Origin of the sequence: Hymenobacter frigidus (assembly GCF_014640435.1) — a bacterium.
Classification (GTDB): domain Bacteria; phylum Bacteroidota; class Bacteroidia; order Cytophagales; family Hymenobacteraceae; genus Hymenobacter; species Hymenobacter frigidus.
Genome location: NZ_BMGY01000031.1, coordinates 1 through 52,364, shown reverse-complemented (window position 1 = coordinate 52,364; position 52,364 = coordinate 1). Strand labels below are relative to the sequence as shown.

The 52,364-nt window shown below is 59.0% G+C and carries 33 protein-coding genes, 1 tRNA gene, 1 pseudogene and 1 riboswitch; of the genes and pseudogenes, 15 read left to right on the top strand and 20 right to left on the bottom strand.

Annotated elements, in window-relative coordinates:
- Nucleotides 1-189 precede the first annotated feature (189 nt).
- Nucleotides 190-5,820 carry a fibronectin type III domain-containing protein gene (locus IEW17_RS14980; protein ID WP_188562867.1) on the bottom strand — a complete coding sequence of 1,877 codons (5,631 nt, stop codon included), beginning with the start codon at nt 5,818-5,820 and terminating at the stop codon, nt 190-192.
- A gap of 377 nt (nt 5,821-6,197) precedes the next feature.
- Between IEW17_RS14980 and IEW17_RS14975 the strand changes: the two genes are divergently transcribed.
- Nucleotides 6,198-8,675, top strand: coding sequence for a T9SS type B sorting domain-containing protein (locus IEW17_RS14975; RefSeq protein ID WP_188562866.1), 2,478 nt, complete (start codon nt 6,198-6,200; stop codon nt 8,673-8,675).
- A gap of 86 nt (nt 8,676-8,761) precedes the next feature.
- Here IEW17_RS14975 and IEW17_RS14970 read toward each other — a convergent pair whose 3' ends face one another.
- Entirely contained in the window at nt 8,762-9,748 is a 987-nt protein-coding gene (locus IEW17_RS14970) for a cation diffusion facilitator family transporter (RefSeq protein ID WP_188562865.1), read from the bottom strand.
- Between the two features lie 326 nt (nt 9,749-10,074).
- Here IEW17_RS14970 and IEW17_RS14965 point away from each other — a divergent pair, with 326 nt between their 5' ends.
- From IEW17_RS14965 to IEW17_RS14950, 4 genes are all read left to right on the top strand, one after another.
- The gene (locus IEW17_RS14965) at nt 10,075-11,421 is read left to right on the top strand and encodes an Nramp family divalent metal transporter (protein ID WP_188562870.1); all 1,347 of its coding nucleotides are present in this window, start codon (nt 10,075-10,077) and stop codon (nt 11,419-11,421) included.
- A gap of 41 nt (nt 11,422-11,462) precedes the next feature.
- Complete coding sequence (locus IEW17_RS14960; RefSeq protein ID WP_188562864.1) at nt 11,463-11,876, top strand: hypothetical protein; 414 nt, start codon at nt 11,463-11,465, stop codon at nt 11,874-11,876.
- 14 nt (nt 11,877-11,890) lie between these two features.
- A riboswitch (cobalamin riboswitch) is annotated at nt 11,891-12,104 on the top strand.
- Between the two features lie 160 nt (nt 12,105-12,264).
- Nucleotides 12,265-14,274 (top strand): TonB-dependent receptor plug domain-containing protein, encoded by a 2,010-nt coding sequence (locus tag IEW17_RS14955; RefSeq protein ID WP_188562863.1) that lies wholly within the window; start codon nt 12,265-12,267, stop codon nt 14,272-14,274.
- Between the two features lie 47 nt (nt 14,275-14,321).
- Nucleotides 14,322-15,434, top strand: a complete 1,113-nt coding sequence (locus IEW17_RS14950; protein WP_188562862.1) for a DUF5074 domain-containing protein — start codon at nt 14,322-14,324, stop codon at nt 15,432-15,434.
- A 106-nt stretch (nt 15,435-15,540) separates the two neighbouring features.
- Here the strand turns inward: IEW17_RS14950 and IEW17_RS14945 are convergent, their stop codons facing one another.
- A complete protein-coding gene (locus IEW17_RS14945; RefSeq protein ID WP_188562861.1) occupies nt 15,541-15,813 on the bottom strand; it encodes a hypothetical protein in 273 nt (90 codons plus the stop codon).
- Between the two features lie 143 nt (nt 15,814-15,956).
- Here IEW17_RS14945 and IEW17_RS14940 point away from each other — a divergent pair, with 143 nt between their 5' ends.
- The 4 genes from IEW17_RS14940 to IEW17_RS14925 all read left to right on the top strand — a co-directional run bounded on the left by IEW17_RS14940 (nt 15,957) and on the right by IEW17_RS14925 (nt 20,191).
- Nucleotides 15,957-16,559, top strand: coding sequence for a thioredoxin family protein (locus IEW17_RS14940; protein ID WP_188562860.1), 603 nt, complete (start codon nt 15,957-15,959; stop codon nt 16,557-16,559).
- A gap of 419 nt (nt 16,560-16,978) precedes the next feature.
- On the top strand, nt 16,979-17,551 hold the full coding sequence (locus IEW17_RS14935) for an AraC family transcriptional regulator (RefSeq protein ID WP_229749028.1): 573 nt from the start codon (nt 16,979-16,981) through the stop codon (nt 17,549-17,551).
- Between the two features lie 132 nt (nt 17,552-17,683).
- The gene (locus tag IEW17_RS14930) at nt 17,684-17,881 is read left to right on the top strand and encodes a YqaE/Pmp3 family membrane protein (protein ID WP_188562858.1); all 198 of its coding nucleotides are present in this window, start codon (nt 17,684-17,686) and stop codon (nt 17,879-17,881) included.
- A 96-nt stretch (nt 17,882-17,977) separates the two neighbouring features.
- Complete coding sequence (locus tag IEW17_RS14925) at nt 17,978-20,191, top strand: B12-binding domain-containing radical SAM protein (RefSeq protein WP_188562857.1); 2,214 nt, start codon at nt 17,978-17,980, stop codon at nt 20,189-20,191.
- A gap of 8 nt (nt 20,192-20,199) precedes the next feature.
- On the opposite strand, the gene IEW17_RS14920 is transcribed toward IEW17_RS14925, so the two are convergent.
- From IEW17_RS14920 to IEW17_RS14910, 3 genes are read right to left on the bottom strand one after another with little or no spacing between them, the layout of a single operon-like run.
- Nucleotides 20,200-21,264: a hypothetical protein gene (locus IEW17_RS14920; RefSeq protein ID WP_188562856.1), complete on the bottom strand. Its 1,065-nt coding sequence runs from the start codon at nt 21,262-21,264 to the stop codon at nt 20,200-20,202.
- 17 nt (nt 21,265-21,281) lie between these two features.
- Complete coding sequence (locus tag IEW17_RS14915) at nt 21,282-21,827, bottom strand: GNAT family N-acetyltransferase (RefSeq protein WP_188562855.1); 546 nt, start codon at nt 21,825-21,827, stop codon at nt 21,282-21,284.
- A gap of 29 nt (nt 21,828-21,856) precedes the next feature.
- Nucleotides 21,857-22,126: a hypothetical protein gene (locus tag IEW17_RS14910; protein WP_188562854.1), complete on the bottom strand. Its 270-nt coding sequence runs from the start codon at nt 22,124-22,126 to the stop codon at nt 21,857-21,859.
- A gap of 106 nt (nt 22,127-22,232) precedes the next feature.
- On the opposite strand from IEW17_RS14910, the gene IEW17_RS14905 reads away from it, so the two are divergent.
- Nucleotides 22,233-22,305, top strand: a tRNA-Gly gene (locus tag IEW17_RS14905).
- A gap of 233 nt (nt 22,306-22,538) precedes the next feature.
- On the opposite strand, the gene IEW17_RS14900 is transcribed toward IEW17_RS14905, so the two are convergent.
- On the bottom strand, nt 22,539-23,105 hold the full coding sequence (locus tag IEW17_RS14900; protein WP_188562853.1) for a hypothetical protein: 567 nt from the start codon (nt 23,103-23,105) through the stop codon (nt 22,539-22,541).
- Nucleotides 23,106-23,268: 163 nt separating this feature from the next.
- Between IEW17_RS14900 and IEW17_RS14895 the strand changes: the two genes are divergently transcribed.
- Nucleotides 23,269-23,505, top strand: a complete 237-nt coding sequence (locus IEW17_RS14895; RefSeq protein WP_188562852.1) for a helix-turn-helix domain-containing protein — start codon at nt 23,269-23,271, stop codon at nt 23,503-23,505.
- 50 nt (nt 23,506-23,555) lie between these two features.
- On the opposite strand, the gene IEW17_RS14890 is transcribed toward IEW17_RS14895, so the two are convergent.
- The 6 genes from IEW17_RS14890 to IEW17_RS14865 form a co-directional block, all read right to left on the bottom strand.
- Nucleotides 23,556-24,599: a DUF3871 family protein gene (locus tag IEW17_RS14890; RefSeq protein WP_229749027.1), complete on the bottom strand. Its 1,044-nt coding sequence runs from the start codon at nt 24,597-24,599 to the stop codon at nt 23,556-23,558.
- Between the two features lie 1,026 nt (nt 24,600-25,625).
- On the bottom strand, nt 25,626-28,958 hold the full coding sequence (locus IEW17_RS14885; RefSeq protein WP_188562851.1) for a DEAD/DEAH box helicase family protein: 3,333 nt from the start codon (nt 28,956-28,958) through the stop codon (nt 25,626-25,628).
- A 5-nt stretch (nt 28,959-28,963) separates the two neighbouring features.
- Nucleotides 28,964-30,034 (bottom strand): restriction endonuclease subunit S, encoded by a 1,071-nt coding sequence (locus tag IEW17_RS14880; RefSeq protein WP_188562850.1) that lies wholly within the window; start codon nt 30,032-30,034, stop codon nt 28,964-28,966.
- Nucleotides 30,031-31,512: a type I restriction-modification system subunit M gene (locus tag IEW17_RS14875; RefSeq protein WP_188562849.1), complete on the bottom strand. Its 1,482-nt coding sequence runs from the start codon at nt 31,510-31,512 to the stop codon at nt 30,031-30,033. Before IEW17_RS14875 ends, IEW17_RS14880 begins: the two co-directional genes overlap by 4 nt.
- A 213-nt stretch (nt 31,513-31,725) precedes the next feature.
- Nucleotides 31,726-32,331 carry a murein L,D-transpeptidase catalytic domain-containing protein gene (locus tag IEW17_RS14870; RefSeq protein WP_188562848.1) on the bottom strand — a complete coding sequence of 202 codons (606 nt, stop codon included), beginning with the start codon at nt 32,329-32,331 and terminating at the stop codon, nt 31,726-31,728.
- A 90-nt stretch (nt 32,332-32,421) separates the two neighbouring features.
- Nucleotides 32,422-32,598, bottom strand: a complete 177-nt coding sequence (locus tag IEW17_RS14865; protein WP_188562847.1) for a hypothetical protein — start codon at nt 32,596-32,598, stop codon at nt 32,422-32,424.
- A gap of 408 nt (nt 32,599-33,006) precedes the next feature.
- On the opposite strand from IEW17_RS14865, the gene IEW17_RS14860 reads away from it, so the two are divergent.
- Nucleotides 33,007-34,032, top strand: coding sequence for an AAA family ATPase (locus IEW17_RS14860; protein ID WP_188562846.1), 1,026 nt, complete (start codon nt 33,007-33,009; stop codon nt 34,030-34,032).
- Here the strand turns inward: IEW17_RS14860 and IEW17_RS14855 are convergent.
- The 6 genes from IEW17_RS14855 to galK form a co-directional block, all read right to left on the bottom strand.
- A complete protein-coding gene (locus IEW17_RS14855) occupies nt 34,019-36,517 on the bottom strand; it encodes a S8 family peptidase (RefSeq protein WP_188562845.1) in 2,499 nt (832 codons plus the stop codon). The two genes, IEW17_RS14860 and IEW17_RS14855, sit on opposite strands and share 14 nt — an antisense overlap.
- 202 nt (nt 36,518-36,719) lie before the next feature.
- A complete protein-coding gene (locus IEW17_RS14850; protein ID WP_188562844.1) occupies nt 36,720-38,024 on the bottom strand; it encodes a site-specific integrase in 1,305 nt (434 codons plus the stop codon).
- Nucleotides 38,025-38,296: 272 nt separating this feature from the next.
- Complete coding sequence (locus IEW17_RS14845; RefSeq protein ID WP_188562843.1) at nt 38,297-39,331, bottom strand: LacI family DNA-binding transcriptional regulator; 1,035 nt, start codon at nt 39,329-39,331, stop codon at nt 38,297-38,299.
- Nucleotides 39,332-39,584: 253 nt separating this feature from the next.
- On the bottom strand, nt 39,585-41,297 hold the full coding sequence (locus IEW17_RS14840; protein WP_188562842.1) for a sodium:solute symporter family transporter: 1,713 nt from the start codon (nt 41,295-41,297) through the stop codon (nt 39,585-39,587).
- A gap of 145 nt (nt 41,298-41,442) precedes the next feature.
- Nucleotides 41,443-42,507 carry a UDP-glucose--hexose-1-phosphate uridylyltransferase gene (locus tag IEW17_RS14835; protein WP_188562841.1) on the bottom strand — a complete coding sequence of 355 codons (1,065 nt, stop codon included), beginning with the start codon at nt 42,505-42,507 and terminating at the stop codon, nt 41,443-41,445.
- 5 nt (nt 42,508-42,512) lie between these two features.
- Entirely contained in the window at nt 42,513-43,688 is a 1,176-nt protein-coding gene (gene galK, locus IEW17_RS14830) for a galactokinase (RefSeq protein WP_188562840.1), read from the bottom strand.
- Nucleotides 43,689-44,132: 444 nt separating this feature from the next.
- Between galK and IEW17_RS14825 the strand changes: the two genes are divergently transcribed.
- Nucleotides 44,133-46,736: a cellulase family glycosylhydrolase gene (locus IEW17_RS14825; RefSeq protein WP_188562839.1), complete on the top strand. Its 2,604-nt coding sequence runs from the start codon at nt 44,133-44,135 to the stop codon at nt 46,734-46,736.
- 17 nt (nt 46,737-46,753) lie between these two features.
- Here IEW17_RS14825 and IEW17_RS14820 read toward each other — a convergent pair.
- Nucleotides 46,754-47,248: pseudogene (locus IEW17_RS14820) on the bottom strand (alpha-L-arabinofuranosidase C-terminal domain-containing protein); the annotation flags it as partial.
- Nucleotides 47,249-47,466: 218 nt separating this feature from the next.
- Between IEW17_RS14820 and IEW17_RS14815 the strand changes: the two are divergent.
- Nucleotides 47,467-49,191, top strand: coding sequence for a response regulator (locus IEW17_RS14815; RefSeq protein WP_188562838.1), 1,725 nt, complete (start codon nt 47,467-47,469; stop codon nt 49,189-49,191).
- Between the two features lie 8 nt (nt 49,192-49,199).
- Nucleotides 49,200-51,320 carry a glycoside hydrolase family 97 protein gene (locus IEW17_RS14810; RefSeq protein WP_188562837.1) on the top strand — a complete coding sequence of 707 codons (2,121 nt, stop codon included), beginning with the start codon at nt 49,200-49,202 and terminating at the stop codon, nt 51,318-51,320.
- The last annotated feature ends 1,044 nt before the right edge of the window (nt 51,321-52,364 follow it).

Below are 52,364 nucleotides of genomic sequence, written 5' to 3'. Positions count from 1 at the left end.
ATCGAATACGCTTTCATACCGAAAAATAGGTGAAAATCTGTACACGGAACAGGAAACCGCTCTAGTATCGCGGTAGAGAGGCTTCGGCTGCGCTCAGCATGACGGTCTTTTTTACTCGGGGATTTGTCACGATAACAAAAAAGAGCCGGCATTTGCCGGCTCTTTTCGTTTGCTGCGTGCTGAGAATGGCTATTCGAGCACGACTTTGCGGGTGAGGATTTTGCCATCAACCGCCACGCGCAGGGTGTAGACGCCGGCGGCCAGGCCGCGGGTCGAGAGTACCTGGTCGGTGGTGCCGGCCAGCGGGGCCTTGCGCACCAGCTGGCCCAGGGCGTTGAGCAGCAAGGCCTGGCCCGCGCCGGGCAGCCCGGCCAGGCGCAGGGTGAGCTGGCCGGTGTTGCTCGGGTTGGGGAACACGAGCAGGGCGCTGGTTTCGGCCTGGGTCTTGGTGGCCGTGGCCAGGCCGGAACCCGTCAAAGTGAACGAGCCCTCCGTGTCGGAGCTGCCGTAGCCGCTCACGGCCACGTAGTAGCGCGTGCCCGCCGTGAGGCCGGTTACACTGATTGGAGCCGTGATGGCCGTGTTGTTGGCTCCCGACGACGCGCAGGTAACCAGGTCAAACGGACCATTCGCACAGTTGGGGCTGCTGTAAATGCGCACCATGCCGGCGGCCGTGCCGGTGACGGTGAGCGTGGTGCTGGTGCCGGTGGGCGTGAAGAAGAACCACACGTCCTTGGGCTGCGCCGCCGAGGAGCAGGCGGGCAGGCTGATGCCGTTCTGCACGCTGGTGGTGGCACCCACGTTCGAGCCCGACACGGGGCCGGTGCCCAGGCCGAGTGCGCCGCAAGGCTCGTTGTTGGCCGGAGCGGTGAGTGGCGTGGTGAATGAGAAGGGGCCGGCCTGGGTACTGCTGCCATTGAAGCCCCCGCACACCTGCCGCACGTAGAACTGGTGGGTAGTAGAAGGCTGCAGGCCGGTGAGGGTCGTCGACTGAGTGGTGATGCCCGACAGCGTGGTGCTGCCCGTGCCGCCCGGCGTAAAGCCAGTCGGACCGTAGACTACCGTGAACGTGCTGCCCGTCAATACCGGAGTCGACCAGTTGAGTACCGCCGTGGTATTGGTGAGTGCACCAACCCCGAGGCCCGCCGGCGTGGGGCAGTTCGGTACAGGCGTGGCGCAGATGGTAATGGCTCCCAGCGCCGGCTGGAAGGTGCTGTAAGCGCCAACGCGTACGTAGTAAGTAGTGCTTGGGGTCAGGGCCGTCAGGTCCAGGTTCGGGGCGGCCGTGGTGCCGTTGGCTGCCGAAGCGCAGGCAATGAAGGCCAGCGGGCCGGTGCAGGCCCCGGAATACGCCCGGATGGTATTGGCCGAAGGCCCGGTTACCGTCAGGCGCACGGTGGTGCTGAGCGGACCCGTCGCGGCGGTCGCAAACTTATACCACACGTCCACCGGGTTCGTGGCGGGGGAACCGGGGCTGCAGGCGCCAGCGGCAACGCCCGTGGTAGCAGTAGCGCCCAGCGTCGTCGAGTTCAGCGGCGTGCAGGTGTTGCTCAGTACCAAATCCAAAGCGCCGCAAGGCTCGTCGTTGAGAATCCGGGTGGTGAAGGTGGCAGGGCCGGCCGTGCCGGAGTTGGCGCCGGCAGCGCAGTTCAGCGTCACATAGAACTGGTAGGTCGTGCCCGGCGTGAGGCCGGTCAGGTTTAGCGGCGGAGCCGTGAGGCCCGAAACCGTGGTGCCGCCCGTGGCCGGGTTGAAGCCCGTGGGGCCGTACGCAACGGTGTAGGTGCCGGTGCCGCCCGTCAGCCAGGACAGCGAAGCCGTGGTGGTCGTGGCCGTGGCCGTGAGGGCCGCTGGCGTGAGGCAGCCGCTGGCCGATTCGAGGATGATATTATCGAGGCCGATGTCGGTCACGCCGAAGTCGGCGCGGCCGCGGAAGCGAATGACGGCCGTGGCCGAGGTGCTGCTGATGGGCAGTACCTGCGTCACAAAGCCCGTGGCCACTGTGCCGCTCTGGTTGAAGCCCGTCAGGCGGCTGAACGTTGCGCCACCGTCGGTGGAGAGTTGCACAATCAGCGAGTCAGTACCGCTGGTGTTGAGGTAGTCGAAGCTCAGGCGCTTGGCCCCGGCGGTGCTCAGGTTCACGAACAGGTCGAGCGTGCCGATGAGGCCGCTGCTGGCCTGGCCGCTGTGGAAGCGGGCCGAGTGCGTGCCCTGGCTGCCGGTGGGCGTGTAGGCATAGCTGGTGGGGCTCACCCAGGCCGCGCTCGCGCCATCGTCTTCGCGCCGCCACGAGTTGTTGCCCGTGGTAGGGGTGTTGCGCCAGCTGTTGGTGGGTACTTCCCTGGTCGCGCAACGGCTAATCCAGGTGTTCTCGAAGCTTTCCGTTACGGGCAGCGTGGCGTATAGCGGCGTGATGCAGGCCGTGGTGAATGCCGCCGGACCGGCCGTGCCGGAGTTGGTGCCCGCCCCGCAGTTCTGCACTACGTAGAACTGGTAATCGGTGCTGGCCGTGAGGCCCGCGATGGTGTACGAGGTGGCGGTGAGGCCCGAAACGGTGGTGCCGCCCGTGGCCGGGTTGAAGCCCGTGGCTCCGTAAATAACCGAGTAGGTACCCGAGCCGCCGCCTAGCCACGCTACCGTGGCCGAGGTAGTGGTGGTGCCCGTCACGCTCAGGCTGGCCGGCGCGAGGCAGCCAGTGGCCGCCTCGAGAATGATGTTATCGAGGCCAATGTCGGTCGAGCCGAAGTCGGCGCGGGCGCGGAAGCGGATAACGGCCGTGGCCGAAGTCGTACTTAAGGGCAGTACCTGCGTCACAAAGCCCGTGGCCGCGGTACCGCTTTGGTTGAAACCAATCAGGCGGCTGAACGTTGCGCCACCATCGGTGGAAAGCTGCACAATCAGCGAGTCGGTGCCGCTGGTATTCACGTAGTCGAAGCTCAGGCGCTTGGCTCCGGCGGCGCTCAGGTTCACGAATAGGTCGAGCGTGCCAATCAAGCCATTGGCGGCATAGCCGCTATGGAAGCGGGCCGAGTGCGTGCCTTGGCTGGACACGGGCGAGTAGATATAAGAAGCGGGGAGAGTCCAGGCCGCGCTCGTCCCGTCGTCTTCGCGCCGCCACGAGTTATTGCCCGTGGTGGGCGTGTTGCGCCAGCTAGTCGTTGGGATGTCGCGCGTAGCGCAACCGTTGACCCAGGTGTTCTCAAAGCTTTCCGATACCGGCAACGTGGCGTACACCGGGGCCAGGCAGAGCGTGGTGAAGGTGAACGGGCCGGCCGCCTGGCTGGTCGTGCCGCCACCGCAGTCCTTGGTCACGTAGAACTGGTAGGCGGTGTTGGCCGTCAGGCCCGTAATTGGGGCCGACAGGTTGGTCGTGTTAATGGTGCTGCTGCCCGTGCCGCCCGGCGTGAACCCACTGACACCGTACTGAATGATGTAGTTGGTTACCGGGCCGTTGCTCGCGCCGAAGGCCAGGGTGGCCGACGTCGTGGCTACGTTGGTGGCCGTGAGGCCCGTGGGCGGAGCGCAGGCCGGAGCCGGTCCGATGTTCACCACAAAATCCTTGGTTTCGCCGCTGAAAAAGCTGGTGCAGGCATCGGCAGCCCCGTTGGCGCTGCCCGCCGTCCGGCTGCGTACGCGCAGCCCGGTCAGGCCCAGAACCGCCGTGGCGGGCACCTGAATGCTCACCGTAACGGCCGTATTGGCCGTGGTCGTGGTCGCAATCTGCGTCCACTCAGCGGCATCAAACGTGCCGTTCTGGTTAAAGTCAACCCACACCGACAAGATGCTGTTGCCGTCGGTGTTCACCGTAATCGGGTAGGTCAGGCCTTGTAGCAGGGTGCCCGTAGTGCTGCCCGCTATCGGGTAGCTGGTGTAGGCGCTGGTGCCCAGCGACGTAGTCACCGTGTTGCAGGTGAGGCCCGTGGCGTTCAGGCCCGAGCTGGCCACGGTTACCTGCGTCACGTTGCTGCCTCCGCAACTGCCCGCCAGATTTACCGTGCTGGGGTTGCAGTACACCGGCACGCTGTTGGTGGTGAAGCTCTGCCCGCCGCAGCCCACGGCTGGGCCGTTGGCGTTGCGGGGCACAATCTGGTAGTAGCAGGTGGTGGCGGCGGCCAGTGGGGCGGCCGGCGCGTAGCTGGTGCCGGGCTGGTTGGTGCTCACCAACGGCGGGGTAGCCGCGGTGCCGAAGTACACGTCGTAGCCGGTGGTGACGCCGGTACCGGCCTGCCAGGTCAGGATGGTGCTCCGGCTCACGTTGGTGGCGCTGGCAGCCGGCAGGCTGTTGGTGGCGCAGGTAGGCACGCCGCTCAGCATGTTCAGGCGCACGTTATCCAGGCCAATGTCCGAGGTAGAGGTACCCGTCACCTTCGTGCGGAAGCGGACAATCGTCGTGGCCGAAGTCGAAGTAATGCTCACGTTCTGGGCCTGCCAGCCCTGGGCCACCGTGCCGCTCACGCCGAGGCGCAACAGCGGGGCATCAAACGTGGTGCCGCCATCGGTGGACACCTGCACTTGCAGCGAGTCATTACCGGCGGTGTTCAGGTAGTCGAACTGCAGCACTTTGTTGCCGGCCGCGCTCAGGTCAATGTAAAGGTCGAGGGTGCCAAGGGCATTGGCCCCGGCGTTGTAGCTGTGGAAACGGGCCGAGCGGGCTCCCTGGCTGCTGGTCGGCGTATAAACGCCAATTGTGGGGCTGGTCCAGCTGGCACTGACGCCGTCGTCGTCGCGGCGCCAGGAGGCATCGCCCGCCGACGGGTTGTTGCGCCAGCTGTTGGTTGGTACGTCGCGCGTGGCGCAGGCATCAGCCCAGGTTCCTTCAAAATCCTCAATCAATGGCAGGCTGGCGAAAGTGGCCGGGTTCACCGTCACCGTAACGGGCGCGGAGTTAGCCGCCTGGCCGCCGCAGGTGAGCACCGCGCGGAAGGTGCGGGTAGCCGTGAGCGGGCCCGAGGTGTAGGCGGGGCGGGTAGCGCCGGCAATGTCCGTGAACGTAGTGCCATTGGTTGATACCTGCCACTGGTACGTCTGGCCCGTGCCAAACGACGCGCCTTGCAGCGAGAAGCTTGCGATACTGCCGGCACAAACCGAGGTGGCCGAAGCCAGCGTGGTGCCCGCCGTGGGCGGCGAGGTGCAGGGGCCGCCGGGCGTATACGTCACGCGGAGCGTGGGGCGGCGGTCACCGTATGAAGCGGCGGTGAGGGCGGTGGTGTTGCTGAGGGCGGTACTGGCGGCAGTGCCGAGGGCAAAGCCCGTTGCGGGGTTGGTCACGAAGTTGATAACGGCCGAGGCCGTGCCTTGCTTCTCGTGGTCGGAGAGCACCAGCAGGTTGCCGCCGGTGTACACAAACGATTGGCTGAGCGTCACGCTGAAGTAGTCGCCGGCTACGCCGGTCACCTGCTGCGTGGGGGAGGTATACACCTGCGTGGTCCCCGTGGTGAGCGCCCCCCAGGTTTGCGAAGCGCCCAGGGTGGTTTGGGCCGAATTGGCCAGCAAGACGCTAAAAATATTGCTGCCGGTGAGCGTGCCCGCGTCCGATTTCAGCCACGCCAGCTGCGTAATCACCGCCCCGGTGGGGAGGTTCAGCTCGGTGGGGGTGTAGAGGTGGGCATGGCGCGAAAAGTTGAACGCCGAAGTAGCCGTCGACCGGTAGATGGGCCCGTAGAGAAAGGAGCTGGTGGCTGGAGCGACTACCGGCACCGCGGTCGAGCCGATAGTAGCGGTTTGGGCCGATGCGGAGCCGATGCCCAGCAGCCAAAGCAACGCAAGCCACCCATAACGCCGCGTAGCGCTGGGTGGCCCTAGTAAGGAGAAGTATTGCATAGAAGAATAAAAGGGTGAAAAGGAAAAAAGGGGGGGGGAGAAATGAAAGCTGTTTGCAAGTGCTATTGAGGCCATGGTAGGAATGGAGCATAATCTGCAAGGAGGTGCGGGTTCACAATAACTACTAACCGCCCTGAAACATACAAAGAAAAACTAGTCCGTAAAGAATAAATAAAATTAAGTTCAGTTATAACGATTCTTTTTTGTTTATAGTCCTTAATTTGCTTACAACCAACGTATAAATTAATGCGTTTTTGTTCTGCTGTATTAATCCGTGTATCTTGGTTCGCCAATATCAGAGCGGCCACCCAGCCGTATTTTTTCACCCCCTCTTTCATCCCTGATTACCTCCAAACTTCCTCCAGACTTCCTCGCCCATGAAAAAAACCTTACACTTTTTCACCCTGCTTCTTGTTGCGTGCTGCCTGTTGGGCGGGCTGCAATCGGCGTATGCTTCCCACATTCAGGGCGGGCAAATCACTTACCGTTATGTCACCGGCGATACTTATGAGGTGACGGTAAGTTTTTACCGTGACTGCAGTCCTGGTGCGGCCCCAGTGCCGGGCAATGTGGACATCACGGCGGTCAGCTCTTGTAACGGCAGTGGCACTACGGTAAGGGCAACACTTCTTCCCGTAGTCGGCACCCTCACCATCGGCCAGGGCTACTGTCCCAGCATTCAGGTGCTGGCCACGTGCAACCCGGGCAGCTCGCAATACCCCAACTATGAGAAACAAGACTACCGCGGCACCATCAACCTGCCGCCAGCCCCCAACTGGATTATCTCGCACCAAAGCTGCTGCCGCCCCAGCACGGCTAACATTCCTACCCAGGACGATTTTCGGTTTGAGGCCACGCTGAACAACCAGGTATCGGTGAATGGCGTGCTCACCCGCGTCAATAACTCGTCGCCACTGTTTTCTTCCCGGGACTTTCCCGTGCCTTTCGTGCTGGTGAATCAGCGCACTTCCATCAACTTCACCGCCGCCTCCGAAGCCGATGGCGACTCGTTGGTGTATGAGCTGGACCGTCCGTTGGCCAATTGCGGAGAATTCAACCCGTACTCAGCGCGCCCCACCGGAACCAGCTCGGGCTGCGTCACGCGGATTCTGCCACCCCGGGCACCCAACACGGTGTGCCTGCTCGACTGCGGTCCCAACGTTGGGGGGGCGGATTACACGGCCAACCTGCCTTTGCCCGTGGCCAACGACACCGTTGGCGTATGCGGCACCGTGGCCGGCACCGCCTACACCCGCACCGTCGTTCCGCGCTTCTCTTTCAATCCCCGGATTGGTGAATTCACGTTCACGCCCAATTTATTCCGTCCGGGAACCACTACTCAAGGGCTGAACAAATACGTGGTAGTTGGCAAAATCACCGAATACCGCCGCCTGCCGGGTAGCAACCGCCGCTACCGGGTCGGGTCCGTCCGCCGCGACTTCCTGGTCATCATCATTGATGGCGCGGGCAACCAGGTGCCCAGCACCCCGGTCATCACCGTGCCTGACCCCCTTTCGGGAGCGGTACCCGTGAACCGGCCGGATACAACGCTCATTCGCATCAATACCTGTAACTACGCCCAGGTTAGGGTGCTCTTCACCGACCCGAATAATACGGCGGCTACTCCGCCGGCCGCCCGTCAGAACCTGACCGTGACCTATACCGGGACCGGGACCATCAACGGCGACCTGTTGCAAGGCGGTGACGTGGGCGTGTATACCTTGCTGCGCAACGGTACGCCCACGCCCGAGGCCCGCTTCTATTTCCAGCCCGGGGCCTTTTTCGCCGGCCAGGTTATCCGGATTCCGCTGCGTATCGAGGACGACGCCTGCCCCATCAAGGGCGTGCAAACCCGGGTCATTGAGATTCGCATCGTGGAAGGCCGTACCGCCCAGGCGGTGGCGGCCGGTGGCCAGAGTAACGTGTTGCCAGGAGTAGTCCCAACCACTATCTGTGGCGGTACGCTAAACCTGACCGGTAATGTACTGCGCCCGGATTCTGTCCGTCAGCTAGCCGCGAACCGGACGGTGCTCCAGACCTATGGCTTCCAGTGGACGCAGGTCAGGGGTAATGGCTTGCCTACCGTGAGCAACGGGCAGAACATCACGGTTAGTCCTACCATAACCAGCCGTTATCGCCTGCGCATCACACCATTACAAGGCTTTGGGGCCAATGGGGGGGGCTGCGGCGACACCACGTCTATTCTCGTGCGCGTGGCCCCCACGGTGGTAAATGCGTTTACCATTCCGAGTGTGATTTCGGGGCGTAACAATAGTCAGGTTACGATTTCAGGCCAGACAGCGGTGCCACCACTAACGTTCGTGCTGAGCAACACTACGCCGCAACCGTCCGTAACCAGCGGGTTCCAGCTTTGCGGAATCAGCTGGACCTACCAGCGCGTAAAAGATGGCTCAGGAAACCTGCTGGCTAGTGCGCCAGTAGAATTTTCCACCGACTACCAGCCCGCCGAAACCGCACTGAAGCTCTCGCTGGGTGGAGAGTATGTCATCCGGCTTACTTCTAATGTGGCGGTGCGCGGCGGTGCCTGCACCACCAATGCTCCCAGTTGTCCCGCTACGATGGCCCAGCGCATTGTCATCGTGCCGGAGTTGAGCGTGCCGAACATCATTACGCCCAACAACGACAACCTGAACGACGTGTTCGTACTGCCCGTGGCGCAGCGTGGGGGCAAGCTGGAACTGTACAACCGCTGGGGCCGCAAGGTGCAGGAGTACGCCAACTACCAGAATACCTGGGCCGGGGGCGACCAGCCCGACGGCGTGTATTACTACTACATCACCGACCCGAGCGGCAACAAGACCAAAGGCTGGGTAGAAGTTCGTCGCGGCTTATAGCCCGACTCGCAACCCACAAAAAAGAGGGCCGCGAATTTCGCGGCCCTCTTTTTTGGGTTCTGAATATCCGTTATGACGGTTCCTTGCTAGCCCAAATGGTGGCGCTCATCCTTCACGGCGTTGGTCACCGTCCACACTACGGTATGCTGGAAGGGGTGCTGGCGCACGGGGCAGGCGGGCATGAGGCACAGCGAGCAGGCCGAAAACGTGCAGGGGTCGGCGTGCACGAACATTTCCACCTCCACCGCGAAACGGGCCCGGATGAGCTCTTCAATGTCGTGCAGCTGGGTGTGCACCTCATCGAGGCTGAAGTAGTAAGGCATCTGTATGTGGCAGTCGATGTGCAGGTTGGAGCCGTAGCGCTGCACCCGCAGGTTGTGCACGTCAATCCAGGAATCGCGGCGCTGGGCTTGCAGCTCGGCAATCACCTCGGCCACCACGGCAGTATCGGTTTCGTCCATTAGGCCCGACACGGACCGGCGGAGCATACGCCCGCCGTTCACCAGGATGAAGCCCCCCAGCAGCAGGGCCGCGCCCGAGTCGAAGCGCTCGATGCCGGTGGCTGCCACCAGCACCAGCGCCCCCGACGATACGATGGACGTAACCGCATCAATGTACAAGTGCTGCCCATCGCCCACTAGCGCCACCGATTTCAGGCGTTTGCCGCTGCGTACCAGCAGCAGGCCTACTCCCAGGTTGACCACGGCCGTGGCGGCCAGCAGGACCACGCCCCAGTCGGGCCGCGCCACTGGGTGCGGGTGCAGCAGGCTCAGCGAGGCGCTGTAGAGGATAAAAACTCCGGCGATAAAAATCAGGGCTCCTTCAAAGCCGATGGACAGGTGCTCTACCTTGCCGTGGCCGTACGGATGGTTTTCGTCCTTAGGCAGGCCGGCCAGGTACAGGCTGTAGAGGGCAAAGCCGCTGGTGAAAACGTTGATAATACTTTCCAGCGCGTCGGTCAGAACGGCCTGGGAACGAGTGAGGTGGTAGGCATAGAACTTGACGGCCACCAGCCCAATACTCACCACGAGGGAAAGCAGGCCGAGGCGATTCTTTGTTTGGGCAACAGTCATGCAAAAGGGATTTCCAGGGCAAAGTTCGGGCAAAGCGAGCCGTAGACAGCACTTCGCGCAGTTTCACGAACGATGAACCGTGTGGAGACGCGACCCTTCACGTCTCGGCGTTGAACGGTTTGGAGTGTTGACGGCGCGAACGCCGGGACGCGAAGGGTCGCGCCGTTACCAATTGGTACACCGTTCATAAACCTGCTCCAGCGCATCCGTTACCCGAAACATTTTGAAGTTTCCACGGTATTTGAGGTTCCCGAAAAATATTTTTAGACGGGTCTAAAATAGCGGCATTTACCTTGAGTGAATCTATCGAAGTGCCTTCCCCAATTGTGCCAAAAACCACGCAGTCTGCCGTTGATACTGGCTGGCGGCACCCCCGCCGCGCCAATTCCCTGAGCGAAGTCTACGCCAGCATCAAGGTGCCGGGGGTCAACGCCTCGTTCTGGCGCAAGCTGCTGGCCTTTTGGGGGCCGGGCCTGATGGTGGCCGTGGGCTACATGGACCCCGGCAACTGGGCCACCGACCTGGCCGGCGGCTCCCGCTTCGGCTACACGCTGCTGTCGGTGGTGCTTATTTCCAACTTGTTCGCCATGCTGCTGCAGCACTTGGCAGCCAAGCTAGGCATTGTGACGGGGCGCGACCTGGCCCAGGCCTGCCGCGACCACTACTCGCGCCCCGTGAGCCTAGTGCTCTGGTTTTTGTGCGAGGTGGCCATCGCCGCCTGCGACCTGGCCGAAGTCATCGGTTCGGCCATTGCCCTGAACCTGCTCTTTGGCTTGCCGCTGGCCTGGGGCGTGGTGCTCACTACCCTCGACGTGCTGGTGGTGCTGTACTTTCAGAACAAGGGTTTTCGCATCATCGAAAGCATCGTGGCGGGCCTGACGGTGCTGATTTTTGGCTGCTTCGTGTACGAAATCATCGTGTCGCGGCCCGACTGGGTGGCCCTGGCGCACGGCTTGGTGCCGCGGCCGCAGGTGGTTACCAACCCCGGTATGCTCTACGTGGCCATCGGCATTCTGGGGGCCACGGTGATGCCCCACAACCTGTACCTGCACTCCAGCATCGTGCAAACCCGGCAGATTGAGCAGACCGAGCCGGGCAAGCGCATGGCCATCAAGTTCGCCACCATCGACTCGACGGTGGCCTTGTTCCTGGCTTTTTTCGTAAACGCGGCCATTCTCGTGACGGCGGCCGCCACGTTCCACGGTAAGGGCTACGAAAACGTGGCCGACATTGCCGACGCCCACAAGCTGCTCACGCCGGTGCTGGGCGCCGGGGCAGCCAGCGCCTTGTTCGCCGTGGCGTTGCTGGCCTCGGGCCAAAACTCGACCCTGACCGGCACTTTGGCCGGGCAGATTGTGATGGAAGGCTTTCTGGACATCAAGCTGCGGCCCTGGCTGCGGCGGCTCATCACGCGGCTGGTGGCCGTGGTGCCCGCCCTGGTCGTGACCCTGATTTATGGCGAAAAAGGCACCGGCCAGCTGCTGGTGCTCAGCCAGGTCATCTTGTCCATGCAGCTCAGCTTCGCGGTGGTGCCGCTGGTACTCTTCACCAGCAGCCGGGCCAAAATGGGCGTGTTTGTGAACCACCCGGTGGTGAAAGTGCTGGCCTGGGCGGTGTCGGCCATCATCATCGTGTTGAACGTGTACCTGCTCTGGCAAATGGCGGCTAGCTAAGCCGCCTTGCGCCGCAACAGCAGCAAGCTGCGTCGTGTGCGGTGGCACCGGTTGGTAAGGCTGATTCCGGCTTCGCACGGCTGCCCACCGGCGGCCAGGTTGGCACTGGCGCGGTCGAGTACGGCTTGGTGCTACCCATCGACGTGGAGCTGAGCGACAAGCTCAACCTCGAAGCCCAGCTGGCATCCGAAGTCAACTACGACCGCGAACAGGACCGCCGCCACCTGAAAATGACCCCTTCCATGGCGCTTGAATACGACTTTGCCCGCAAGCTCGGTCCCATTACCGAGGCCGTGGCTCAGTGGAACACCCAGCAGCGCCGCTGGCAGACTACCGTGAACGTGGCCCCGATTATCAAGGTCAACGATAACCTGCAGCTGGATTTTGGTGCTTACCTGGCCCTAAACCGCCTTAGCGACCGGGAATACTTTGTGGGCTTCACCGTACGCCGCTGAACAGCGGGCATCACGTACCTTTGTCTGGCTATGGTGCCAACCCCCAATCGCGGGGCGCGGCTGAAAAGGGAATCCGGTTCAACGCCGGAGCTGTCCCCGCAACTGTACGCTTCACATCGGGGTGAGCCACACGTGCCACTGTTTGCTGATTGGTTTTCAATCATTGAATGGGAAGGCGGCCCACCCGGCGGAGCAAGCCAGGAGACCTGCCAGCGCATTCACAGGTTCAGCATCCGCGGAGGACGGATGGAGAAAGAGAGCAGCGGCCGCCTTCGGGCAGTCGATTTTTTTCTGTTTTTCGGCCTCGGTCTGGCGTTGATTTTCTTCTGCTGAAGCGAATTGCCGCAAGATTTTGAATCGAATTTTCTTCGCTGAAAATTTGATTCTGATGCGTTGTCTATTTCGTCGCTGTGTCACGCTTTGGGGCGGGGTGCTGGCGCTTGCCTCGCCGGGCACGGTGCTGGCTCAGCAAGCGCCCGCCCGCTTGGCTGCCGCACCGCCCGATTCGGCCCGCCTCTCGCGGCGGCTGCACCGGTTGGCCGAGGTGCAGGTGCGGGCCGTGGGTCCGGAGCGGTTTGCGACCGGCAGCCGGCACTACGAGGCCGACTCGGCCACGCTGAGTCAGTTTCGGGACGGCACGGTGGCCGAATTGCTGCAGGAGCGCACACCGCTGTACATCAGAAACTACGGGCCGGGTCAACTGGCTTCCCTTAGCATTCGGGGTACGTCGGCCCAGCACACGGCCGTGCTCTGGAATGGCCTGAACATCACCCTGCCCACTTTGGGCCAAAACGACTTTGCCCTGCTACCCGCGGGGGCCAACACCCGCCTGGCGGTGCAGCCCGGCCCAGCCGCCGCGCTCTATGGCAGCGGAGCCATTGGCGGAGCCGTGCTGCTCAGCACCGAGCCCGACTGGCGGCCCGGGGCCCACGGCAGCGTGCAGGCCGATGCCGGCAGCTTTGGGCTGCGCGGCGGCAGTGTGGCCGCCTCGGCAGCGGGGGCAGCTGTGGCTGTGCGGGTGGCTGCCAGCTACCGCCAGGCCGATAACAATTACTCCTACACCACGCAGGAGTACAGCGGCTCGGTGCGGCGCATCCTCACCGGAGCCGCCCTGCGTCACCAGTGGAGCCTGGCTCCCGAAGTGGCCCTGCGCCTGGGCACCGCCGGCCAGCTCACGGCCAGCGCCTGGCTCACGGATACCGACCGGGAAGTACAACCCGCCGCCACCGGTACCAACCGCCACGCCCGGCAGTTCGACCAGAGCCGGCGCTTCGTGCTGGGCTACCGCCATCAGGCTTCTGCCCAGGCCCAGTGGACGGTGCGCGCCGCCTGGTTCGAAGACATCCTGAACTACCGGGATGACGGTCTGCTGAGCAACTCCCGCGTGCGCACCACCCAGACCCAGGCCGAGTACACGGCTGCGGTAGGCGCGCGCGGTTCGCTGCGGCTGGGGGCCGAGGCGCAGCATTTCAACGCCGTGCTGAATGAGTACGTGAACCCGGTAACTACCGAAAACCGCGCCGCCGCTTTTGCCTTACTCCGCTACGACCCGCGCCCCGCCCTGCGTCTCACCGCCAATCTGCGGCAGGCCTTCTTGCCCCAGGGTAACCCGCTCACGCCCACTTTCGGTTTGGAATGGGACTTGTGGACCCAGTATTCGGCTACCGATTCGCTTAGTTACTCCCCCGCTCAGTCGCTCACTTTCAAGGCCAGCGGGGCGCGCAGCTACCGCGCACCCACCCTCAACGAACGGTACTGGAACCCCGGTGGCAACCCCAACCTGCGACCCGAAATCGGCCTGGGCTACGAAGCCGGCCTGCTCCACCGCTTAACACTTGGTCCGCGCACCGGGCTGCAAACCGAACTTACCGCTTACCGCCAGCTGGTCGACAACTGGGTGCAGTGGACGCCCGGCCCCGAAGGCTATTGGCGGCCCCGCAACCTGCGCCAGGTACTCACCCAGGGCCTCGAAGCCAGCTCGGCGCTCACGCTGCGGCGCGGCGCGCACCACCTCACGGCCCGCGTGGCCTATGCTCTCACACGGGCCCGCACCCGCCGCCCCACTCCCGCCGACCTCGTGCCCAGGGACCAGCCGCTGGCCTACGTGCCCGCCCACACGGGCGCGGCCAGCCTCGACTATGCCTGGCGCGGCTGGCGGGCGGGCGCGGCTGCCAGCGCCACCAGCTACCGCTACACCGATGCCACGGCCCAGGCTTTCCTGCCCGGTTTCGGCCTGCTGGGCGGCAGCGTGGGCTACGCTCTGCATCCGGCCAACGGCACCGAAACCTTGCTGCTGCTGCAAGCGACCAACCTGCTCAACCACGCCTACGAGAGCTACGAAGGCCGCCCCGCCCCGCCGCGGGCCCTTGTGCTCAGCCTGCGGGTGGGTTGGCGCTAAAACCGAATTCTAGTACCCATTTCTTTTTTCGTTAATCACTTTTTCCCATGCGTTTTTCTAAATTTCTGACGGTCCCGGTGTTGGCCCTGCTCGCCTTGGCGGCCTGTAGCCCCGATAAGGAGGTAATCGTAGCTCCGGCGGCTGTTACCAATAACGTTTTTGTGCTCAACGAAGGACCGTTTTCGAACGGCAGCGGCAGCGGCACCATTTCGCTGTACAACAAGACCACCAAGACCGTGACCCTAGACTTGTTTCAGGGCGTGAACAGCCGGCGGCTGGGCAACATCGTGCAGAGCATGGCCGTGCGCGACCAGCGGGGCTACGTCGTGGTCAACGGCTCCAACAAAGTAGAGGTGGTGTCGCTGCCCGATTTCAAGTCGGTGGGCGTGATAGCCGGCCTGACGAGCCCGCGCTATTTCCTGCCCATCAGCGCGAGCCGGGCCTACGTGACGCAGTGGGGTACCTACAATTCCGCCTATTTTCCGATACGAGCCGGCATCAAAATCGTGGATTTGAACACCAACGCTGTGGTGGACAGCATTGCCACCGGCAGCCTGCCCGAGCGCCTGACCATGGCCGGGGGCAAGGTATTCGTGGCTAACTATGGCTCGAACACCGTCACGGTTATCGACCCGGCTACCGGCCGCGTGACCAGCACCGTGACCGTGGGCGATGCCCCCAATAGCTTCGCGCTCGACAAAAACAACCGCCTCTGGGTGCTCTGCGGCGGCCTGGTGGTCTACAACAGCGCGTACACGGCCGTCGATTATACCCTGACCACGCCCGGCCGCCTGGTGAGCCTCGACCCGGCCAACCCCACGGTAGGCGCTACTGCCCGCACTTTTGCCACCAACCGCTATTCGCCCACCGACCTGCACCTCAACCCCACCGGCGAGCAGCTGTATTTTCGCGCCATCGATGCCTACATCTTCCTGGGCGGGGTTTGCCGCCTCGGCATCACCGATACCACCTTGCCCGTCCTCACCGCACCCTTCATCGCCGGCCAGTTCTACGGCTTGGGGGTCGACCCCAACGCGGGCACCATTTACACCGGGACCGGGACTTTCTCGGCTGATAAAATGAGCCGCTACCAGCCCGACGGCACCAAGATTGACGAAAGCATCGTGGGCGCCGGCCCCAACGGCTTCGTGTTTTACTAACCTCCTTCCTTTCTGCAATTAAGCGAAAAGGCCCGTACCGGAATGGTACGGGCCTTTTTTGTGGGCTTTGGGTGAGCTGCACGCTTGGGCCGGGCCAGCGGGAAGCTTAGTCGGCCAGGCCGTCGTGGTTGCGGTCTTTGGCGCTGCTGGCAGCTTTGTACAAGTCTTTGCCGGTGACGCGGTGCGTGGTATCGCGGGTGAGGCCGGCGGTGGCGGAGTCGCCATCGGCTACGCCGTCGGCGGCGGCGGCGGGGCCCTTCTTGGTGTAGCCGCGCTCTACGTTGGTGTCACCTTCCTTGGTGCCGGAGCTGCAGGCGCTGAGTGAAACGGCCAGAGCGCAGGCTACGGCGAAGGGGCGGAGGATAGGATTGAGGGACATGAAAGCGGAGGTGAGGGAGTTTATACTGTGCGAAGCTGCAAGGTAGAAAATTAACCCGCTGCCGTGCAACCGCAACTACTGGTCCGGAGTTGGGTTGTAGCCGTACGGCACGCCGTATTTTGTTGTTCTTTTGCTCGCACTCCATGTCCAATATCATTTCTTCGCCTGCTGCCGCGCCCGCGCCGGCTTATTCCTACGCTGAATTTCGCGCCTTGGTGGGCACTATGGCTGCTGAGCACCGCACCAGTGGCCCCGAGCAGTCGCCGGGCCTCATCCGCTATACCGCCCAGAACTCGGCCCATCTCGACCGGGCCGCCGCTCTGCCGCTGCTGCCCGCGCTGGTCGGAACCATTCAAAAGCTACCCCAACCCGAGCAGTGGCTGGTATTGGGCGAGGCCTGGTGCGGCGACACGGCCCACAACCTGCCCATTCTGGCCAGCCTGGTGGCCCAAAGCGCCGGCCGGGTTACGCTGCACGTCGTGTTGCGCTCCGACCACCCCGAACTTATGGCCGCCCATCAAACGAACGGCAAAAACAGCATCCCCAAGCTCATCCGGCGCGACGCCGCCACCGGGGCCGACCTCGGCGACTGGGGGCCCCGTCCGGCCGCGGCTCAAATCTTAGCCCACAAGCTGCACAGCGATAAAACCCTGCACACAAACGAAGTAGTGAAGGGCATGAATGCCTGGTACGAAGCGGATAACGGCCAAGCCGTGCAGCAGGAATTGCTAGCTTTACTGAGCTAAGATTGGGAGTCGACCAAAAAATCCGTTATTTTCACTTCCCCAAATTTATTTTTAATGCCCTTGTCCCTGCGCCATCGCCTCCAAAAACACGTTGCTGCCTGGCCCTGGCGGCGGGTGGGCTGGCTGGCGGCTATCAGCTTGGCGCTGGCACTAATGTTAGTTGGGTACGTGTTTGGAGGGAGTAACCATTTTTTTGGTCGACTTTTTTCTTCTTTTCTCGTACTCTTCTGGCTGCTCGCTGTTACGTTTCTGGCCGTGGTTCCATTCGTGACCTGGGCCACGGCGCATTGGTTCGGGCGGGGCTGGGCCGAAGCCTCCACGCCGGTGGCGCGGCCCCGGCGGGCGGTTGCGGGCACGGTTGCGCCACGCTCTACTATTTCACCGGCTTCCTCGCGGCGGCCTCAAACACGTTAAAGCCATTGAAAACTAACCTATTGCATATCAAAAATATGGTGTGCCCCCGGTGCGTCGAAGCCGTGCAGAGCCTGTTGGAGCGCGCCGGGTACCACCCCACCACTGTCAGCCTGGGCGTGGCCGAACTCGACGATGCCACCCCGGCCGACCCCGAGGACTTGGCTCCGCTGCTACACGCCGCCGGCTTCGAGCTGTTGCGCGGCCGCGCCGAACAGCTCACCGAACAAATCAAAACCGTGCTCGCCGACTACCTCGAGCACCTGCGCACTGCCCGCTCGCCGCTCACCACCTCGGCTTTCCTCACCGACCGGTTTGCGGCCACGTACTCGCACCTGAGCAAGGTGTTTTCGCGCACCGCGCACCTCACCATCGAGAAATACCTTATTCGCCTCAAAATTGAGCGCGTGAAGGAAATGCTCAGCTACGGCGAGCTCACCCTCAACCAGATAGCCGACCAGATGCGCTACAGCTCGGGCCAGCACCTGAGCAACCAGTTCCGGCAGGTAACGGGCCATTCGGTGAGCGAATTCCGCCGCCTGATGCTGCCCGAGCGCCTGTCGCTCGACGCGCTGGCTTAGCAGGTTTTTCAGCTGATTGATTAACGCAAAAGCGGCGCTCCAATCTCAGGAGCGCCGCTTTTGTTTGCAACCTGATGTGCTCCTTATCGAAAAGACGCGTAGGTTTACCGTCACAACCTTACACTTCCTTTTATGCTGCTTGCTATCCTGCTGCCCGGCCTTTCAATGATGATTAACGGCCATTTTCTGAAGGGCATTCTCTGTTTTATTCTCCAGATAACGCTGATTGGCTGGATTCCGGCCGCTATTTGGGGGGTGGCCTCGCGGAGCCAGGACTTGGCTGAACAGCGCCACCGCGAAACGCTGGAAATAATGCGGGCGGGCCGGTAGCCCGGCCCTGTGCCCGCCGGGTGCCAGCGACGGCGCATTGCCCCCGACCTTTGCCGGAAATGAACCCCAGCCGCCCCGGCCTGGTTACTTGCCACTGTGTCATCTGCTTCGCCCCGCATCCTGCTTCTCACGCCGCCGCTCACGCAGCTCAACACCCCGTATCCAGCCACGGCTTACATCAAGGGGTTTCTGGGCGGGCGCGGCTTCGATGTGACGCAGGCCGATATGGGCTTGCAGCTGGTGCTGCGGCTGTTTTCGACAGCGGGCCTGCGGCGGGTTTTTCAGGAAATTGAAGCCGGTTCTTTTGCCCTTAGCGACAACGCCAAGCGAATGCTGCGTTTGCAAAACCGCTACTTGGCTACCATCACTCCGGTCGTTCGCTTCCTGCAGAATAAGGACCTGACGTTGGCTCCACGCATCTGCCACGGTCGTTTCCTGCCCGAAGCCAGCCGCTTCGACAACGTGGCCGACCTGGAAACCGCCTTCGGCACCATGGGCCTCACCGACCAAGCTCGCCACCTGGCTACGCTCTACCTGGAAGACCTCGCCGACCTCATCAAGGAAACCGTGGGCCCGCAGTTCGGCTTTTCGCGCTACGCCGAGAAGCTGGCCCTCTCCGCCACCAGCTTCGAGCCCCTGCACGAGGCCCTGCAAGCCGCCCCCAACCTGCTCGACCAAATGCTGCTGGAGGAGTTGGAACCACTTCTGCATCGGGCCAAACCCGACTTGGTGGGCTTCACCGTGCCCTTCCCCGGCAACCTCTACGGCGCGCTGCGTCTGGCCAAGCGCATCAAGGAAATCAGCCCCGCAACCGTGACCGTGATGGGCGGCGGCTACCCAAACACCGAACTACGCGGAATCAAAGAGCCGCGCTTTTTCGATTACATTGATTATCTGACGCTGGACGATGGCGAAGGCCCGTGGCTGCGCCTGCTGGAATATTTAACCTGTCATCCTGAGCAGAATGCGCAGAATGACAGATTGCTTCTTCAGCGCACTTTCCTGCGCGACGAAGCTGGCGAAATTCAGTACATCAACCACCCGCACCCGGACATTCCGCACCCCGAAGTCGGCACGCCTGACTACTCCGACCTGCCCCTGACCGAGTACCTCTCGGTGCTGGAGGTGCTGAACCCCATGCACCGCCTGTGGAGCGACGGCCGCTGGAACAAGCTCACCGTGGCGCACGGCTGCTACTGGAAGCGCTGCTCGTTCTGCGATGTCACGCTGGATTACATTTCACGCTACGAAACGGCCCCCAGCGCCCTGCTGGTCGACCGCATCGAGCAAATAATCGCGCAAACCGGCCAGACCGGCTTTCACTTCGTGGACGAAGCCGCGCCGCCCCTGGCCCTGCGCGACCTGGCCGTGGAACTGCTCAAGCGCCGCGTGGCCATCACCTGGTGGGGCAACATTCGCTTCGAAAAAACCTTCTCGCCCGACCTCTGCCGCCTGCTGGCCGCCTCGGGCTGCATCGCCATTTCGGGTGGGCTGGAAGTGGCTTCGGACCGCCTGCTGGCCCTCATGGAAAAGGGCGTGACCATTGCGCAGGTGGCTCGTGTCACGGACGGTTTCACCCAGGCCGGCATCATGGTGCATGCTTATCTGATGTACGGCTTCCCCACTCAAACCGCCCAGGAAACCGTGGACAGCCTGGAAGTGGTGCGGCAGCTTTTCGCGGCCGGCGTGGTGCAGAGCGGTTATTGGCACCGGTTTTCGATGACGGCGCACTCACCCGTGGGCAAGAACCCGGCGAAGTACCAAGTGGCCGCCATCGGCCCCGAGCCCGCCGGCTTTGCCTGGAACGACCTCTGGCACGACGACCCCCGCGGTACCGACCACGAAGCCTTCGGCCCCGGCCTGGCCAAGTCCCTCTACAACTACCTGCACGGCGTGGCCCTGGATGAGCCGCTCAGCCGCTGGTTCGATTTTAAAACCCCGAAGCCCACCACGCCGCGCCAGTTGGTGCAGCAGGCCCTGCAGACCCCCGAGAAGCCCGATTTCGCCAAGCAAAACCTGCGGCTGTTCTGGCTCGGCAACGCGCCGGAAATCCGTATCGAAGCCGGCAAGAAAGCCCCCCGCGCCGTGCTCACCTGCTACGAGCAGGCCGAGGATTTTGAGGTGAAAACCACCGAAGCCACCGGCCATTGGCTGCACCAGTTGCTGACCCAACTCAGCCAGGATTTCGACACCAAAGTGCTGCTAAAGGACGCGGCCGCCAGCTTTCCTCAATCGGAAGGCTCGTTTGAAGCGTTTCTGCAAAGCCCGGCCTGGCAGGTTTTGCGCGAAAAGGGCTTGTTGTTGCTTTAGCCGCGGGGTTAGCGGCTCCGCAGCCACTCCACCACGTCGGCCGGCAGGCCCGTTCCGAACCGCGGGCTCAGGCCGCCCGCCACCAGCAAGTCTGGGCGCCCGGCGCGGTAGGCGCGCACGGCGTTGCCACGCCGGCCGCCCAGCGCCTGGCGCATGGCAGCCGCCTGCTGATTGGCCCCTAAGCCGCCATACAAGCCAAGTACAGGGAGTTTTCGCTTGCGCAGTTCGCGCCACGCGGCCCGGTCCGTGGTGGAAACCGGCGCGTTTTGAGCGATTAGAAAATTCATCCGTAAGCTGGTATCATCAACCAGCAGGTGCGCGAGCAGTGCGGCCCGCGCCCCAACTGCCCAGGCTCCGATGGTAGCAGAGTCGGCCCCAGCTGTGCCGTGCAGGATTTTTAAGGCCTGCGACAGCCGCACCGTTTCCGCTGGCCCCGTCACCGAATCGACGGCGGGCAGGAGCAATACGATAATACCTTCTCGCGCCAACGCATCGGCCCAAATGGCTGCTGCCGGGGTGGTTTCCTGGTCTGGCAGCAGCGCCAGGGCCGGGCCTGGGGTGCTGGTGTCGGCGGGCGCGAATAGCCAGGCGCTGCCCTTGGCCTGCGGCAACTCCTCTACGCGGTAGGTGCTGGGGGTGGGGCTGCCCCGTTTCACCAGCAGGGCCTGCGCTTTGCTCGAATCCAGGGCTAGCGTGCCGCGCAGGAAGTCGCCTTCCAGTGTCAGGGTCAATACCTGCCCTGCCCGGGCGGGGCGCTTGATTTGCAGCGTGTTGTTGCTGAAAGAAATGGTGTCGGCCACAAAGCCCAGCGTGCCGACTCCCGGGGCCGTAAACTCAGCTTCGTAGTGGCCAACTCTGGGGTGACGAATATCGAGCGCTGCTCGCACCTCCGGCTGCCCATTCAGGCTGATGCTGCCTTCGTAGTGCCCCACCGGTGGGGTGGTGGCCGAGTCGGTTTCGCTCTGCCTGGGCTGGCAAGCCGCGAGCAGCAGCGCCAATCCCATCAGGCCGCGGCGCGCAGCGCTCAGGTAATGGAAGCTCCTCGGCAGACACGGCACAACGGGGTTAGGCATTTCCAAAAGTAGCCGTTTTACCGTCCCGCCATGCCTTTGCGCAAAATCAAGTCGGTCTGCACATCCTGCCCCAGCTGAAAGTCGTGCTGGCCAATCTCCCGGAACCCAAACCGCTGGTAGAAGGCGCGGGCCCGCTCATTCTTTTCCCACACGCCCAGTACTACGGCCGAACAGTGCAGCTGCTCGGCCAGGGCCAAAATTCCCCGCATGAGCGCAGCGCCCAGGCCGGTGCCCTGCCAGTCATCGCGCACGTAGAGGCGCTCCACTTCCAGCCGGCCGGCCGGCTGCTGGCCCTCGGGTAGTCCCAGCGTAGAATTATCGCGCAGCTTGGCGTAGCCCACCAGCTCATTCTGCATGTGCGCCAGCAGGAAGGTGTTTTCCCGGTCCTGTAACTCGGCCAGTTGAATCTCAGGCCCAAAATTCTCGGCCAGATATGCCACCATGTCGGCGGCCGTGTTGGTAGCCGCAAAAGTGGCCTGAAAGGTTTGCCGACCCAAATCGGCAAGCTGAGCAGCAGTGGGGGCATTGGCCTTAGCCAACGAAATACGCAAGGGAGATGACATGGCACAAAGGTCGGCCCGCCAACGCCGATTTACAGTATTTCGTTGGCATTGGGGTCGCGAAACACAATGGTGCCCCGCCGCATCCGCAGGCCCCAGCGCATGAGCAGTCCGCTGGCCAGCAGCCCTAATAAGTTCACGGACAGTAATAAGAACGAGGGGGCCTGTATGCCGTTGGTGTACCAACTGTACGTCCCCACCACCAGCTTTAGCAGCAGCCCAAAGCCCAGCAGCCCGCCACTTACCATCAGAAGTAAGCCGACCAAGCGGTTGGTAGCGGGAGGAAGGGGAGTAGTTGCCATAATACTGCGTACTACGTGCTCGCTAAAGCCGGGGTTGAATCCCGTGGCTGGGCATCGGTTGAGAATCCGGTTCTTTGCCGTAATTTCGTTCCACCAAAGTCACCCCGCGAGAGTAGCTCAGTTGGTAGAGCATCAGCTTCCCAAGCTGAGGGTCGCGAGTTCGAGCCTCGTTTCTCGCTCATTGAGTCAGAGTCAGTTGCCTGCGTGGCGGCTGACTCTTTTTGCTTCTGGTTTACACGTTGGTTTACACAGGCGTCTTCGCTGTGTTGGTGGAGAATGTGAATCAGGTTTGCTGTTGACGGTGGAAACCCTTGGAAAGTACCGTGTTTGGTGCGCGTGAACCCCCTTGTCGGGTGAGGGGCACGCAATGTAGTTGAAGGGTGTCAGCAACATCTAGTGCTTTTTCTTGCAACTACTCCACAGGGGTGCAGTCGAATTCAACGACGTGACTGCATTTCTTCGCGTGTTGCCGACTATCCTTACTGCACTTAGTGGAACTGTTCTGCCACATAAGGGAGAGGAGTTTGTTTCCCTCCACGTTGGAACTCCAAGCTACGCGAGGGGTGAGCGATGTCGTTCCGTCGACTTCATTCTCAGGAGGGTCAAGTTGCCCCATATACATTGTGTCAGAGTAAATCTCTGCAACCTCTCCGTTATCGAACTTCATTGTGCGAGGTTCCCTGCCGAAGAGCGTCACTGTGTACACTGGTGGTCCCGTTATCTTGCGGTGATGTCCGTCACCTGTCGTGTTGTAAATTTTCGCCTCGTACACCCCCGACTTTTTCGTTTTCTGGACTACCATGAGCAGCTTGACATTCCATTTCTGTTCATTAGAGATTGGGCGCCCATTGCTCACGGCAGCGTGCACGGCGGAGCGCGAGACTTTGTAGACCGCGTACTTGGCAGGATAGAACAGTTCCTGCGCCCGGGTTGTGGTTCCAGCGAGGAAGAGGACGAATAGGAGGAAGACTTTTTGCATTTTGGTGAGAGGGTGAGGTAGTGGTGAAAGCTGCCTGTAATGGTACGTCACTGCCGAGGGAAAATCATATGTGTCGCATTGATTGTCAAAAGCAGAGGTTTTTCGTGCCGAGTAGGCGTATCCGCATACAAGGTTGCCAAGGTGACGTCGGAGCTTGCCAACTGTGAAAAACCCGGTTGGCGTTCATGTTTTCGGCAAGCACCTTCGCCAATTGCGCAGCGACCGAGGATGGAGCCAACAGGAACTCGCGGACCACGCCAACATCGACAAAATGACGGTTCACCGCATCGAGACGGCACGGATGGCAGCCACCATTGACGTGTTGCTGTCGCTGACAAAGGCACTGGAAATACCGCTACCCGAACTGGTTAATTGTCCTGGCATAGAGAAAGCCGACTGAGAAACCCGCTCCAGTGAGTACCGGAGCGGGTTCCAAGTAGCCTGTGCTTGTCAGCTCAAGTACCAATTCCGAGCGTTGTTACCGTCAAGGGCATCCTGCACCTGAAAGGTGAAATCGAGTGCGTTGATGGATTTCGGCAGGAAGGTGTCGATGTACGAGCTCTTGTTAGCCTCAGTAAAGAGGTTGTAAAATTTCCACAGGTTAATGCTGCCGTCGTTGTCGCGGCAGAAGTTCTCGTCCCGGTAGTAGTCTCTGACCACGGTGCCGAGTTGCTGGTCGCCGTAGAGCAGCGCTGGAATGCGCTGTTTGGCTGCTGTGGGTAGGTGCTGGTACATGCGGCAGCGCCCAATGAGCTGCGCGAACTGGTGCTCGGTGAGCGAGTAGCGGGTAAGCGCTTCCAATTGGCGCAAATGCCGGTGCTCGTCGTACGAACGTAGCAGTTGCAGAACCCCTTGGCGGAGCTGTTCAAGACTGCTGACGCGAAAATCACCTAGCAGACCGTCGGTTCGCACGCAAAGGTTCGTGCAGACCATGTTCTTGAAACCGACGAAAACCTTGAAGTGCTCAGGACTGCCCTTCTTATTCCAGAGGTTATCTAGGTTGAACGACTTGACCCCGCCTACTACTAGGGTGAGCTGGTTTCCGCCGACTTGCTCGAAAAGCGTCGGAATCTCGATGCAGAACATCATGCGTTCGTAGTACAACGTTCGCTCCCAATCCTGCAGTTGGGCCGCTGGCTTGTCCTTTGCCTCAGGAACGCGACCTTTTATAGCGTGGGAACAACGTATTTGCGGAGTGAGAATCTGCTCGCCGCGGAACACGTCGCGCACGGCTTCCGCTGTTACCTGAATGAAGTCTGCCTGCGAAATCAGCGGCTCGTTGTCCTTGACGAACACGGGTATGATGTGTTCGTGCCGGAGTTCTGAGAATCCCACGGCAAGCGTGTTCGCCTCGATGAACGCTCGCGATGTGGACTGTAAGACTTCCTCGTAAACGAAAGATGCCGACTCTTGCGGGTCGGCATCTCGTACAATGTGCAGGTGGTTCGCATGAACCAAGTCGGCGCTAGGCCGAATCATCAATGAGTTTTCCATGGTGTGAACTGGGGTTTGAGTTGGAGAATGAGTGATGTTGAAAAAGTGGTACAGTGAATGGTGGTTGAAATCGTGGTAACAGAACGCTGAAATCTGCTTCTCACGAGTTCCAGAAGAGCTTGAGAAGGCCGCTGCATAAACTCCGAGCGTTTAACTCAGCAGCGTTTATGTGCTACAGCGCTTCCACTCCTAGGAAAAAGTGAGAAGCACATCTCCGTACAAGGGGGGGTGGGTCACTTGGGAGGTACCTGCGGGGTAGCTTCTCGTGTTACCTCCTGGTCTCACTAGCGATGTCCGGAATTTTTCTCGGAATTTTTTCTGCTGAGCATGCCTCCCCACGAGTCAAAAGCTGCATTGCTGTGTTGTACACGCCAGGTACATCGCTACGATGACCTCTGCGCGGGTCGTTGAAATTTAGTAAGTGGACGCACAGAGACTCTTGTGGTCTACAATACCGCTACGGTTAATCTAGAGGAGCGTGTAAGTGCCTTTGCTTCAACTCCACGGTAGCGATGTATTGAATCTTGTGACACGTTGGCATGAACCGTAGCCGAAGTGTGAGTTTCTGCTCTGAAACGGGTACCCGTCTTGCACGCGCGCTTAGTGGCACCTTGAAAATGTAGGAGTCGACTCCGCAGATTTCTGTGAAATCCACCTGTCAAATCTGAGTTCTGGCTCGATTTTTGCAATCCACGCTCGACTCCTTCTGAAGCTGCTGTGGTGCATTTTGTCACAGTGGCGGTGCTTCCTAGATGAAAGTGCTCTTCTCGTAGCAGTATTCTGGTTTTTTTGCTGGGTTTTGTACTGGACAACAACCCCGAGCAGTTGCTTAAGACGCTTCGAAAAGTCCCCTTGTGCTCAGATGAGCCAGCGGCAGATGAACACTGTTCGTAGCACACCTCCTCTATGGGGGGGTAGGGGGGGCAGCTGCTAGAACGTCTGTACTTCATACTGACACCAAGTACTAGCACGGCGTGATGGTCAGGGTGAAGCAGACGAGTCTCCGAAGCCCCCCCTCGGGCAAGGCTACACTGCTTCAGCGTACTGATTCACGCGTTGGAGGAGTGAAACTACCTCGGTTGCCTGGTCTTGGTTGAAGACACCGAGCAGGCCGTGGGTGGACACCTCCGTGAAAGGCGAGTCAAACAGTTGTGCGGTTTCGAGGTAGCCGTTGCTGCCGAGGTACTGCACAATTAGGTCGAGGAAGCGGATTTGCTGCGCGTTCATCGACGGGTTGTTGATGAAGCTGCTGAACACCTCGCGTACGGAGCCGGCTTCGAGGCCAACGATGGAGCGGATGAACTTGCCGAGCGGCTGCTTGCCGTACGCCTGTTCGAACTGCTCGCGGGTACCGACCTCGCCTTGCTCAAAGAGCAGGTTTTCCAGCGCCAGGAGCTCACCGGGTTCAATGGGTTGGTTGGTGCGCAGCTTGTGGATGGTGAGGTGCGTACGTCGCTCCATTAGGTACTGCGTCACGCGCTTGCGGTAAGCGTCCAGGTTCCCTGCTTTGATGATGAGTGCCTTGGGTTCTGACACGGCCAGCACTTCGTCGTCCAAGTTGGTGTACACGGGCGGACGCTTCTCGGTTTGGATGAAGCGCATCAGGTTACGCAGCTCCTTCCGCAAGTCCTCTGCCTTCGACAGGGGCATCGTGGTCCAGTAGGCATCCCCCTGCACCTGCTTGATGAGCGGCATCTTCTGGTTTACCAGAGGTATCGCCGCACGTTTCGAGAGTGCATCGGCCAGTGAGCGGGTTTCCTGCACCAAATGCGCCGATACGGTGCCGTTCTTGAGCACATCGAGTTGCATGGTGTAGCACAACTGGTCGAACCGCTTGGCCAACTCGTCTTCCTCCGGTTCGAACACGATGGGAGCAAGGTGGTCGCACAGTTCTTTCACCTCTAGCTCGTTGAGCGCGTTGAAGCGGTGGACGTCGCGGTACTTCTCCACCACGCGCCAATGCTGCCGAACAAGGAAGCTGTCCTCTTCCAGTTGCTCGACTTGCTCGTGCAGGTGCTTGCGTAGCTCGTCGGCGTACTCCTGGTATTCCGGCTCGGCGCGCTTCTGCAGGGTGAAGATGAGCTTGAGGCGCTGCTCAAACAGCCGGTGGGTGAGTGATTTGCCTTGCTTCGAGTCGATGCCTTGTGGTTTCTGGTCGAAGAATTCGAAGTTCTCGCAGAAGTCGAAGATGAGGAAGTGCTCCTTGTCTTGGTCCTCGCTGAGCAGCTTGGGGCACAGGCGGGTGCCTCGTCCAATCATCTGCCAGAACTTGGCGCTGGAACGGACAGGTTTGTAGAAGACGAGGTTGGCGACTTCCGGCACATCGATGCCGGTGTCGAGCATGTCTACTGAGATAGCAATGTGCGGTGTGCCGTCCTTCTCGGAGAACTTCTTGAGAATGTCGTAGGCGTAGGTTTCGTAATGGTCGATGACCTTGCAGTACTCGCCTTTGTACTGCGGGTACTGTGCGTTGAACCTCTCTTCAATGAACTTGGCGTGGGGGTGGCTGCGGGCGAAGACGATGGTCTTGCCGATGCGGTCCCCTCCGGCCACTTTGACGCCGCGCTCCATCAGCGTGGCCAGTACTTGGTCTACGGTGCCTTGATTAAATAACCACTTGTTGAGCGCTTCCTTGTCTACCTCGTCGGGGAATTCACCTGTCAGCGGGTCGGCGAACTTCTCCTCGTATTGTAGCTTCTCGGCAGGCGTTAGTTCGTTGTACTTGATGCCTTGGCGGTGAAACTTCAGCGGTACCGAAACGCTCATGGGCGGCACCAGGTAACCGTCGTTTACCGCCTGCTCCAACTCGTATGCGAAGGTGGGAACGCCAGGTTCCAGACCGAATAGGTGGTAGGTGTCGCGGTCGCCTTCACTGCGGGGAGTGGCGGTGAGGCCAATGCGGTACCCATCGAAGTACTCGAAAATCGCCTTGTAGCGGTTGTAGACGGAGCGGTGAATCTCATCGAAGATGATGAGGTCGAAGTGCCCCACGCCGAAGGTGCGCTGCTGCTGGTCGTAGCTCTGGTCGATGAGGTGAATCATCGTCTGGTAGGTACAGAACACGACCCGCGCCTGGGCGTGCTCCTTGTCGCGGGTAAGGTCAACCGCTGGCAGATTAGGCAGGCTCTTGGTAAGCGCGTTTTTCGCCTGGTAAATGAGTGCATTTCGGTCAGCCAGGAATAGCACGCGCTTCACCCATCCGCACTTGCTCATGACGTCGATGAGTGCTGCTGCAGTGCGGGTTTTGCCGGTGCCGGTTGCCATCACAAGCAGTGCTTCGCGACCTCGGGCTTCGAGTACCTTACCGACGCTGCGGATTGCCTCAATCTGGTAGTAGCGGTCAGCAATGGCGGGGTCTACCGGCGCGTCGGAAAGCGCGAGGCGGGTGGTACGGCGCTGAATCAGGCGTTCGAGCTCGTCTTTCTTGTGGAACCCGTGAACACGACGCGGCGGGTACCCCTTGTCGTCCCACAACCACGTTTCGAATCCGTTGGTGTAGAACAGCACCGGACGCTGGCCGTGCATCTGCTCCAGACAGTCGGCGTAGAGCTTGGATTGGTGCTGTCCGACCTTGGGGTCTTTGCTGGTACGCTTGGCTTCCACTACAGCGAGCGGTTTGCCGTCGTCACCCCACAGCACGTAGTCCACCCGACCCGCGCCGTTGTTGTCGCCGTTGCCAGTGGGCATGCCGGTCACCTTGTACTCGGCCACGTTCGGACCGTCGGGGTCCCAACCGGCTTCGCTCAGCAGCAAGTCGATGTAGAGCTTGCGGGTGATTGCCTCGTTGGGGTCAGCCGGAGGGGGGAGCTTGGCGTGCGACTCCTTGGCGGCTTTGACGCGGTCGAGCTCGGCTTGCAGGTGGCGATTCAGCTCCTGACTTTGCCGGAATGCCGCCTCGGCCTCCTGCATCTTCGCCTTGTACTTGATGGCCGGCGCTTCCTGGGGTACCAGGCTCACGTCAAATGCGGGTACGCTTACCCGCTCGGCACGGTACATGTTCACCACCCACGCGGCGAATCCGTGCATGAGCTGCAGGACGTGTAACGCTTGCTCCGGTTTGATGGTGAGCGTGCCGTGAACGGCGTCGTTGCCAAGCTTGCGGATGAGGTTGACCTGCATGAACAGGCTCGGAGCTAGTAGCTCCCGCATCCTCGGCTGGTGTAGCAGCGAATTGAGCGAGGTATCAAAAGGCTGCTCAAGGTCGCCGTCGTTCTCGTACATCCACCGTACCCATTCTTCCAGCGACTTCCGGCACAGTACCGCCGCATAGGGAGGCGCGGTGTAGGCGTGCTGCTCGGCTTGCTGCAGGGTAGGAGCTAGGGTGCTCCACTCGGTGGGTAGAAACGAGAAGTTAGACATAGAAACTAGAAATGGGAATTCAAGACGGTGTCAAACAGTCCTTCACTGTGGCGAACAAGGCTTTTCTGAGCTTCTATGCTTGTCACGGCATGTAGGAATTGTTCCTGAATAACACGTTCAGGGACAGGTACTAGAATATTCTTGATTTCATTAAGATGCAGGTTTGTAACAGTACCTGTCTTTGAGTGCTTCTTTGCCTGATTCAATGCGAAGGGTGTGTTCAAGAAGAACTCCAAGAATTTTGGGTTCAGTAATTCAGTCTTGACCTTCAGCAGGCACAGGCTGACGAAGATGCTGAATTCGTAGTCCCAATCGACAACTTTGGCGACTCCAATCGTGCCATTTTTAGAGTACAGAACGTCCCCTCTTTCTGGCTTGCACCTCTTCGTGAGAGTGAGATGCTCTTCGCGAGTAATGAATTTTTTGGAGGTGTTGGACCCGGTTAGGTCAGTGACGCGCAGAAAAGGCACCCCTGATTCTACATAAGTTGGTGTCTGATGTGTGCCATCGGTGATTTTCCGCGTCAATTCCCCGAGTGATTTTACTTCCCACTTCTTGGTGTTTTCAATAGGGTCACCGAACATCTCGTAGAAGATGCTCTGAGCGAGTTCATTGTATTTCTGCAGCAACTCTTGGTCCTTGCGGCGTAGAGCGTCGGCCTTGTCCAGGGTGTCAGCAATCTGATGTTGAACGTCTAGAGGCGGTAAAGTGATAAGCTTCCTGTAAGCATCTTCGCGGTTCAGTCCAGGAACAGCTGCTGCCTTGTTGAGCTCGCTGAGCCGGAGCGTAGAAAGCTGATAGTAAAGGAATCTGAGGTTTATCTCCTCCTTGCAGTGCACGAAATAAGCAGTGTCGATGGGATAGCAGGGTCGCTCAGAGAAAAAGACAGTGCCAATTGACCCTTTGCGTCCAACAACTAGGCAAGGACCGTCGACTAGGAATTCATCATGGTGTCCTACTATACCACTGGAGCCATAGACTGGGTATGCACCATCTTGTACTCGCGTTTCCTTCACGAGGCTTTTGCCGTACCTCAGCTCGCATACTTCACCGAGGCTGACTTTTCGCCACATCATACTGCTAGCGTTTCAGATAAGACCATCGATTTCAACTCGAGGAGAAGTTCTTGCCGCTCCTCATCCAGTGCTTCAATTTGTGCGATGATGACATGAGGTTTTGCGTACACCTTTTCTTCGTGTACCGTCTCCTTGTAGCGGTTGATGCTCAAGTCGTAGTTAGTGAGGCGAATTTCCTCAACCGATACTAGGAAGCTTTTGTCGGTGCGGGTGCGACTGGCTTCGGCGCCGAGATTATGCCAGCGTGCTACCACGTCGGAAATGTCGTTCTCAATAATTGGGTTGCGTTTGTCGTCCAGACTGAAACCGTCGGCTTGCATGTCGTAAAACCACACCTTGTCGGTGCCGCCTACGCCGGTTTTGGTGAACAGCAGGATGGCGGTGCTCACCCCCGCATAGGGTTTGAACACGCCGGCAGGCATCGACACCACCCCGGTCAGCAAATGCTGGTCGATGAGGGTCTGACGAATTGCTTGATGCGCCTTGCTGTTGCCGAAAACGACGCCGTCGGGTACAATCACCGCAGCGCGTCCACCGAGTTGCAACCCTTTCAGAATCAATCCGAGGAATAGCAGCTCGGTTTTCTTGCTGTCAACGATGTTGAGCAGCTTCGGGTCAACGGCTTCGCGGTCCAGGGAGCCTTTGAATGGCGGGTTGGCCAGCATTACGGTCACCTTGTCGGTGAAGCTGGCGTTGTCCTCGCTCAGGGCGTCTACCTGGACTAGGTTAGGGTTTTCCATGCCATGGAGCATCAGGTTCATCGCCCCGATGCGAATCATCGTCGGGTCGAACTCGGTGCCCATCAGCGTCTGATTCTGGAAGCGTTTCTGCACCTCCGGCTTGAGCAGTTCGGCGGCGTGGTGCTTACGGAGGTACTCACCGGCAGCTACCAGGAAACCGGCACTGCCCGCCGACGGGTCGCAGATGATGTCTTCTGTGGTAGGCTGCACCATTCCCACCATCATCTTGATGATGTGGCGCGGAGTACGGAACTGCCCATTCTGGCCTGCCGAGGCAATCTTGCTCAGCAGGTACTCGTACACGTCGCCTTTGGTGTCGCGGTCGTCCATGTCGATGGCGCTCAGCATGTCCACGACCTGGGCGAGCAGACGCGGCGTCGGAATCATGAAGGTGGCACCCTTCATGTAGTTCGAGAAGCTGCCGTTCTGGGTGCCCATGTTTTTCAGGAAGTCGAACACGCCGCCTTCCCGTGTGAAGAGGCGGTACATGACGTCGGGGTCGGCATTCTTGAAGTAGCTCCACCGCAATTCCTGCTCCAACGGCAGGTAGATGGGGTTCTCGATGCTCTTCTGCAGGAAGGCAGCTTTCTGCTCACGTTGGGTGTGCAAATCGTCCAACCTGCGAATGAAGAGCAGGTAGGTCATTTGTTCGATGACGGTGATGGGGTTCGACAAGCCGCCTGTCCAGAAGGCTTCCCATACGCGGTCAATCTTGCTTTTTAGTTCTCCGGTAATCATGAAGGGGAGTCAGTGAGTGCGGAATGTGGTTCATTCCAAGTTTGTAAGTGCTAGTAAAGTGCGTGCTTCGAAGTCGTGCAGTGTAAGCGGGTTGTCAATTTCGACGGTTGCGGCCAAAAGGGAGCGAAGGTACGCTTCCGAAGTCTGAAAACCGGGGGTGAAATCAACTGCGCCGATGGAGGCGGTCGGCACGGTGAAAGCTGGTCGCCGCGCCTATTCGATGTACAGCAGAATGGGTTTGGCGCTGTGGTCGATGTACCCGGCTAGGGTCTCCAGAAAAGCAGGGTTCACCGTGGGGCATCCTTCGCTGACACAGATGGGGGTTTGCTGCGGCGCGTCGGGTATGCAGCCGTGCGCGTGGAGCACCACGGCACGCGAGAACATGTTGCTGTTGCTCCGTTCCAGACCTTCCAGCTTATAGGCTTTGCCGAACTGGCCGCGGTAGCGGTAGGAGACCTTCGCCACACCGTGCGAGCTGCAGTTGGAGCCGTTCCGATTCGAGTAGAGCACGTTCCCCTGCGTGTCGGTACGTCCGTTGCAGCACAGACCCTTGGCCAGCACTTGGTTGCGCTGCAAGTCAAGCACGAAGAAGCGGTTCTCGTTGGAAGGACGGGTGAGGTCCACGTAGAAGGCAATGTTGCGGTTGAAGCCTTGTTTCTGGTGCGTCTTGAGTGCGGTAAGGCAACGTGTGACCAACTCGTCATCTACCCGTAAGTTGGAATCTGTATCGGTGGTGCAACTGCTGATAAGCACGCTGCCAAATAGCAAGCAGCCGACCGCAGAAGCAGCGAGGCGGCTCGGAGAGTTCTGCTGGTGCATGGTTTTGGTTGAAGAAGGAATTTGTGGAGGTAGCACTGTCACATCGTGCGTACGTGGGCACCGCTGGCATCTTCCACCTTGATGTTACCGTTACCGTTGCGGTTGCTTGAAGTGCAGGTGCAGCTGATACAAGCCGCAGAGCAGGATGGCCGAGCAGAATGCTCCGGTAGCGAGTCCAATGTAACCGCCTGTACCAAAGAGGTCGTCGGCGTTCGTTTGCAGTATCATAGCAATCAGAATCAGGACTGCGCCGAAGAGAGCTTTCATGTGTGCAGAGAAAAGGGTATGCGCTATGCCTGGTGTTGATTCACGGCAGGTGTGACAAATACCGCGAAAGGTGGGTGTTTTCGATGAGGAATTCAAGCGTTGAGGAGGTTGGCATTCTCACAAACCTGAGAAAGTCGCTCCTGAGAATGCTGGACAGTGTTCCACTAGCCTGAGAACCCTCGTTGCTACATTTGTGCAAGTAGTGGTTCACGTTTCTACTCCTGTACCAAAAATCGGGAGTACTTTGTGCTAAAATTCTTAGCTGATTGAGAACGTCGGCAAAAGGGTGAGCGTTGTTGCAGGACAAGCAATAACTGCAGATACACTCTTCGTTCCCATAACCACCAGTAAGAAATTACTGTTATTGTCTGTGTAGTATCGCGCTATACTACACTTGCTTACCACACGATGGCACAAACTGATTTCATCAAAGACATTGCGAAGTACGGCCTGGAGAACGACCAGGACCGGCTCCTCGCGTCCTTGAATGAACTCATAGAGCACGCGAAGAAGAGTAAGAAAATCAACTTCGCGTTGCAGTTGCAGTCGATTCTCAAGGACTCCATTCGGCAGCATCAGACCAATGGGTTGCTGAAAGTCGGGTCGTCACAGCATCAGCAGCGTGAGGACGACCGGGAGATAAACGAGTTCATTCTCGAGAAGCTCACGTCCGACTACCAATTTGATTCGTTGGTCTGCACGGATAGTGTCAAAGAGGAGTTGAGCTACTTCATCAAAGAGCATCAATCGCTTGACGTACTGCACAAATTCGACCTGCCAGTCTCCAACAGAGTCTTGTTTTACGGTCCCCCTGGCTGTGGTAAGACGCTAGCTTCCTACGTCCTTGCGGGAGAATTGGAAAAGTTGATGCTGGTGGTGAACCTGGGAGCGATTGTGTCCTCCAAACTAGGAGAGACTAGCAAGAATCTCGCGAAGGTGTTTCGTCGGGCGGCTGCTGAAGAGTGCATTGTCTTCATTGACGAGTTTGACACACTAGGTAAGGTGCGTGACTACAGTCAAGACCATGGAGAAATGAAGCGTGTGGTGAACACACTCCTGCAACTGTTCGATTATCTCCCTAGTTCAAGCGTAGTTATTGCAGCGACCAACCAGATTGACATGATTGACGAAGCATTACTGCGGCGCTTTGATGTGAAAATCAACTTGGAACTACCTGATGAGAGTCACATCAAAGAGTTGATAAACAAGACACTCAGGTCTGGACTGGTTGAACTCGACAAGGAAAATGACTTGTCGTCAATTGTGAAGTCTTGTAAGGGGCTGTCTTACTATGGCATTCAGCGAACGCTAATCACTGCTGTGAAGCGTAGTGTCATCGCTCACCCTCGTACTAACATGACAAAACCACGCATCAACACAGACCTCTGGTTAGAGCTAGTGAGGAAGGAAAGGCAGCAGTTTAGCTCTCAATAACCAATTCAAGGTCGCCTTCTGCGTCTAGGTCAAGGGTGCCAAGGGCTTCCAAGTTGTTGCAAAGTTGCAACTCATCGTACAGGGACTGGTTCTGCTTTGCAACGGGCACATTTTCTCTGAACCGCAACACGAGCGAGTATTTGTACTCAGTAGGTAGCAAGTCTGTAACTGCTTTGGGGAGTAGTTTGTGGAAGTGGCACTCGATGGCAATCTTGAACTTGTTGTTCTCTCTGCGTAGATTCTCACGACTGATGTAAAATGAGACCTTTTGAGTGTTGCTCAGGGGTTTAGGTTTGTAGTATGCGTCTTGAGACCATCCACCCTTGAAGGTGAAAGACTTCGCTTTTCCACCATTAATCCCAAACCGTTCCGTTTTTACTCTGCCATCTGGTTGAACTGTGCGTACTTCCTCCTCGAGTATGAGCGCGCGGAAAAATCCAAATGCTAGATGAACGGGGCAGTATGCCAATGAGTAGTTGCTCACAGGAACAATTGCAAAGCAGAGAGTTGCTGTAACTTCTAGAAGAGCATCATTCTTGTGTGCGTCATTCAAATACGCAGGAATTGTCACTTCAATTGTTTCAAGAGTGCCTACTGTAATTGTGTCCTCTACGACCACAGTTATTTCGGAGTGGTCAGATGATAAGCACCTTTCTGGTACTGGTACTCCATTACCTGCAATGCCTCGCTGTTGGTGAGTTTGCAGTATGTGCTTATAAGAGTCCATGTTGACTCTTTCAGCACCGTTCACGATAAGTGCTTTGATGCTTTGCAAACGGAGGGCAGGATATCTGCGCAAGAGTTTTGCAGCGATGTTGGCAACCAATGGAGCTGAATAACTGGTGCCCATTCCCCGCTCGAAGAACTTGCCAGGCTCAATGGACAAGTACTGAATGCCTGTTGCCGCAGCGTCATCTAGCTGTGGTCCCATCGGTCGTCGGACTTGAGAGTAGTTGCCTCCTGGATAGAGGACATCCGGCTTGAAAAACTGCTTGTTTTTCATTTTCCACCTATTGCTGTCAAGGTGAAACTTACGCGAGTAGACAGTGGGCAAGGTGCTGTCTGTAAACGGGAAAGAGTCTTGCGTAATCGGTGCATCATCCTCAAGGTTTGAACCGATGGAACCGACCGTCAAGTTGTTCATGCTCTCCGCTGGACTGCAAAGGTTGGTGTCCTCGCTCAGGTAGTGGTCTGGGCAGGTTGATGTTTCGATTGCAAATTGTTTGTAGTTGCCGGTAGCAATGACAATTAGCACGTCGAGTTCCTGAGCTAGCTGGTCTAAGTAAAAAGCATAGTCAGAGTGTGATTCATCATTCCGAAGTGGATTAGCGTACCCTACAGCAAGGACGAAGATGCGTACTCCATGAGTTTCCCGAGCACGTATAATCAAGCTGCCTACGTCCTGATGTGAGATGTAACCGTGATTGCCGTTCAGAACCTTAATTGGTAGGATGCGAGCATCTGCTTCAAGTGTGCCAGTGACTACCCCGGCAAGCTGGTGTCCCAAAGCAGCAAAAGCAGCAACGGATGTTCCGTGCCCGTCGGCGTCATGGGCTGCGTTTGTTCCATCAGTGGAGTAGTCCTCTGAAACGATAAGTGGTGCAAGTGGAGTGTGTCGACTAACTCCTGTGTCAATGACACCGATTATAGGCAAGTCGTCAGCTGGAGTCGCAATCGAAAAAGGGAAACCCCTAGTAGGGAGACCAAATTGAGACTCGCGAATAAGTCCGAACGAAGAGGAATTGATGGTATGTACGACGTCAAAATTCCGTGAAATGGTGTTAACGAGTGCATTAGTCGCACCTTTGATTTCGTAGGCGTTCGTGAAGGGGTTGAAAGAGAAATCAACCCCGCTTGACCCTAGAAATTCTTCCAGGCTTGTGTTGATTGCCTCATAGCGGTCTCTAGCCTCTCCGCTGGATTCTTCCGAAACAGTGACTAAGGACAAGTAAACAGTGTCGCGTTCGTCGGGTCTAAAACGTGAGTTAATGCGTTCTGCCGAGTGGAATTGAAATGACCTGATGTACTTGACAAGCTTGTGGTAGGATGGTGATGAGTGATTCTGGCACGCTATGAAAGCTCTGACCTCTTCTAAGAAGAAAGTGAACTTTGCACGGTCTACAACTGTGAACAGACCACGGGTGTTATAATCCGAGTACTTGTTCAATCGAAGACCAAAAGTGCCGTAATAGACTGCCTCCCATTTGGCGGCATCGAACCAGTCAATAAACTCAATTTCTATGGAGGTGAGTGTTGCAGGGACTCGAAGGCTTGGTTCGCGCTCAGCTTGACGACGCCTAAATTCACTCACAAACGATGCTAGACCCACCCTGAAGCTGGTGGTCTGTTGTTGTATCAATTCAGCATTCACTTCCAGTTCAGACGAACTAGGTTCATCAGTCTTCTTCCCCCGCAAGGCTTTCTTGATTTTGTTTGCGCGCTCATGAGGGTTGAGAAGCAGAAGGTGAGGTAGTTCTCTAGGCATACAGTGTGGGATGGCAGAAAGCGTCAAGTAAAACGCTCAGTGCCACAGGTAGCTTGCTGGTGGAAGACGTTTCGTTCTGCAAAGTACAATTTTGAATCGCGTTAGTCAGATGTGGTAAGGAGTGAGATACTTTCCATGGTATGCTGACAACCATGCGACTGCAAAGGAGCCCACTCTGTATATCAGGTGAACTCCTTCTGTGTCACAGCAGATGGTCAAATACCGAGTCGAGGGTATCCGAATCGAATGAGTCGAGGTACACCATCGTCACTGCTTCTGATTTGTGACCCATTGCCTCGCTAATCAGACCGGTAGCGACGCCGCCTTTCCGCAAGCTGGTGGCGAAGGAGTGCCGGGCGACGTAGGTGGTGAGGTGAGTGTCGATGCCCGCGAGTGGGGCTAGCGCCTTCAGGTCGTGGTTCACCTGTCCGAGAATCTTGTGGAGCCGGTTTCTTACTTGCGTCGGGGTGATGTGAACCGTGGTGTCGAGGATGGTGAATAGGTAGGAATCGCGGGTACGAAAGGTCAGCGGATAGTAGCGTGCGAGGATAGCCGCGGCGGGAGGAAGCAGCTTGAGCGAGAACTTGCCGCCGGTCTTCTGGCGCTCGTAATGCAGGCGCTGGACACCCTCTTCGCTGGTTTTCACGTCACGCCAGCGGAGTTGCGCCAAGTCCACGAAGTTGATGCCACCGCAGTAGAAGGAAAACAGGAAGACGTCCATCGCCAACCGCTGCCGGTCGGTTTCGGGTACTAGCGCTTCGAACCGGCGAACGGCATCCCGACTGATGGCGCGCTTGGTGGTGCTCACATCGAACTTGCCAATGCTGAACTTGTGGATTTCTGCCGCATTCCGAGCAAACGGGTAGTGCTCCAGCTTCATGCTGCCGTTGGCAATCGCCTTGTTGAGCACGGCGCGCAACGTGCGAAACCGGAAGGAGAGCGTCGTTTCCTTGAGACCGGTGGCGCGGAGCATGGTTTCCCACTTGGTGCAAAACGGCACCGTCACCCGTTCAAAGGGCACATCGTTAGTGCCAAACTCCGCTCGAATAAACTTGCTCAGTTGGTTGCGTAGGTCGCGGTAGGTGGTTGCATTGCCGAGCTGACCGGCTTGCTCAAAACCGGTGACTAATTCGTCGGTGTATTCCAGCAACTGCACTCGTCGCAGGGCTGCACGCTCCTTGATAGCGTGAGCAAGTACAGCGTTGGCGTCATGTCGCTCGTCCGCGCTTGAAAGCGAGTCAGCGGCTTCACTGTATTTGCGCTCCCATTTGAGTATGTCTTCCAGCAGCTTCTTCCGCTGTTGCTCTGGGTAGCTCCGGCGAATCTCCTGCTTCTCTTCGTTCCAGTAGTTGGGGTGTAGTGACAAGCCGGTGGCGACGTACCTACGTTTCCGCTCTTTGGTGATGCGGACCATGAAGGGGTGAGAGCCGTCGGCCAGCGTCTTGCTTAGAAAGTAGATGACCTTCACCGTAGCTGTACCTTCTTTGTGTGCGGTGGTCTTACTCATGTTGTGTGAACCTGTGGCGGTTTACACAGCGGTTTACACAAGTGGTCCAACGAGTGTGTTTTCCCGAGCGGGGCTTCCGCACCAAATGCTGCTCAGTGCGCAGAAACGAGGTTTTTGACGCCAGGAAGTACGTCAAACGTCTCTTCCCAAGCTGAGGGTCGCGAGTTCGAACCTCGTTTCTCGCTCATTCAGGAACAGCCACTTAGCCGCGAGGTTGGGTGGCTGTTTTGTTGGCGGTGCATACCGTGGTGCATACAGCATGAACATGTTTATCAGGCAGGCGGCCGCGTCGATGACTCCCGGATGAGCAGGTGCGGCGGCAGAACGACGCGGCGGGCCTGGAAATTAGTCGCGCCCGCTTCGCGGATTTCGAGGAATAAGCGGACTGTTTCCTGGCCCAGTAGTTCGCAGCGCTGGTCTACCGAGGTCAATCGGGGCTCGGTGAAGGAGGTGAAAATCTCATTGCTGAAGCCGGCCAGGAGCATGTCCTGCGGCACGCGCAGGCCGTGTTCCTTCAGCGTTTGCAACGCGCCTACCAGTGAAAAGTCACTGGCGGAAAACAGGCCATCCGGACGCTGGGGGGCAGGCAGGGCAAGCAGCTGCTCCATACCTGCTACGCCGTCGGCGAGGGTCATATCGGAGGTGATAACCAATTCCTCGGCTTCGGCCAGGCCGTAGGTACGTAGGGCTGCCAGGTAACCCAGCCGGCGGTTGTGATATATATTGAGGTGCTGGGGGCCGGCAAAGTGCGCAATGCGCCGACAGCCCTGCTCAATGAGGTGGGTAGTGACTTGGTAGGCGCCCTGATAGTCGTCCAGTACCACGGCATTCACGCCAAGGGTTTCCAGCATGCGGTCGAAAAACACCAAGGGAATGCCGCGCTGGTGCACTTTCTCGAAATGCCGGGTGTCGTGGGTGGTGCGCGAGAGGGAAACAAGAATGCCTTCCACCTGCGCGTTTATCAGCGTGTCGATGTTGCGTTTCTCATGCTCCACATCTTCGTTCGACTGGCAAATCATGACCTTGAAACCGGCCTTGGTGGCCACCGTTTCGATGCCGTGCACCACCGAGGCGAAAAAAGTGCCTTCGATGTGCGGCACCAGTACGCCCAGCAGGTTGCTACGCCCCGTGCGCAGCCCGGCCGCCAAGTGGTTGGGGTGGTAGTTCAGCTCCTGCGCCAGCTGCTGCACCCGGAGCCGGGTAGCGGCGCTGATGACGGAGTTGTCGTTCAGGGCCCGGGATACGGTGGACGGCGATAAATTCAGCGCCTTGGCCAGGTCGGCGATAGAAGCGCGGTTGTTTTGCACGGCGGGGAGGAGAGGAATTATAAATTAAGAATGAAGCATTAAAAATGAGCAGCGAGTAACGCAGGCCGTTTTCAATGCTTCATGTTTAATGGCTAAGTGCTTGTTCTAAATTAATTGTGCAATCAGAACGTCATGCTGAGCTTGTCGAAGCATCTCTACCGCACCGTCTGAAACCGTTCTGTAGAGATGCTTCGACAAGCTCAGCATGACGCCCTAATGCCTCGTTTAATTTTGTGCAGACACTTAGCGAGCGCTACCAGAACTTCACATACAGGGCCGAAATCAACAGCAGAATGACGGTGATGAGCACCAGCTGCGAGGGCTTGACGCGGAACATGCCCTTGTCGAGGTGCAGGGCTTTGGGGTTGACCACTGGCCCGGCCAGGCTGATGACGGCCATCAGGGCCACCGTGAGGAAAAACGACCAGCCCATGCTCACCAGAAACGGTACTTCGTAGATGCCCTTATCATTGCGGAAAGCTGAATACATCAAGGTTTCCGGACCAAATAGGGAGGCTGCGAAGTCGTTAAAAAACAACGAGAAGCCGAAGCCTGCCAGCACCCCGACGATGGCCGCCGTGGCCGTGGTGCGCTTCCAGAACATGCCGAGCAGGAACACAGCCACGATGCCGGGCGAGATATAGCCCGTGTATTTCTGCACGAACGTGAAGCCGCCGTTGCCGCCCACACCCAGCAAGTCTTCCCAGGTGAAGGCAATGGCCAGCAGCATGGCGACGAATACTGTGATGCGGCCCACCAGCACGAGCTTGGCCTCGGAAGCGCCGGGGTTGAGGTAGCGGCGATAAATGTCAAGAGTAAAAATGGTCGAAATCGAGTTGACTTTGCCGGCCAGCGAAGCCACGATAGCCGCCGTGAGGGCAGCCAACGACAAGCCTTTCAGGCCATTGGGCAGGAAGGTAAGAATGGCCGAGTAGGCGTTATCGGGGTTCAGGCCGGCGCCGCCGGCGCTCATTTCGGCTTGCAGGCTGCCTTGCTGGTGCAGCACGTAGGCCGCAATGCCAGGCAGCACCACCACCAGCGGCATTATCAGCTTGAGCAGGGCCGCAAACAGGATGCCGGTGCGTGCCGTGGGCAGGTCGGCCCCGAGGGCGCGCTGGGTGATGTACTGGTTGCAGCCCCAGTAGTTGAGGTTGGCCACCCACTGCCCGCCGGTGTACATTACCAGGCCGGGCAGGGCCAGGTATTTACTCACGTAAGCCTGCGGCGAGTCGGGCGTGGGCTTCTCGAATATCATGTGGAAATGGTCGCTGGCCGCGTGGGTCAGGGTTTGGAAACCGGCGATGGCGCTGCTGCCCAAACCAAATTTTTCGCTTACCAAGGTTAGGGCCAGGTAGCTGGTAGCCAGGCCGCCCAGCAGCAGCACGCCCACCTGAATAACGTCGGTGTAGCCCACTACTTTCATGCCGCCCAGGGTGATGAACAGCGCGAACACCGCCAGCCCTACCAGGATGTAGTGGAAGCTGTTGCCGTTCACGTCGCCCACCAGGTTATTGATGGCCAGGGCGCCGAGGTACAGGATAACCGTGAGGTTGACGGCCACGTAGAGAAAGAGCCAGAAAATGCTCATAATCAGGCTCAGAGTAGCGTTATAGCGCTGCTCCAGAAACTGCGGCATGGTGTAGATTTTCTGCCGCAGATAAATCGGCATGAAGTACACGGCCACGAAAATGAGGACGATGGCCGCCACCCATTCGTAAGCCGCCACGGCCAGGCCCTGCGAAAAGCCGGCCCCGGAGGCTCCGATGAACTGCTCAGCCGAAATATTCGAGGCAATCATGCTGGCCCCAATGGCCCACCATGTCAGCGAGCCTTCGGCCAGGAAGTAGTCCTGGGAGTTGAGCTGCGACGTTTGCTTGCGCTTGTAGATGTAATACCCGTAGCCCGAAACCCCCAGGATGTAAAACAGGAAAACCAGGTAATCAAGGGTAGAAAGTCCGTTGCGCACAAGGCAAAGTGAGATTTAGCGGAGGATGAGTAAAGGTGTTGTTGGGTAGTGTTATGCTGAGCTTATCGAAGCATCTCTACTGCAAGGGTAAATGAATTACTTGTGCGGTAGAGATGCTTCGACTACGCTCAGCATGACGTTTACATTAATTGACGGAGACAGCCTTGTAGTGCACTTCCGATTGGCTCCGCAGGCGCTCGGCGGCCCACTCGGGCGTGATGTCGCGCTGGGCATTGGCCAGCAGCTCGTAGCCCACCATGAACTTGCGTACCGTGGCTGAGCGCAACAGTGGCGGGAAAAAGTGCATGTGCAGGTGCCATTCCGGGTGCGCCTGGCCGTCGGTAGGCTGCTGGTGCAGGCCCGCTGAATACGGGAAAGACGTCTGGAACAGGTTGTCGTAGTGAATGGTGAGGCGGCGCAACGCATCGGCGAAGGCATCTTTTTCGGCCTCGTTCAATTGGGTGAGGTCGCTCACGGCGCGACGCGGTAGCAGCAGCGTTTCGAAGGGCCAGCCGGCCCAGAATGGCACCAACGCCACCCAATGCTCGTTTTCGAGCACCAAGCGGGTTTTTTCCGCCAGCTCTATTGCCAAGTAATCGGTGAGCAGCGTGCGGCCGTGCTCCTGATAGTAGGCCAGCTGCTGCACGCTTTCCTTGGCGGGCTCGCCGGGCACGGTGCGCTGGGCCCAAATCTGGCCGTGCGGGTGTGGGTTTGAGCAGCCCATGACGGCCCCTTTGTTCTCAAAAATCTGGACGTAGCCAATGTCCGGCCGCGCCCCCAGGGTACGGTACTCGTCGGTCCACACGTCCACCACGCCCCGGATGGCGGCGGGGCTCATTTCGGGCAGGGTCAGGTCGTGGCGCGGCGAGAAGCAGATGACGCGGCCCACGCCACTTTCAGATTCGGCCCGCAGCAGCCCGCCCTGGTTGAGCTGGCCGGCGGGCACGTCGTCGCGCAGGGCGGCAAAGTCGTTGTCGAAAACGAAGGTGCCGGTATAATCAGGATTTGGCGCGCCGTTGGCGCGCACGTTGCCGGGGCAGAGGTAGCAGGTGGGGTCGTGCGCCGGGCGGGTTTCGGTGTCGGGGGCTTCCTGCTGGCCCTGCCAGGGGCGCAGTGCCCGGTGCGGCGACACCAGCAGCCATTCGCCGTTCAGGGGATTGTAGCGCCGGTGGGGGTGCTGCGCCAGGTCGAAAGAAGGATGCTCGGCCATAAAAATCAGTTGGAAGCTAGGGCGGGCAGCAGCGTTGATACGCCGCCCACAATGGTGGTTTGGTAGGTTTCGAGGGATAAGCCCATCTGCTGCTGGTAGGCCGCCGTGGTGGTAGCAATGAATTCGGCCACGGCGGCGGCCGGAATCAGGTTGATGGTGCAGCCGCCGAAGCCGCCACCCATCATGCGCGCCCCCAGCACGCTGGGCTGGCTTTCGGCAATCCGGACCAGGGCGTCCAGTTCGGGGCAACTTACTGCATAATCGTCGCGTAGGCCGGCGTGCGAGGCGTACATCTGCTGGCCAAAGGCGGCCATGTCGCCGGCCACCAGGTAATCACAGGCGGCTGCCACGCGCTGGTTTTCCTGCACCACGTAGCGGCAGCGGCGGTACACCACCGGGCGCAGCTCGGCGCGGTGGGCCTCCAGCAGCGGCAGCGTCACGTCGCGCAGGCTCTTTATTTCGGGGTAGTGCCGGTGCAACTGGGCCACGCCTTCCTCGCACTCCTGGCGGCGGGTGTTGTACTCCGAGCTGGCCAGGCTGTGCTTCACGCCCGAGTTGCACAGCACCAAATGGTAGGCGGCCGAATCGAAAGGGAAATACTGGTACTCCAGCGAACGGCAATCGAGGCGCACTACTTGGTCGGCCTGGCCAAACAGGCCGGCAAACTGGTCCATGATGCCGCACTGCACGCCCGCAAACTCGTGCTCAGCCCGCTGGCTGATGCGGGCCAGCTCCAGCCGGCTCAGGTTGGTGTGCAGCAGGTGGTCGAGGGCGAAGGCCAGGCCGCACTCCACGGCCGCCGACGAGGACAGGCCGGCGCCCATCGGAATGTTGCCGCCAAACATGCAGTCGAAACCCGGCACCACCACGCCCCGCTGCTGAAACTGCGCCACCACGCCTTTTAGGTAGTTGGCCCACAAGGTCTGGCCGGGTTGCACCGGGCCGTCGCCCAACGGCTGGTCGTAGGCCTCGTCCTTATCGAGCGAGTAGAGCCGAATAGTATTCAACCCATTTAGACCCACGGCGAACACGATTTCTCTGTCGATAGCGGCCGGTAGCACGAAGCCGCCATTGTAGTCCGTGTGCTCCCCTATGAGATTAACCCGCCCCGGGGCCCTGACCAGCAACGGGGTGTACCCGTAGCGGCGTTGGAAAAAGGCCGCAGCGTTCTGTGCTAACATGTTGATGAGTCGTGTATAGCTTGTTGAAGAGTTGGAGTCCAGCGAGATGGGAAGGGGCCCGCAAATCTATGCAATCGATTGCACAAAGAAAACTGCTTTCTGAATGATGATTGATTAATAGCGCTGATGCACATTAAAATGAGCTAGTTTACTGTGAAAATTATCGAATCAGGTGAATTAAAGCCTGTGACAAAGGACGTGTTTGTTTCATAGCGGATATAGAGCCAAAACAGGGTTGAAATGAATACAACTGCTTATTACCAATTCATATAGACTAAGCTCTTATTTTCAGTGACATAAAATCAAAATATGGAAATTATTAGTGGATAATAAACAGCCCGACTATATTTATGCAATCGTTTGCAAATTCAGGAATAAGCAGGTTACGGCCGTCTTTTCGCAACACCGGTTCCCTTGTTCGTAATCATCGCCCCACTCGACAATATGCCGTTAATTTTTCTCTGCCGCTTTCTCTGCCTCATTGCCCTGGTAATAGGCATTTGCCCAGCCACCGCCCAAACGGCGGCCAGTGTCCGCCAACCAACTGGTGACGTGTATGTCGACCTGCAGGGCGTGCTGCGCTGGCAGCAGAATAAGCAGGAGGTGGCGCTGTTTGGGGTGAATTACACGGCCCCGTTTGCCTACGCCTACCGGGCCGGGCAAAAGGTGGGGGCCGATGCCGAAAAAGCCATTGCTCAGGATGTTTACCATCTTTCACGGCTCGGCCTCGATGCGTTTCGGGTGCACGTGTGGGACGTGGAGATTACCGATACGCTCGGCAATCTGCAGCAAAATGAACACCTGCGCCTGCTCGACTACCTCGTGGACCAACTGAAGCAGCGCGGCATTAAAGTGGTGCTGACGCCCATCGCGTATTGGAACAACGGCTACCCGGAGAAGGACACCGGTACCGGGTTTTCCAGTATTTATTCCAAGGTGCAGGCCTACACCAATCCGCGGGCCATTCGGGCGCAGGAGAATTACCTGACGCAGTTTCTCAACCACCGCAATACCTACACCAAGCAGCTCAACCGCGAAGACCCGGACATCATTGCCTTCGAGGTGTGCAACGAGCCCCGCTACCGCAAGCCCGAGGCGGAGGTAACGGCCTTTGCCAACCGCATGGTGGCGGCCATGCGGGCCACGGGCTACCGCAAGCCCATCTTTTACAACGTTTCGGAAAACCCCGACGTGGCCGAGGCCATTCTGGCGGCTAACGTGGATGGCCTCACGTTTCAGTGGTACCCGGCCGGGCTGGTGAGTGGGCACACTATGCGCGGCAACCTGCTGCCGCACGTAGACCAGTACCCTATTCCGTTTCGCGACGACCCGCGGTTTAAGCGCCGTGCCAAGCTGGTGTATGAGTTCGAGTCGGCCGACATTATTCAGCCGGTGATGTACCCGTTTATGGCGCGGAGCTTCCGGGAGGCGGGTTTTCAGTGGGCTACGCAGTTTGCCTACGACCCCCTGGCCATTGCCTATGCCAACACCGAGTACCAGACCCATTACCTGAACCTGGCTTACACCCCGGGCAAAGCCATCAGCATGCTCATTGCCAGCAAAGTGTTTCACCGGGTGGGCCGGGGCCAAACCTTTGGCCGCTACCCCCAGGATTCGGTGTTCGATGCCTTTCGGGTGAGCTACCGGCAGGGGCTGAGCGAAATGAACACCGACGAGGAGTTTTATTACACGACTTCTACCCAAACAGTTGCCCGGCGGGCATCGCGCTTGCGTCACGTGGCCGGCGTGGGCAGCTCACCGCTAGTGCAGTACGGTGGCACTGGGGCCTATTTCCTCGACCGGCTGGCGGCTGGTGTGTGGCGACTGGAAGTGCTGCCCGATGCCGTAGCCATCCGTGACCCGTTCGAAACCGCGTCGTTGAAAAAGCCAGTCACTCAAATTCTGTGGAATGACCAGCCCTTGCGCCTGACTCTGGCCGAGCTGGGCAACCGATTCAGCCTGCGCGGGCTCAACGAAGGCAACACCGCCCAAAGCCAGGCCACCGATGGCCGCGTGACGGTGCGGCCGGGCGTGTACATCGTGGCCGCGGCTGGCAAAAACACCAGCGCCTGGACGGCACAGTCGCAACTAGGCAGCCTGCGGTTGGGGGAATACGCGGCTCCCGCGCCCACCGTGCTGGGACCGCAGGTGCGGCACACGCCCGTAGCCCAGGCCACGGCGGGCCAGTCGCTCACCATTCGGGCCACTTTAACGGGTTTGGAAGCTGCCGACAGCGTTTTCCTCATTGCCCAACACTACTACGGCCGCACCCAGGCCCTGCCCATGCGCCGGCCCGCCTACGCTACCGTCGAAGTCACCGTGCCAGCGGAGCTCACCTACGCCGGCCTGCTGCGCTATTGGATAGTGCTGAAAAAAGCCGGCCAGCAGCTCACGTTTCCGGGGGGCTTCAGCGGCTCGCCGCGCGACTGGGACTATTTCTCGCAGGAGCATTGGGAGGTGCCGTTGGTGGCGGCCAATACGCCCCTGTTCTTGTTCCAGGCTGGGGTTGACAAGGAGCAGGTGGAGGCGCGCGGCCTGCACCGCAACAACTGGGTTGATTACGTTACGACCGAGGCTGCCGGAGCGCTGGCTCTGCGTTTCGTGCAGGGCGTAACGAAGCCCGGCACGCCTGCATTAGCGGCGGAAGCCGGACCAGCCGCGTCTTTGCGGGCCTACTTCGGCGACAAACTGCTGGGCCGAATGACTGAACTATCCGCTTTTAAGGAAGTAGTGGTGCGAGCCCGCGCCAGCCAGCCGGTGGGCGTGCAGGTGCGGCTGGCCACCAAGGATGCCGCCGCTTTTGCCGCCCCGGTAACGCTAACCACCCAAATGCAGGAAGTACGAATTCCGTTGAGCGCATTCCAGCCAAGCGCCCTGCTGCTGAGCCCGCGGCCGTACCCAGGCTTTTTGCCGCTGCAATTTCAGAGCGCCGGGAAGCCGGCATTCAAGCTGGCCGATGCCGAGGTACTGCAACTTTTGGTTGATGCCGCCACGTCAGTTGGGAGCGAGCCCGTGCAGGTCGATATTGAATCGGTGCAGCTGCGGTAAAGCGACCGCACTCAGGGCTACTTTACTTCCAACATAATTACCGACTTGGGCGGTAAGACCACAGCTAGCTTATTGCCGCGCTTTTTGGCGCCGGTGAAGGCCGCGGGCTTGATGATGCCGGGCTGGTCGAACGTATTGTAGTCGCTTACACTGGCTGAGGTCACGATGCGGCCCGTCACCGTTTTCCAGCTTACACCGGGCAAGGCGGTTTCGAGGGTCAGGGGTTTATTCGGGTCGAGATTGACCAGCGAGATATGGACCGTGCCATTCTTGTCTTTCGAGGCTGAGGCGTTTAGCGCCGGGATTTTTTCCGTGCCCAGCGTGTAGTCGGGGCTGGCAAACTGCAGGGGCAGCCATTCGGCATCCTGACGCACCTGGTAGATGTCGAATACGTGGTAGGTGGGCGTGAGCAGCATCTTTTCCTTGTCGGTGAGGATGACGGCCTGGAGCACGTTCACGGCCTGGGCCAGGTTGGCGCCCCGCACCCGGTCGCAGTGGTTGTTGAAGATGTTAGACTTGTTCCCGAATAGGAATGGTTGAAATTTTTAGCGGATTTTGATAACTGAATGGTCTTTTTTGCTTGACCAAGCCAGTATTCCTTGGCTTTTTGAGCAGCCACCGTTTCCGGCTCCAAATACGGCTTGGAAAACACCCGACCTCTTGTTGAGGAATAGGTCTATTGTATGGCTTGGCGCTGGTGGGTGCGCTTGTCTTTTACCGCCGGGTAACGATGACGCAAGAGCAGCTCAAGAATAAGCTGGTACTGGAGCACTTCCGGGTGGAGCAGGAGAAGAAGCTGACCAACATGAAGTTGAGCTTCTTTACCAACCTCTCACACGAGCTGCGCACGCCCCTCACGCTCATCCTCGGGCCCATGGAGTCGTTGCTGGCGGCAGCCAACCGGTTTGCCAGCCAAAAGGAAAATATCCAGCTGATGCACAAGCAGACGCACAAGCTGCTGGACCTGGTGAATCAACTCCTCGACTTTCGAAAAGTGGAAGCCGGCCAGGTTCCGCTCCGGGCCGCCCCGCGCGATGTAATCGGTTTTCTGACGGAAATATTCCTGCTCTTCAAGCTGAAAGCCCGGGAGCGCAGCCTCACCTACACTTTTGCCGGCCCCACCGAGGCCGTGGAGCTGTACTTTGATGCCGGCAAATTGGAAATCGTGCTGACCAATCTACTGGCTAACGCCTTTAAGTATACCCCCGAAGGTGGCGAAATCGGGTTGGTGGTCACTGCCATCGGCCAGCCCGGCAGCCCGGCCGTATTCACAAACTCCAAGCTGTCTGGCAACTACCTGGAGATAAAAGTGTTGGACCGGGGCACGGGTATCTCGCCCGAGGAGGTGGCCCATGTGTTCGATGCGTATTACCAGGCGTCGCAAACGAATAGCCTGCGCATAATGGGCACCGGCATTGGCCTGTCGCTGGTGAAGCAGTTCGTGGAACGCCACGCCGGAGAAATTACCGTAGCCAGCCAACTGAACCAGGGCACAACCTTCACCATGCGTCTGCCCTTCGGTCGGGAACATTTGATGGCCAACGACCTGGCCCCGGCTGGGCTTGCCAGTACGCCAGCCCCGCATATCCTGGCCGCTGCCCCGGTAGCCGTTGCGGAGGCTGAAGAAGCCGCCGGAGACTACGAAACAGAAGAAGCATTTAGCGGCGGGCGGCTGCTTATCGTGGAGGATAACGACGACCTGCGCCAGTACTTGGTGCAATTGTTCAGCTCGGATTCCGAGGCGACGGTCGCCGCCGATGGGGTAGAGGGCTGGGCGCTGGTGCAGTCACTACTGCTCGACCTTGTGCTCAGCGATATCATGATGCCCCGCAGCGATGGGCTCGAGCTATGCCAGAAAATCAAGCAGGCTCCGAAAACGCTGCACATTCCGGTGGTGCTGCTCACGGCCCGCACGGCGGCCGTGCACGAAGTGGAGGGCTTGGAGACCGGGGCCGACGACTACGTCAGCAAGCCCTTCAACCCCAAAGTGCTGCATGCCAAAGTGGTGGCTATTCTGCGCAACCGGAGCCGGCTGCGCGAGTTCTACCAGCGGCAGCTCCTGCTGGAACCCACAGAAATCATCATTCCAGAGGCGGATAAGCTGTTTCTGGAAAAAGCCATGAAAGTGGTGGAGGACAACCTGACCGAGCCCGAATTCAATGTGCAGGGCCTCGTGCGGGAAATGGGCATGAGTCAGTCGTTGTTTTATCGCCGCGTGAAAAGTATCACCGGGCAGTCAGTCGTCGAATTTATCCGCGACATTCGCCTGAAGCGGGCGGCCCAGCTCCTTACAAGTACGTCCCTGCGCGTGTCGGACGTGGCCTATCAGGTCGGCATGCAGGACCTGAAGCACTTCCGGACGGTATTCCAGAACCTGCACAAAATGTCGCCTTCCGAATACGCCAGGCAGCACCGCAGCGGCGAGTCGGTAGCCGCCCCAACGGCCTCAATCTGATACATAATATGAGAACCACCCTGTTCGTCTTGTTGCTGCTAAATGCGTGGTACCGCGCCGCTGCGCAGGCTCCCACGCCACTAACCGCCCGTCAGGATAAGGTGAGCCTGACTTTCGCCGTGGGGCCGGACGGCTATCCCACGTACGCTGTTTCCTATGGCCCCAAACCGGTCATCAACTCCTCGCGCCTGGGCCTGTCTTTCGCCGATGGCCGGGGCTTTGATGGCCCGCTGGTGCTGGTGGGCAGCGAAACGAAGGACGTGGACGAAACCTGGCAGCCGGTGTGGGGCGAAGTCAGGAACATTCGCAACCATTATCAGCAGCTCACGGTGCACCTGCGCCAACCCGCCGCCACCGGCCGCAAGCTCGACGTAGTGTTTCGTGTATTCGCCGATGGAGTGGGCTTCCGTTACGAAGTGCCAGCGCAGCCCGGTCTCGCTTACTTCACCGTGCAGGACGAGCAAACCGAGTTCAACCTGCCCGGCAACCACAAGGCTTTCTGGATTCCCGGCGACTACGATTCCAACGAATACGCTTACACCACCAGCCGCGTGAGTGAGGTGAATACCGCGCCCATTGAGGCAATCCAAATGAAGTCGGCCCCCAACCGGGTGCAAACCCCGCTCATGCTTAAGTCGGACGATGGCCTGTACGTCAACATCCACGAAGCTGCGTTGGTGAACTACCCCGCCATGTTCCTGAATGTGAACGTCCAAACGTTTAGTCTCACCAGCCAGCTCGTGCCCGATGCCACCGGCACGGGGGCCAAAGCGTATTTGCAGGCCCCTGAGCACACGCCCTGGCGCACTATCGTGGTGGCGGATAATGCCCCCGCCGTGCTGGCCAGTAAGCTGATTCTGAATTTGAATGAGCCCACCAAACTCACCGAAACCAGTTGGATTACACCCCAGAAATTCGTGGGCGTGTGGTGGGAGATGCATGTCAACCGCGCCAGCTGGAACTACGCCGACACCAGCAACCTCAAGCTGGCGGGCACCAACTGGGCCAGGCTCAAGCCCAACGGCCACCACGGCGCCAATACCGCCAACGTGAAGCGCTACATTGACTTCGCCGCTCAGCACCACATTGCCGGGGTGCTGGTAGAAGGATGGAACGTGGGGTGGGAGGACTGGGCCAATAACTGGAAGGAGGAAGTATTCGATTTCGTGACACCATACCCCGACTATGATGTGGACGAGCTGCAGCGCTACGCTGCGGCGAAAGGCGTGAAAATCATCATGCACCACGAAACCAGTAGTTCCGTCACCAACTACGAGCGCCGCCAGGATGCGGCCTACCGCTTTATGAAGCAGCACGGCTACGACGCCGTGAAAACCGGCTACGTGGGCCGCATCATTCCGCGCGGCGAGCACCACGACGGGCAGTGGATGGTGAACCACTACGCGCATACCGCCCAGCTCACGGCCGATAGCCACATTATGGTCGACATGCACGAAGCCGTGCGCCCCACCGGCCTGCACCGCACCTATCCCAACTGGATGGCCAACGAAGCGGCCCGTGGCAACGAGTTTAACGCCTGGAGCAGCGGCAACCCGCCTGAACACGAAACCATTCTGCCTTTCACGCGCCTCATGGGCGGCCCGATGGACTACACGCCCGGCATCTTCCAGATCCAGCTGGAAAGCTGGAACCCCGCCCGCAACAAGGGCCGCCAGGTGCATACCACGCTGGCCAAGCAGCTGGCCTTGTACGTGACCATGTACTCACCCCTGCAAATGGCCGCCGACCTGCCCGAAGCCTATAACAAGCACCTCGATGCCTTCCAGTTCATTGAGGATGTGCCCGTAGACTGGGACGATACCCGCATCCTGGCCGCCGAGCCGGGCGACTACCTCACCACCGTGCGCAAAGCCAAGGGCAAAGACGAGTGGTACCTGGGCAGCATCACCGACGAAAATCCCCGTCAGCAACCCGTAAAGCTCGATTTCCTGACCCCCGGTCAGCGTTACGAAGCCATTATCTACGCCGATGGCAAAGGGGCTAATTGGCAGAAGAACCCCATGGCCTACCGCATTTCCCGGCAAGTGGTCGACAGCAAGTCGGCGCTCACGCTGCAGCTGGCCCCAGGCGGCGGCGCGGCCGTGAGCTTCAAGCCAGTTAAGAAGTAGTTCTTAAACGCCCCAATCGGCGGTTTCACAACGGGTTTCCAGGCAGTCTATATATAGGTAGCCACCCGACCCTCCGCGTCTTCAAAGCTGCGCCCTGCCAACCGGTCCGTTCAATGCCCGGACGCGAATGGTCGCTCCCAATGCTTAGCGATGGGTGTTCACCGACCGGAAAACCGCTCTGAGTCCCTTCCCAATTTCCTTACGTGTCTGTCTGACCCATCGTATTCAAGTACAGCCTAACCATTCTGGCTGCCCTGAGTTTAGTAGGCCTCTTCCAGCAGCAAGCAACTGATAGGCTACGCAACTGGTGTGTCCCGACATAACGCAGGCTCACAAGTAGCACCTGACTGCTCAAGCCACAGGCCCCGCAACCCATCGTGGCACCATTACACCATATAGTATAGGTAACGTGCGTCACCAAAACCATCGGTGCTAGGCAGGCCCTGGTCTGGTCAGCGTACGTAGCGCGGCTACCACTCACACCCTACCCACAACATCAGCCAGCTCTGTCTTGAGCCAATCCTCAAAGCGGTCCATTCACGCCAACCTCACAGATTCCGTGTCACCCTGCGGGCATCCTACACTGATGAGGCAGTATTAGCCAACTGAATTGCGTCAACCTCGGTCTGGAAAAGTAAGCAGGTAATTCATGCCGTAGCTAAGCCACCAGGCTACCTCATTCCAGCCCGACCCCACTACTACTACGATACTATGTGTGCAGAAGCCTTTCGTATTAGTGTATAGTATCGCGTTTTGGCTGATTCGAGAAGGCACCAAGCTAGCAAGTACGAACGCAAGCTCACGTCTATTCTTCCACTCCGTGCCCTAAAACGCCATTTCAAACCTATAAACAGAGCCTCATCACTAACCCCAGCCCTCATGTAGAACTACCATATGAATAGGCTTGCGTATTTGTCAAGCACATAATCGTCTCAACAGCAACAGATAGATACTAGGAACAACACTATTATCATTTGCTCCCTTGCATCTCTAGCATTTTCCCGTATTTTTGCACTCCCAAATCGAACGGAGCTGGGCACCACG

Coding starts and splice junctions, on each gene's coding strand:
- IEW17_RS14835 (WP_188562841.1), bottom strand. CDS start 42,507: ATGGCCGAGCATCCTTCTTTCGACCTGGCGCAGCACCCCCACCGGCGC.
- IEW17_RS14850 (WP_188562844.1), bottom strand. CDS start 38,024: ATGAGTAAGACCACCGCACACAAAGAAGGTACAGCTACGGTGAAGGTC.
- IEW17_RS14875 (WP_188562849.1), bottom strand. CDS start 31,512: ATGATTACCGGAGAACTAAAAAGCAAGATTGACCGCGTATGGGAAGCC.
- IEW17_RS14950 (WP_188562862.1), top strand. CDS start 14,322: ATGCGTTTTTCTAAATTTCTGACGGTCCCGGTGTTGGCCCTGCTCGCC.
- IEW17_RS14885 (WP_188562851.1), bottom strand. CDS start 28,958: ATGTCTAACTTCTCGTTTCTACCCACCGAGTGGAGCACCCTAGCTCCT.
- galK (WP_188562840.1), bottom strand. CDS start 43,688: ATGTTAGCACAGAACGCTGCGGCCTTTTTCCAACGCCGCTACGGGTAC.
- IEW17_RS14880 (WP_188562850.1), bottom strand. CDS start 30,034: ATGATGTGGCGAAAAGTCAGCCTCGGTGAAGTATGCGAGCTGAGGTAC.
- IEW17_RS14865 (WP_188562847.1), bottom strand. CDS start 32,598: ATGAAAGCTCTCTTCGGCGCAGTCCTGATTCTGATTGCTATGATACTG.
- IEW17_RS14855 (WP_188562845.1), bottom strand. CDS start 36,517: ATGCCTAGAGAACTACCTCACCTTCTGCTTCTCAACCCTCATGAGCGC.
- IEW17_RS14810 (WP_188562837.1), top strand. CDS start 49,200: ATGAGAACCACCCTGTTCGTCTTGTTGCTGCTAAATGCGTGGTACCGC.
- IEW17_RS14860 (WP_188562846.1), top strand. CDS start 33,007: ATGGCACAAACTGATTTCATCAAAGACATTGCGAAGTACGGCCTGGAG.
- IEW17_RS14910 (WP_188562854.1), bottom strand. CDS start 22,126: ATGGCAACTACTCCCCTTCCTCCCGCTACCAACCGCTTGGTCGGCTTA.
- IEW17_RS14975 (WP_188562866.1), top strand. CDS start 6,198: ATGAAAAAAACCTTACACTTTTTCACCCTGCTTCTTGTTGCGTGCTGC.
- IEW17_RS14825 (WP_188562839.1), top strand. CDS start 44,133: ATGCCGTTAATTTTTCTCTGCCGCTTTCTCTGCCTCATTGCCCTGGTA.
- IEW17_RS14945 (WP_188562861.1), bottom strand. CDS start 15,813: ATGTCCCTCAATCCTATCCTCCGCCCCTTCGCCGTAGCCTGCGCTCTG.
- IEW17_RS14815 (WP_188562838.1), top strand. CDS start 47,467: ATGACGCAAGAGCAGCTCAAGAATAAGCTGGTACTGGAGCACTTCCGG.
- IEW17_RS14930 (WP_188562858.1), top strand. CDS start 17,684: ATGCTGCTTGCTATCCTGCTGCCCGGCCTTTCAATGATGATTAACGGC.
- IEW17_RS14870 (WP_188562848.1), bottom strand. CDS start 32,331: ATGCACCAGCAGAACTCTCCGAGCCGCCTCGCTGCTTCTGCGGTCGGC.
- IEW17_RS14970 (WP_188562865.1), bottom strand. CDS start 9,748: ATGACTGTTGCCCAAACAAAGAATCGCCTCGGCCTGCTTTCCCTCGTG.
- IEW17_RS14920 (WP_188562856.1), bottom strand. CDS start 21,264: ATGCCTAACCCCGTTGTGCCGTGTCTGCCGAGGAGCTTCCATTACCTG.
- IEW17_RS14940 (WP_188562860.1), top strand. CDS start 15,957: ATGTCCAATATCATTTCTTCGCCTGCTGCCGCGCCCGCGCCGGCTTAT.
- IEW17_RS14980 (WP_188562867.1), bottom strand. CDS start 5,820: ATGCAATACTTCTCCTTACTAGGGCCACCCAGCGCTACGCGGCGTTAT.
- IEW17_RS14915 (WP_188562855.1), bottom strand. CDS start 21,827: ATGTCATCTCCCTTGCGTATTTCGTTGGCTAAGGCCAATGCCCCCACT.
- IEW17_RS14955 (WP_188562863.1), top strand. CDS start 12,265: ATGCGTTGTCTATTTCGTCGCTGTGTCACGCTTTGGGGCGGGGTGCTG.
- IEW17_RS14890 (WP_229749027.1), bottom strand. CDS start 24,599: ATGGAAAACTCATTGATGATTCGGCCTAGCGCCGACTTGGTTCATGCG.
- IEW17_RS14900 (WP_188562853.1), bottom strand. CDS start 23,105: ATGCAAAAAGTCTTCCTCCTATTCGTCCTCTTCCTCGCTGGAACCACA.